The sequence below is a fragment of the Hymenobacter sp. 15J16-1T3B genome, assembly GCF_020711235.1.
In the GTDB taxonomy this organism is placed as follows: domain Bacteria; phylum Bacteroidota; class Bacteroidia; order Cytophagales; family Hymenobacteraceae; genus Solirubrum.
Genome location: NZ_JAJFAV010000002.1, coordinates 57,672 through 115,342, shown reverse-complemented (window position 1 = coordinate 115,342; position 57,671 = coordinate 57,672). Strand labels below are relative to the sequence as shown.

The following is a 57,671-nucleotide window of genomic DNA, read 5'->3' as shown; positions in this document are numbered from 1 at the left end:
GGCGCTGATGCGGATTTCGATGCTCTGCAGGAAGTCGAAGTTCTGCGACGACGGGTCGGTGATGGTCAACGTGAGCTTGTCGAGCTTGACGTCCTTCACCAGGTCGGCGCGGGTGTCGTTGTTGGCGAAGCTCTGCGAGGAGTTGGTCGTCACCGTCACGGGCGCGAGCTGGGTGAACACGCCGAGGGGGAAGTTGGAGGCTATGCGAATGTTCTGCGCATCCTCCACGTAGAAGGTCAGCAGCTTGTCGACTTTCTTGCAGGCGGCCGCGCCGATGAGCAGCAGGGCCGTAAACAGAAACAGGACTTTTTTCATGATCTGGAAGTGAGTGTGGCGCAACATACGCACGCAGCGGGCGGCGCGGTCGAGCCCCAAAGGCCTCGCGGCGCAGATTCGTTCCGGAATCCTACCCGGCGTGGCTTAAATACCGCCGCCCCGCATATTGTACTTGCACTATAAACTCAGCGCCCCGGCGGGGTTTCCTCCAGCCGCCGGCCCTGGCGGTCCACGTAGTACCACTCGGCGCAGGCCCACCACGAATGCTCCCCGTCGGTTTCCGCTTGGCAGCCTCGGCCCACCCGCGCCCGGCCGTGCTCAAACGGAAACGCCGCCCCGAAGCGCGGCGCAATAACTACCCGCCCCAGCGTATCGGCGTAGCCCAGCCGGCCCGAGTCGCCGACGATGCGAAACAAGCCCTCCACCGGGTAATCCGGGCCGTTGTCGAAGGCGTGCACCCGGAATAGCACCCGCTCCTGCCGGTCGATGCCCACGAAGCCGAGGCCGGGCTTGAGCACAATGGCCACATGGGCAAAGCGCCGGGTAAAGCACAGCGGGTAGTGCCCGAAGGGAATCACCGTGTCGCCCGCGGCCGATACGTAGGCGCAGGCGTCGTCGGCGGGGCGCTGCACCAGGTGCCAGGGCCCATCGGCAACAGCAACGGGCCGCCGGCAGGCGCTTACGCCCGCCAGCAGCCCGCCGCTCAACAACAGAAAACTGGAAATGCGCGGCATCGAACGACAGCTCACCATTTCACCGGTTTACTTCTTAGTCCATCATGTCGGCCGGCTTGGGCCCGGCGTGCGGGTAGTCGGGGTTCCAGCTCATGGGGTAGCCGGTGTCCTCGTACTGCAGGGCGGTTTCGGTGAGGTAGAGCGGACGGAAGGTGTCCACCATCACGGCCAGCTCGTGGGTTTCCTTTTTGCCGATGCTGGCCTCCACGGTGCCGGGGTGCGGGCCGTGGGGCAGGCCCGAGGGGTGCAAGGTGAACGAAGCCAGATCCACCCCGCGGCGCGACATGAAATTGCCGGCCACGTAGTACAGCACCTCGTCGGAGTCGACGTTAGAGTGGTTGTAGGGCGCCGGAATGGCCTGCGGGTGGTAGTCGAACAGGCGCGGCACGAAGGAACAGATGACGAAGTTGTGGGCCTCGAACTGCTGGTGCACGGGTGGCGGCTGGTGAATGCGCCCGGTAATGGGCTCGAAGTCGTGGATGCTGATGGCGTAGGGGAAGAAGAAGCCGTCCCAGCCCACCACGTCGAAGGGCGTGTGGGCGTAAATCAGCTCGTGCAGGGCGCCCTCGCGCTTCACCAGCACGCGGTATTCGCCCCGGTCGTCGTCCTCGTTCACCAGCTCGTGGGGCGGGCGAATGTCCCGCTCGCAGTAAGGCGAGTGTTCCAGCAGCTGCCCGAAGTGGTTGCGGTAGCGCCGGCAGGTTTCCACCGGGCTAAACGACTCGATGATGAGCAGGCGCACCGGCCCATCCTCGAAATGCAGCTGGTGGATGATGGTGCGCGGCACGACGATGTAGTCGCCGGGCTCGAAGGCAACTTTGCCCAGCTGGCTCCACAGCTCGCCGCGGCCTTCGTGCACGAAGATGACCTCGTCGGCCAGGGCGTTTTTGTAGTAGTAGTCCATGCGCCCCGGCTGGGGGTTGCAGATGCTCAGCGTCACGTCGGCGTTGCCCATCATGGTCTGGCGGGCGGCCAGGTAGTCGGGGCCGGTGACGGTTTGGGGCAGGGTGCGCAGGTGGGTGGGCTGCAGCGGGCGGTCCTTCAGCAGCTTGGGTGCGTAGGGCTGGGGCGTGCCCACGCGCTTGATCTGCGTCGGCGGGTTCTTGTGGTAGAGCAGCGACGAGACGCCGTGGAAGCCCAGCGTGCCGACCAACTGCTCGGCGTAGAGCGAGCCGTCGGGCTGGCGAAACTGGGTGTGGCGCTTGCGCGGAATCTGACCGAGGCGGTGGTAATACGGCATAATCAGACGGGAAACGGGGTGGGAATGCGGCCCGCGGGCCGGGGCGGTGAAGGTACGAAAAAGCCGTGCCGGCCGGCCACGCCCACCCGCGGGGCGGCGGCGCGGGCTTCACATCATCGTGCGATGGTGCCAGCGTCGGCAAGCCGCTTACTTGCAGGGAGTTTCCGTCCGTTCTCTTCTCTTGCCCGCCCATGACGCTGCGCCTGACTTCCCGTTACCTGTTCGTGTTCCTGCTGGCGGTGCTGGTATTCACCGAGCTGCACGAACTCTCCCACCTCTCGGTGCTCGGCCTGGTCTGCGGCTCGTTCGGTCCCCGCGACTTCAACCAGTGGCAGGCCGGCCCTAGCTGCGCCCACCCCGCGCTCAGCTACCTCTACAGCGCCGCCGGCCCCTTGTTTTCGTACCTGATGATGTGGCTGGGCGCCGCCGCGCTGGCGTCGCCGGACCCCAAGCGCCGCGCCGTGGGCTTCTCGCTGCTCTTTGCCAACCTGCCCTTCGCCCGCCTCTTCACCGCGCTGATGGGCGGCGGCGACGAGCTGACCATCGTGCGCACCCTCTGGGCCGACAGCCCGCATTTCGTCCTCTACAAAGTTCTGATGATCCTGCTGGTGGCCGCGCTGTCGGGCTTGCCGCTGTGGCGAGCCTACCGCCGCATCCGCAACCCGCGCCGCTGGCTGTGGCTGCTGGGCTTCGCCCTCGGGCCGATGCTGTTCGAATTCGGGTACCTGTTCCGTGCCCTCAATGGCCTGCTTCACGCCGGAGTGCTGCCGCAGCCCTGGGCCCTGGGCACCCCGGCTTTTATCTGGCTGCACACCGCGCTGTGCGCCGCGTTGTTGCTGCTTTTCCGCCGCAACCTGCTGCTCGTTGATGCCGAAGCTGCCCCGGCTACGCCTCGCATTGCCCAGGCCGCTGCCACGCCAAGCGTTGTCGGGTGATGCCGGTAGCGCGTGGTAGCGCAAACTGCCGGCCGTCCAATGGCGCAAAGCGCTGCTTCGCGCATCGTCGCTGACGTTCGAACGTCGGTTGTTCACCTGTTTCGTTCACCGACACGGGCCGCAGCGCTTCGCGCTACTGCCCGCTCGTCTCGCCGCTCAGGGCCAGTTTGGCGTTGGCGTCCTGCAAGGACTGCAGCGCCTGCATCAGCTCGTGGTCCTGGTCGCGCAGCACGGCGAAGTACGCGTCCTTGCCGTAGGCGCTGCGGGCCACCAGGGCTTTGAGCTGGTTGCGCAGGGCCGGCGTGCAGCGGCGCAGGGCCACGGCATCCTGCCGGATTTTCTCCTGCGAGGCGCGGGCGGCCAGGGCCTGCAGCTGCACGTCGCTAATGTCGAAGGCCTTGTGGAATTGCTCGAAGGTGAGCTGGGCCAGTTCCTCGCGGTGGTCTTGGTAGAGCTGCAGGCCAAACTCGCGCACTAGGTTGGCGCCCTGCAATCGGGCGTAGTAGCGGTTCTGGGCCGAACTGTCGCGCGGCACGAACACGTCGGGCATGATGCCGCCGCCGCCGTACACGGTGCGGCCGTGGGAAGTGCGGAAGCGCAGGTTGGCGGCGAAATGCACGCTGTCGGCGTGGAAGGCCTCGCCGCGGCTGTAACGCTCCTGCAGATCCTTGTCGTAGGCGGCCACGCCGTCGCGGTAGGGCTTCTGAATGCAGCGGCCCGAGGGCGTGTAGTAGCGGGCAATGGTCAGGCGCAGCTCCGAGCCGTCGGACAGCGTAATGGGCTGCTGCACCAGGCCCTTGCCGAAGGAGCGGCGGCCCACCACTAGGGCGCGGTCCTGGTCCTGCAAGGCCCCGGCCAGCACCTCGGAGGCCGAGGCCGAGCCTTCGTCGACGATAACCACCAGCGGACCGTCTTCGAACTCGCCGGCTACCCGCGAAAACGTCTGGGTGTCGTACTGGTCGCCCTTGCCGTCGGTGTACACGATTTTGCGCGTGCCGCCGATGAATTCGTCGGCAATCTTGGTGGCGCGGTCGAGGTAGCCGCCGGGGTTGCCGCGCAAATCGAGCACGAGCCGCGTCATGCCCTCGCGCTTCAGGCGGCCCAAGCCCTCCTTAAATTCCTCGTAGGTGCCGGCGGCAAAGCGGCTGATTTTGATGTAGCCCGTCGCGCCGTCGGGCAGCAGCGCGGCCACGTCCACCGAGGTGTTCGGAATGCGGTTGCGCGTCATGGCGAAGGTCAGCGGGCGCGTCTGCCCGCGGCGCAGCAGCAGCACGCGCACGGTGCTGCCGCGGGGCCCGCGCAGCCGGGCAAACACCTGGTCGGTGCTCAGGTGCTGGCCCGATACGCTCTGCCCGTCGATGGCCAGCACCCGGTCGCCGGGCTGCAGGCCGGCCTGCTCGGCGGGCCCGCCGCTCAGCGGCGACACCACCGTGACGGTGTCGCGAAACAGGTTGAATTCCACGCCCACCCCGTCGTAGTCGCTCTGCAAGAACGCGGCGGCCTGCTGCTGTTCCTTGGCCGGGATGTAGACGGAGTGCGGGTCGAGACGCTCCAGCATGCGCTTGATGGCGTAGTCCGACAGCTCCTCGGCGTTGACCGTGTCGACGTACTCGCGGTCCACGTAGCTCAGGATTTCCTTGAACTTGAGGTAGCCGCGGGCCGTGGCGTCGGGGTTCTGGTCGGAGGGCCGGAAGGGGTTCGAGCCCAGCAACACCCCGCTCAGCAGCGCCGCGCCCAGCAGCAGCGGCTGCCGCCAGCGCTGCCAGCGGCTGCGCAGCGCACGCGCGGCGGCCGGTTCCGGCTGCGAGGCGTCGGGACGGGAAGCAGGGGTCATCGGCGGCGCGGGCGAGGAGAAGTGGGCAATAAGGGCGACTGAGACTCAGAATACTAGTCAAATTTACTTCAACTATTCCGAGGTGCTTGGGCTCAGCCTAGGCCGCCGGCCATTTTCAGATAAAAAGCCAATTACATATAAAACAATAACAGTTTTTAGACCATTGTCCTTGTACCCGAGAAGCCAAGTCGGAAGTCCTATACTTATTCAACCCCACCCAGCTTATCAGGCGGCGCAGACTCATGTGCCGCGCCGTTCAGCACGTATGAGCACAGGGTTAGCCCCCTGTTCCCTAGTCACAAGCCCCTCCCGCGCCGGCGCCGCGGCTGGTCATGCGCCAAGCGTGGGCCCGTCAGTAAGCCCGCTTTATTCAACGAGCAGCCGTGCCGTGCGCAGGCTCTGGCCGGGCGAGGAAACCTGCAGCAGATAGATTCCGGCAGCCAGGCCGCTCAGGTTTAGGCGGGTGCCACGGCCAGTACGTACCAGCCGCCCCTGTACGTCGCGCAGGAACAGCTCGGCGGCCGGGCCCACGCCGGGCACCTGCACCTGGTCGTGAGCAGGGTTGGGGGCTAAGTGCAGGAAGGATGCCACGGGCGGACGCGTCGCCGTTACGTTCAACGGGTATACGAGCAGAGGTACGTAGGTGGTGTAGTTCGGCCCGGTCAGGGACGCGTTCCAGGTATTGCTGCCCCAGGCCCACAGGGTACCGTCCTGGCGCACGGCCACGCTGTGCTCTAGCCCAGCTTGGGCGACCAACCAGTTGCTGCCCATCCCGATCTGACCCGGCGTGGAGCGGGCCGCGGTGGTGCCGTCGCCCAGTTGCCCGTTGTTGTTGTTACCCCAAGTCCAGAGCGTACCGTCCTGGCGTACGGCCACGGAGTAAGGCGTGCCGTGTCCGCCGGCGCTGACGGACTGCCAATTGATAGACGTGCCAATCTGCACGGGCGCGGTGCGCTGGGTAGTGGTACCGTCGCCCAGTTCTCCCTGGCTGTTGCGGCCCCAGGCCCAGAGCGTGCCATCGACGCGGATGGCCAGGGTGTGGTAGTAGTTCACGTCCGCGCTCAGCCAGTTGGTGGCCGTACCTACTTGCCCGGGCTGTAGGCGCTGGGTGGTCGTGCCGTCGCCCAGCTGGCCGTTGCTGTTGACGCCCCAGGCCCAGAGCGTGCCGTCCTGGCGCACGGCCACCGAGTACTGGTAGCCCGCCCGAGCCAAGCGCCAGTTGGTAGCCGTCCCGATCTGCACCGGCGTACGGCGCTGGGTGGTCGTACCGTCCCCGAGCTGGCCATTGGTGTTGCTGCCCCAGGCCCAGAGCGTGCCGTCCTGGCGCACGGCCAGCACGTGCCCGAAGCCCGCGCTGACGCTCTGCCAGTTGGTAGCCGAGCCGATCTGCCCGGGCGTGGAACGCGACGTAGTGCCGCCGTCGCCCAGTTCACTCTGACTGTTGCGGCCCCAGCCCCAGAGGGTACCGTCCTGACGCACCCCAAAGGAGTTTTCCGCGCCGGCGCTGGTGCTCACCCAGCCAGTAGCCGTGCCAATGGGTACCGGGGCATTACGCTGGGTGGTAGTGCCGTCGCCGAGCTGACCGCTGCTATTGAACCCCCAAGCCCACAAGGTGCCGTCCTGGCGGCGCAGCAAGGTGTAGGCGTCACCGGCGTCCAGGCTGGCCCAGGTGGTATTGCCGCCAATCTGCACGGGTCGGGTGCGGTTGCCTATTTCCACAGCAGCGCTGCCCACCTGTCCCCAGGAGTTCTGCCCCCAGGCCCAAATGGAACCGTCGCCGCGGGCGCCCACGCATTGGCGCAGGCCGTTGGTTACGTCCAGCCAGTCGGTGGCCTGGCCCACCTGCCGCAGCGTGTCGCGCCAGCTGACGGTGCTGCTGCTGTTGCCCAGCTGCCCGTCGCTGTTGTTGCCACAGGACCACAGCGTGCCGTCCTGGCGCAACACCAGGGTAGCATTTTGCGTGGTCGAGGAGCCCGCCACGGCCCGCAGCCAAGTGGTGCCCGCGTCGAGCTGCTGAGGGGTATTGCGCACAATGCCGAACGTACCCAGCCCCAGGCGGCCCAGGCCGCTACTGCCCCAGCCCCACAGGGTACCGTTCTGGCGCACGGCCACGGTGTAGAGGTAGCCGGTACTCACGTTGCGCCAGTTGGTATCGGTGCCCACCTGGGTGGGGATGGACGCCTGGGCGGCGGTGGTACCGAGGCCCAGTTGTGCGTTGCTGTTGCTGCCCCAGGTCCAGAGCGTGCCGTTGGTTTTCAGGGCCGCCGAGTGGGTATAGGCCGCCGATACGCTCTGCCAGTCGGTATCCGTGCCAATCTGCACCGGCGTGGGGCGGGCCGCCGCCGTGCTCCCGTCCCCGAGCTTGCCGAACGTATTGCTGCCCCAGGCCCAGAGCGTGCCGTCCTGGCGCACGGCCAGCACGTGCCCGAAGCCCGCGCTGACGCTCTGCCAGTTGGTAGCCGAGCCGATCTGCACCGGTGCTAGGCGCGTGGCGCCGTAGGCTGAGCCGTCGCCCAGCTGCCCGTAGCCGTTGCGGCCCCAGGCCCACAGCGTGCCATCGGTGCGCACGGCTACCGTAAAGTCCTGCCCGCAGGTTACGCCGCGCCAATGGTCGGTGCCCACCTGCACAGGCAAGGGCTGCTGCGTCACCGAACCGATGCCGAGCTGCCCGTATTCATTGTTGCCCCAGGTCCAGAGCGTGCCGTCGGGGTAAATGGCCGCGGAATGCTCGGCGCCGCCCGCCACGCGCTGCCCGGCGGCGGGCCGCGCGCCGAGCAAGCTGGCTATGAGCAGGCAGACTAGCAGGCCAGCCCGGCCGCAGGCGTTGAGCAGATGCCCCAGCGCGGGCCAATAAATACGGGCAAAAGCGGAAACGTACGTCAAATGCTTAAGAATAAGGGGGAGAAATACTCGGACCGGATAGCTCCCCGAGTTGAAGGCGGGGCTAAAAATAGAAAAGCGGCCCGGCCCTCCCTAAAATCTGTTATCCCCTTTCAGAGCAGTCGAGGCTTTTTCAGCTGGGCTCCTTCTGCAGCAGGAATAATTGTCCATCCAAAAGACGTCCTGTGTAGCGGGCCTCTAGTGCGTTCGGCCCATGTGCCGAAACCGCTTGTTGATTCAGTAGTCTATAGCAGGCTCTAGCAGCTCCCGTCGGCTCCCGGGGTCCGGCGCGGCCAGTACTGCTACCCCGGCTTCTCCCCGCACACGCTGTACGCCGGCTCCGGCGTCGGGCAACGTTGCCGCCGGCTCACCGTCATGCCGCCCGGCCGCCGTATCTTTGCGGGCCGCGGCGCCGCATTGGCGCCGCTGATTGTTTGCTCGTTGCCCCGCCCCCTATGCCCCGCCTCCTTGCCATCGACTACGGGAACAAGCGCGTGGGCCTGGCCGTAACGGACCCGCTGCAGCTCATTGCCACTCCGCTCGACACGATTCACAGCAAGGACTTGTTTGACTTCGTGAAGAAGTACCACCAGCAGGAAGGCGGTCTGGCGGGCATCGTCATCGGCATGCCGCGCACGCTCATGAACGAGGCCACCGACTCGACCTCGGCCGTGGTGGGCGTGGTGCGCAAGCTGCGCCGCGAGTTGCCCGAGGTGCCCGTGCACGAAGTGGACGAGCGGTTTACGACCCGCATGGCGCACCAAACCATGCGCGACGGCGGCCTGGGCCAGAAAGCCCGCCGCGACAAAGCCCTGGTGGACCGCATCAGCGCCACCATCATCCTGCAATCTTTTCTCGACTCCCGTCCGTTATGATTTACCCCATTGTGGCCTACGGCGACCCGGTGCTCAAAGCCCGCGCCAAGGACATTCCCGCCGACTTTTCGGCTGATGAGCTGCAGAAGCTCATTGCCGATATGTACGACACCATGTACTACGCCCACGGCGTGGGTCTGGCCGCCCCCCAAATCGGCAAGAGCGTCCGCCTGTTCGTCATCGACTCGGCCCCCATGACCGAGGACGACGAGGACGATGATGCCCCGGCCGAAGCCGGCGTGAAGCGCGCCTTCATCAACCCCGTCATCCTCAAGGAATCGGGCGAGGAGTGGCCCTTCGAGGAAGGCTGCCTGAGCATTCCCGGCATCCGCGAGCGGGTGTTTCGCCAGCCCGACATCATCATCCGCTACGAGGACGAAAACCGGCAGGTGCGCGAGGAAGGCTTCTCGGGCATGACGGCTCGCGTGATTCAGCACGAGTACGACCACTTGGAGGGCGTGCTGTTCACGGACAAGATTTCGGCCTTCAAAAAGCAGATCATCAAAAGTAAGCTGGCCCGCATTGCCAAGGGCGACGCCAAGGCCGACTACCGCATGCGCTTTGCCGGGCAGCGCGGCCGCTAAACGGCTCGTTGACACCTGATTTATTTGCGAAACGCCCGGCCGAGCCGGGCGTTTTTGCTTTCTTTGGGTAGGCCAAACCGTCCAGCCCACTCCTTATGCTCCGCCGTCCCGTCTTTGCTGGTTTCCTGGCCCTCGTGCTCTGGCTGGCCCCGCCCCGGCCCGACTCCCGCGCCTGGGGCTTTTTCGGGCACCGCAGCATCAACCGGCTGGCCGTGTTCACCTTGCCGCCCGAGATGATAGGCTTCTACAAAAGCCGCATCGAGTACCTCACGGTGCAGGCCACCCGGCCCGATTCGCGCCGCAACGTGGTGGCCGGCGAGGCCCCGCGCCACTTCATCGACCTGGACGTGTACGGCGACTCGGCCGCCTACAAGCTGCCGCGCAACTACGCCGACGCGGTGGCCCGCTTCGGCGAGGACTCCCTGCAGCGCCACGGCATCGTGCCCTGGCACGTGGTGCGCATGAAAAACCAGCTCACCGAGGCCTTCCGCTCGCGCGACGCAGAGCGCATCATCAGCCTTTCGGCCGACCTGGGCCACTACGTAGCCGATGCCTGCGTGCCGCTGCACACCACCCACAACTACAACGGGCAATTCACCGGGCAGCGCGGCATTCACGGGCTGTGGGAGTCGCGCCTGCCCGAGCTGCTGGCCCAGAATTACGACTTCTTTACCGGCCCGGCGCCCTACCTGACCAAGCCCACCGACGTCATCTGGGCCACCGTGGCGCGCAGCAGCGCCGCCGTCGATTCGGTGCTGCGCTTCGAGCGGGAGCTGACGCAGAAAATGCCCGAGGACCACAAATACAGCTTCGAGGAGCGCGGCCGCGGCACGGTGCGGGTGTACTCGCAGGAGTTTAGCCGTGAGTACCACCAGCGGCTCAACGGGCAGGTAGAACGGCAGATGCGCCTGGCCACGCGGCTGGTGGGCGCGTTCTGGTTTACCTGCTGGGTGGATGCGGGCCAGCCCGACCTGAGCAACCTGCCCAAGCTCAACGAGGCGCAGATGCGCGAACTGGCCCTGCAAGACAAGCAGGAGCAAGCCGCCCCGGCCGTGGAAACCCGCGGGCACGTGGATTAGGGCGGCCGACGTGTTATTCTTGCCACCCCGAAGCTTTCATACCGCGTTTACCATGTTATCCGCTTTCTATTCGCGGTGTGGGCTGTGCGCGGCGGCCGGCCTGTTGATGGCCGCGCCCACAGCCCGCGCCCAACTAGCTCATGCCCGACCCGGCTACGTAGTGCTGGCCAGCGCCCCGGCCGACACGCTGCGGGGCGAGGTCGACCTGCGCCGGGCCGGCCGCGCCCAGCCGCAGGTGCTGTTTCGGACCGGCCCAGCGGTGGCGTTTCGCCCGTACGGATTGCCCGAGCTGCTGGCCGCCGGTAGCCCCGGCGGGCCGCACTTCCGCCGCTGCGAGGTGCCCCGCGCCGACGCGCACTTGACGGCGCTGCTGGAGGTGCTGGTGGCGGGCCCGGCCAGCCTGTACCGCGACCCGACCGGGCAGCTGCCCGCTCCCTATTACCTCGACAAGCCCGGCCGCAGCCCCATGCCGCTCAGGCGCGAGCAGTTTGCCCAGGTGCTGCAAACGGCCTTTGCCGATTGCCCAACGGTGAACACCACGGTGGCCTACGCCGGCCGCTATGCCTATTCGGCGGCCGACCTGCGCCGCTACGTGCTCAACTACAACCGCTGCGCATACCCGCAAGCGGCCGTGCAGGCCCCGAGTCCAAAGGCCGAACGGGAGCCGGTGCGCTGGGCGGTGCAGGCAGGCTTGGCCCAAGGGCAGTTCTTTTACCCTTACCTCGCCCGGCGCAAGGCCGCCGCCGGCCCGCTCGCCCCGACGCTCGGCGCCTCGGTCGAAGTGCCCTTCAACGCCCACCTCGGCCTGGTGGCCGGCCTGACCCTGGGCAGCCTCCGCGCCGACAACACCGCCAGCCAGCCGGTGCCCACCACCGACTACGTGCAGACCATGCGCTACCGCACCACGGGCGGCCTGCTCCGCCTGCCCGTGAACGTGCGCTACACCTTGCGCCCAGCCGACGCGGGCTGGCGGCCCTACCTGCAGGCAGGCGGGCACGTGAGCCACATTGTGCGCGGCCGCATGCACTGGAACAACCAGTACAGCGGCTCGGCGGCGGCTCCCCCGCCCCAGGAATTCGACCTGTACTACGGGGGCATCGGCCGCGGCGTGCAGGCCGAAGCGGGGCTGCTGCTGCGCGTCGGCACGCACCACCTCGGCGCCGGCCTGCGCTACGAACAGACGCACGGCTTCCCCAATACCGGCCGCTCGTTTCTCATCGACGTGAACCACCTGGGCTTGGCGCTGACGTACGCGTACTAAGCTCGTCCGTTGAGGCAGGGGCCGGTTTGGCAACCTGCACCTACGTCCGCGTCGTAGCATCTTTGCGCCGGGCCGCTTTGACCGGGCTTGTCTTGTTGCCGCCTCTTATGAAAGCCACCCTCACCATTGCCCTGCTCTGCGTTTCCAACCTCTTCATGACCTTCGCCTGGTACGGGCACCTGTACTTCAAAAAGCTGCCCTGGTTTGCCAAGACCGGGCTGGTGGGCGTGGTGCTGCTGAGCTGGGGCCTGGCCCTGTTCGAATACGCGTTCCAGGTGCCGGCCAACCGGCTGGGCTTCGACGAAAACGGCGGCCCGTTCACCCTGTTCCAGCTCAAAGTCATCCAGGAGGTCATCACGCTGACGGTATTCACGCTGTGCGCGGTGTTCGTGTTCAAGTCCGACACGCTGCGCTGGAACCACCTCGTGGGCTTCGGGCTGCTGGTGGCGGCGGTGTACGTGATTTTCCGGAAGTGGTAGGCGGTGGGTAACGCTGAGGTTACGCTGATTCGCTACCTTCCGGCACAACCATTCACTTCTTACTTTCTTCCAACTGTCTATGGAGCAATCCTACTCCCCGGCTGGCATGCCTCCGGGCAATCCGCGCCCCAAAAATTGGCTGGTCGAGTCCATCCTCGTAACGCTATTCTGCTGCCTGCCGCTGGGCATCGTGGCCATCGTCAACGCGGCCGGCGTGAACTCGCGCTACGATGCGGGCGACTACAACGGGGCGCTACACGCTTCGGCGGAGGCCGGCAAGTGGGTTAAATACGGGCTCTACGCCGCCATTGCCCAGATTGCGCTGGGCGTCATTCTCTTCATGATGGGCGTGGGCGGGGCCCTGCTAAGCGGCGCCGCTTCCAATTGAGCCTACGGCTGCTCGGGGCCCTGGCCGCGGGTGCAGCGGGCCTAGCGGTTCTAGTCGTTTACTACCGCCTCGACCCCAGCCACTACTTCTACCCGCGCTGCTTGCTGCACTGGGCCACCGGCCTGCATTGCCCCGGCTGCGGTACCCAGCGCGCCTTGCACGCGCTGCTGCACGGCCGCTGGGCCGAGGCCGCTGGCCACAACCTCTTGGCGGCCCTTTACGCGCCGGTGCTGGCTTTCGGAGCGACAGAGCGGTTGCGGGCCGAGCTGTCGGGGCAGCCGCGGCGCAACTCGGTGCTCTACCGGCCGTGGTTTGGCTGGCTGACGGTGACGCTGGTGCTGGCCTTTGCCGTGCTGCGCAACCTGCCCGGCCCGCTGGGTCAGTGGCTGGCGCCCTGACCTAACCAACGCACACGAAAAAGCCCCCGCTACGGAAGCAGCGGGGGCTTTTCTATGGGCAGTACGCGGGCCTACTCGGCCACGGTCAGCTTCAACAGCTCGGTGCGGCCGTCGTGGCTTAGGTGCAGGGTGTAGAGGCCGGCGGCCAATTTGGGCAGGGCCAGTTCCAGCTGCGCCGAGCCAGCGGGCACCGGTTGCGCGTGCTGAAGCACCGGACGGCCCAGCGCGTCGTAGAGCAGCACGGTAGCCTCCTGCGGCCGCTGCGTTTCGAAGCGCACGGTGAGCTGCCGCGCCAGCGGGTTCGGATAGGCGGTGGTAGTACTGGCGGGGCGCACGTCGGCGGCCTTCAGGATGTTGGCGAAGGTGCGCAACGAGCCCCAGGTTTCGGTGCCCGAGCCGGTGGGCAGGTTTACCTTGCGGTAGCCAATCAGGTTGGTCGTTTCGGAGTAGTAAATTCCAGAAGTGGCACTGGATACCAACCCCAGGCCCACGGCGTAGCTGGAGGAGAAACCGTTGTCGATGATCAGGCTCAGCACGGTGCTATCCGCCCCGACGGTGGGCGGGCAGAGTTGCAGCGTGACGGAGGTCTGCACCTTGCGGCCCAGGTAATTGGCCGTGCGCACGGCCGGCAGCGTCAGCGGGCGCACGATGGCCGCCTGGGGGTTGCCGGCGAGGTTGCCGGTGAGCAGGCTCAGCTGCCGCTCGTTGCGCACGGAAATGCCGGTGGTGATGACGATGGGCGCGCTGACAAACGTGCCGGGCGTGTTCTGGCAAAAGCCCGCCGGGGCCGAAGGCGAGCCGTAGCGCCGCGTCAGCATGCTTTGCCGGATGGTGTAGGTTACGGAGTCGCCGGCGGGGCTGAGCGTGCGCGTGATGACGCTGTCGCGGGTCCAGCTTTCCGCGCAGGTGGCCCCGCTGTAGCTTTCCTGCTTGTAGTAGCGCAAAAACACGTCGCCGGGCTGGTAGTCGGCCATGATGAAGCTGCTCACCGCGGGCTGCCCGGTCCAGCGGCCGCCGGCGTTCAGGGCCGTCAGCGTGAGGCGGCGCGGGCGGCGGCCGTTCAGGTAGCTGCCCAGCGCCGGTCCCTCAATGAAGCCAAACCGCTTGCTCAGGCGCAAGGTCTGCCCGTCGGAGAAGGTAATGGTCGTGACCGAGTCGGGGGTGCCGAGCACCGTGGCCACGCCCCGGGCGGTGGTGCTGGCCGTCAGGCCGGTGGTGGCCGTCCACGACTGATTCAGCGGGGCCTGGGTTTTGAGCAGCAGGGTGCGGCCGTTGGCGGCGCGCAGCAGGTATTCGTGGCGGCTGAAGCCGATGGTGACGGTGGCGCCGAACAGCCCATCGGGCCCGATGACCCGCACGGCCCCGGGGCAGGCAGCGGGCCGGGTGCGCACGCGCTCATCCTTGGCGCTAAAACGCCCCAATGAGTCGGGCGAGACGGGCGAGCTGGCGTAGTTCATCCGCACGGTGTGGGTGGTGTCGCCGGCGGTGCCGCTTTCGCTGAACTGGTAAAGAACCCCGGGGCGCAGCAGCGGCCGGTAGATGCTTTGCGCGCGGGCCCCGAAACTCAGGCAGGCCAAGGCTAGGTAAGCGTACAGGTGTTTCATACAGATGCGAAAAATGAGTACGTGGAATACGGCCGCAGATTACGGCAAACCAATCTGGTAAGCAAGCTACTGGGCCCGTACAACCCGGCTTCGGGCCCTGCGTACCAAGCGCGTTGCACGCCTGCTTCCCTCACCTTCTATGACCCGATTTTTCCGCCCCGCGTTGGGCTTGCTGTACCTTATTTTCGCCTTGCTGACCAGCCCGGCCCGCGCCCAGAAAGTGGGCCTGGTGCTCAGCGGCGGTGGTGCCAAAGGCCTGGCCCACGTGGGCGTGCTGAAAGTCCTCGAAAAGAACCGCATTCCCATCGATTACATCGTGGGCACAAGCATGGGCGCCATCGTGGGCGGGCTGTACGCGGCCGGCTACTCGCCCACCGAAATCGAGGAAATTGTCATCAGTCCGCAGTTCCAGGACTGGGTATCGGGCCGCCCGCAGGAGGGTAAGGTGTTCAACTACTACGACGCCAACCCCTCGCCCGCCGCGCTGCACCTGCGCTTGGCCCTCGACTCCACGCTGAAGGCCCGCGTGACGCCCAAGCTCGTGGACGACGTGGCCCTGAACTACGTGCTGGCCACCATGCTGGCCCCGGCCGGCGCCATTTCGGGCTACAACTTCGACAAGCTGCTGGTGCCCTACCGCGCCGTGGCCTCCGAGGTGTTTACGCGCGAGCGGGTAGTGCAGCGCAGCGGCTCCCTGTCCGACGCCGTGCGCAACTCCATGGCCTACCCGCTGGCTTTCCGCCCCATTCGCCAGCCCGACGGCCGCTACCTCTTCGACGGGGCTGTGGTCGATAACTTTCCCACCGGCGTGATGCGCGACGAGTTTCACCCCGACGTCATCATCGGCGTGAACGTGGGCGACGTGGCCTTTGGCAAGTACCCCACCGGCAAGGACGACCAGCTGCTCACCGGCACGCTCATCTTCCTCGGCTCGAACGCGGCCGATACGCTGTCGGTGGGCCGCAACGGGGTGTTCATCCAGCCCAACCTGGAGGGCATGACGGCCGGCGACTTCGCCAAGGTCAAGAAGTTTATTGCCCTGGGCGAGCAGGCCGCCACCGACAAGCTGCCCGTGGCGCTGCGCCGCATTCAGCGCCGCGAAGACACGCTGGCCCTGCAGCAGCGCCGCCGCGCTTTCACCGAGCGGGCGCCCAAGCCCGAGTTCAAGGAAATCCGGGTGCAGGGCATTCCGCAGATGCAGCAGAAGTTTGTCACGCGCTTTTTCCGGCGCTCGGGCTCGTCGTACTCGCCTTCCGACATTGAGGAGGGCTACTACCGTCTCGTCAACAACGACTTCTTCAACAACGTGTACCCGCGGGTGCGCTACGACGCGAAGCAGGAGGGCTACGTGCTCAGCGTGGATGCGCGCCAGAACTCCAACTTCACCACCGACCTCGGGGTGCTGCTGACCACGCGCTCGATGAGCAACTTCTACCTCGGCGCGGCCTACCGCTACCTCAACCGCTACCTCTACACCATTCAGGCCGACGCCACCATCGGCCGCTTCTACAACGGGGCCGAGGGCTCGTTCCGGGTGAGCATTCCGGGGCGCATTCCGCTCTACATCGAGCCCACCATCACCTTCAACAACTTCAACTTCCAGGACACCGGCGGGCTGATCGGCAACGGCAAAGCGGCCCAGAACACGGCCCTGCAGCAGCGCGACCTGAAAACCTACGTGCAGGTGGGCTTCAGCCCGAAATACCGCAGCCGCTACGTGCTCAGCTTCGGGGCTTTCACCAATCGTGACCGGTTTGCCAACGCCGACCAGATCCGCACCGACGCAGCACTGGACCAAAACCGCTTTCAGGGCGCTACCGCCGCCCTGCAGTTTCAGCGCAACTCCCTGAACCGCCGCCAGTACGCCACCAAAGGCCGCCGCGCCGAGTTTGGCTTCCGCGCCGTGACGGGCCAGGAAAAATACGAGCCCGGCTCGACGGCCGAGGGCCTATCCGGCCGCGAGAAAAACCACCAGTGGCTGAAGGCCTCGCTGTTTACGGAGCAGTACTTCAGCCTAAACAAATCGGACACGGTGGGGGCGCGCACCCACTCCTGGGGCTACATGACGGAGCTGGTGGCAAGCACCCAGGGCACTTTTGCCACGTACCGCTCCACGCTCACCACCTCGCCGGCCTTTTTGCCCCTGCCCGATTCGCGCACCATCTTCCTCGACAACTACCGCGGCACGGCCTACGCCGCCGCCGGCCTGCGTTACGTGCGGGCCCTGATCGGCTCCTTGGAGTGGCGCACCGAGGCCTACGCCCACGCGTTCGTGCGGCCCTGGGACCGGCGCCCCGACAACCCGCTGCTGGCCCAGCGCACCAACTTCCTGAGCCGGCCCTACCTCACGGTGATGACCGGCTTTCAGTACCAGACGCCGGTGGGTCCGGCCGCCCTGCAGTTTATCCATTACGACGAGCGCAACAACCAATTCGGCGTGTTTGCCCACATCGGCTACGTGCTCTTCCGCGACCGGTCGCTGGATTAGGTCACCCGTACGCCACGCCATGCCCGCGGCCGCGAAGCTGCTCTTCGGAGTGGTTTCGCGGCCGCGCTGTCGTTTAGGCGCCCGCGGCAGCCCCAACGACGCTTTCTTGGAATGCCCAAGGCCTTTGCATCGGTAGCGTCGGGCTTATGGCTTCCCAAATTGGACCAGGTAAAACTACCTGGATAGCCCCTTTACTGACCGCGTAATTCTACGTGCAAGGGGCTCAGTCTAGCAAGCAATATTTGTCTTTAAGCAACAGCAAACATAAACAAACGCAAAACCCTATGAAAAAAGAAAGAAATAAGGGGGCTTTGCTTAGGGTAATTTCTCAAATTGGTGCCCCATCGGGTACCCTGTGGTAGCGCCCTGCCAGGCCACGCTGCGGTACCCGGAATTACCCCGCGCCCTACTCACACCGCCTATTGCACTCCAGCGTCGACCGGCTCCAGCCAGTCGGTCTGGCTTCGTGTTGCTTTCACTTTCCGCTTACCCGCTCTTTCTTTTTTCCTCAACCCCTTTCTCTCAACAAACGCTCAATGGATCCTTTCCTCGGCGAAATTCGCCTGATGCCCTACACCTTCGCGCCGCTTTATTGGGCGCCGTGCCAGGGCCAGCTGATGGCCATTCAGTCCAACACTGCCCTGTTTGCCCTGCTCGGGACGCAGTACGGCGGTAACGGCCAAACCACTTTTGCTCTCCCCGACCTTCGCGGCCGCGGTATTGTGGGCTTTGGGCAGGGACCGGGCCTGTCGCAGTACGTGCAGGGCGAGGTCATCGGCACGGAGAACGTGACGCTGCTGCCAACTGAACTGGCACCGCACTCCCACAGCCTGACGGCCTCCATTCCCGCCAACTCCCAGCGAGGCACGGTGACCAGCCCGCAGGGCAGCGTGTACGCGCTAACGGCCGCGGAACAGTACGGCACTTCGCCCAACAACGGCAACATGGCCCCCCTGCTTAGCGGCACGACCGGTCCGGCGGGCGGCGGGCTGCCGCACCCGAACATGATGCCCTACCTGGCCCTGCAGTACTGCATTGCCCTGCAAGGCGTCTTCCCGCAGCGCCAGTAACGCCGCCCCTCCCTCCTAACTTCCTAAGCATCTACGCATGTCAACTCCTTACATCGGCGAAATCCGCGCCGTCGGCTTCACCTTCGCCCCCGTGGGCTGGGCCTTCTGCAACGGCCAGAGCCTGTCCATTTCCGGCAACGAAGCCTTGTTTCAGCTAATTGGCACGACCTACGGCGGGGACGGGCAGTCCACCTTCAACGTGCCGGATTTGCGCGGCCGCCTGGGCGTGGGTAGCCAAAACGGCGCCGCGGGCCCCGGCCTCAGTTCGTACCTGCTGGGGCAGAAAGTAGGCACGGAAAGCGTGAGCCTGAACACCACCAACCTGCCGCCGCACCAGCACACTTACTCCTCGAAAATGGCGGCGGCCTCGGGCGGCACGGCCACCGACAATCCCCAAAACGCCTTCCCAGGTCCCAGCGCCGGGGCGCCCTACCTCGCTTCGGGTGGCGCGAGCCAAAACCTGAATGCCGCCGCCCTGAGCGGCCTGGCGCAACCAGTCGGCGGCGGCCAGCCGCACTCCAACATCCAGCCGGTGTTGGCGATGAATTACATCATCTGCCTGGAAGGCATCTTCCCGCCGCAGCAGTAAGCCGCGCGGCTCTTTCCTCACTCCTCTTCCCGACACTGTCCCATGGACGAACCATACATCGGCGAGATTCGCCCCATTTCTTCTAATTACGCCCCCCGCGGCTGGGCTTTCTGCAACGGGCAACTGCTGGCCATCAACCAGAACCAAGCCCTGTTTTCGCTGCTGGGCACCACCTTCGGCGGCAACGGCGTCAATACGTTTGGCCTGCCCGATTTGCGCAGCCGGGTGCCGGTAGGCACCGGCCAGCTGCCGGGCGGCTCCACCTACACCCAGGGCCAGGTAGCCGGCACGGAGTCGGTGGCGCTGCAGGTGAACCAGATTCCGGGCCACGTGCACACGTTCACCGGCACGCTGCAGACTTCGGCTGACCTGGAAGATCCTTTGCCGGTGGGCAACTTCCCGGCTAAAGGCGCGGCTGCGCAGTACAGCTCCGGACCCGCCGACGCTTCCATGCTGCCGGGTCCGGTGGCGGGCAACACGGGCCTCACCGGCAACGGCCAAGGGCACGAAAACCGCCAGCCGGTGCTCGGCATCAACTACGTCATTGCCCTCACGGGCGTCTACCCCTCCCGCTCCTAACTACTGCCCCGACGGCCACCCGTCGTTGCCGGCCTGCGGGCCGCGGGCGGCGGGTGGCTCCGCGGTTTTCCCTCCCCGACACATTCCGTCATCATCCCCGCCTATGCGCGTAGCCGTTATCATCAGCAGCCTGCTGGGCTGGCCCTTGCTGCAAGACTTGCTGGCGCAGGGCGTCGTGGCCGGCGTGGCCCTGCCCGCCAGCGGCCGCGAAGAAGCCGAGCAAATCGGCCAGTGGCTGACGCAGGCCGGCCACCCGCCCCGGCGCCTGACGCGCGCCGGCCTTGCCGACGAGCTGACGAGCTGGCTGGCGGCCCTGCAGCCGACCGCCGTGCTGGTGCTCACGTTTCCGTGGCGCATTCCGGCGGCGGTGCTAGGCCTGCCGCCCCAAGGGTTTGTAAACTTTCATTTTGCCGCGCTGCCCGGCTACCGCGGGCCGGAGCCCACATTCTGGCAACTGCGTAACGGCGAAGCCGCCGGCGCCGTGACGGCCCACCGCATGGCCGCTGACTTCGACACCGGCCCCGTGCTGGTGGCCACGCCCGTACCCATCGGGCCCCACGACACGCACGGCCTGCACCGCGCCCAACTGGCCCTGGCGGCCGTGGGCACGGGCCGTGAACTGCTGGAGGCGCTGCGCACGGGCGCCCCCGGCCAGGCGCAGGACGAGGCAGCGGCCCGCTACTGGCCCCGCCCCGCCCTGCCCGATTTGTGCATTGACTGGCAGGAGCCGGCCGAGGCAGTAGCCCGGCTGGTGCGCGCCGCCAACCCCTGGAACCGGGGTGCCCTGGCGGCCCTGCGCGGGCAACCCCTGCGCGTACTGAGCGCCACCCCCCGCCCCGAAACCACCGCGGCCGCCCCCGGCACCGTGGTGCTGGCCCTGCCGGGCCAAGCGCTGCTGGTTGCCTGCGGCGCGGGCCAGGTGCTGCAGCTTGACATGGTAGCCCTCGACGAGGGCTTTTTCACGGGCGGCCAGCTGGCCAACCTGGGCGTGCAGCCCGGGGAGGTGCTGAGCGCATTGGCGGCTACGCCAGCCGCCGCGCCCCAGCTGCGCTAGCCCAATTCTTTTGAGGAATGTGCCCCGGCCCGCGCCGCGGACGCACTTGCGAAACACTTTTCCGACCGTTTCCGATGACATCCAGACTACTACTCTTATGGTTGTTCCTGCTTAGTGCCGTGGGAGCCAGGGCGCAGACCACGCTTAAAACCCTGGACTTCGACGCCAACAACGACTACACGGCCACTACGATACCGGCTTCGGGCGTCACGCGCATGTTCGACCGCACCAACGCCAACCCGGCGGCGACGTTCAACGGCGGCGTCGCTATTAACGGCATTAGCGGGTTTTATTGGGCCTCAGAGCAGGTGAAACGCGCTGGCCAGGGCGACCCAGCGCTGGCGGTTACGGTGAATTCCTTCCCCGTCGGCACGAGCTATTCCAACATTCAAATCACGGTGTCGTTTGCCGACGCCCGGGCCACCTCTACCACGGTATACTCCTGGGAGGAGGACGACTTTATCAAAGTGGAATACCGCTTCAACGGAACCGGTGGCTGGACCACGGCCGGGCAGTTTACGAGCGACCGGGCAGCCGGCTTTAATGGTCTTAATTATCCCGGGCAGCTGCGACGCGACCTGGACCTGGACGGGCAAGCGGATGACGACATTTCGGCTTCCAACCCGGCGTTGGACAATACCATGCGCCCCTTCACCTTTGACGTGGCCGGCTCGGGCACCACGATGGAGGTGCGGGTGCTGTATGACCAGACCAACGCCACCGAGGAGCTGGCCATGGACAACATCATCGTGCGGGGCACCGCCGGCGGCAACCAAAGCCCGGTGCTGGCGAACATCGAGGGCACGAGCCTAACCTACGCGGAGGGCGCGCCCGCCGTGAACATCACCGGCACGCTAACCGTTGCGGACGCCGACCACGCCAACATCAGCAGCGCGCAGGTGCGCATTGCCGCCGCCGGCTTCAACAGCAGCGAAGACCGGTTGCTGTTTACCGACCAAAACGGCATTGCGGGTACCTACAACCCGCTCACGGGCATCCTGTCGCTGACGGGCTCCGCTTCCAAAGCCAACTACCAGACCGCGTTGCGGTCGGTGCAGTACCAGAATATCGATGCGGCCAACGCGTCGACGGCTACGCGGACGGTGTCGTTTACGGTGACAGACCCGGCGGGCGCCAGCAGCGCGCCCGTCACGCGCGACATCAGCATTACCGCCGCGCTGGACCCGATTGCCGCGCTGCCCTTCATCGAAACGTTTGAAACCGACGGCGAAGGCACCCGCTACGCCAGCAACACCTTCGTGGTCAACGGCGGCACGCAGTTTTTGCGCACCACCGATAACCCCCGCAGCACCGCCGGCAACACGCCGACTACGTTCAGCGGCATCACCGGCTCGGCTTATTGGTTTGGCGAAAACGCGGGCCTGGTGGATAACCCGTCGGCCGTCGACAACGGCACGCTGACGACCCGGCAGATCAACGCCGCTGGGTTTACCGGCGTCAACTTTTCCATTCGCCTGGCAGCCAGCACGGCCGGCACCACCTGGCAAACAACCGATTACTTCAAGATTTACTACCGCACGGGCGGCGCGGGCGCTTGGACGCCCTTCGCCTCGTGGCGGGGCACGGGCACCGGCATAGGCGGCGCCGGCGTAATGCGCCAGGACTCGAACCCGGCCGCCGCACCTGGTTCGACCGCGCCTACCGGCACGCAGCTGACCACGGCCCTGAACACGTTCAGCTTTCCGCTGCCGGCCCTGAACGGGCAGGTCATCGAGTTTCAACTCGTACTGGTCAACACCTCCAGCACGAACGACTTCGCCTTCGACCAAATCGAAGTAACGGCCTCGCCGGCGGTAAGCACCGCCGCGCCCACTACGATAACGGGCACCAGCGCCGTGCTGGGCGGCAACGTCACCTCGGACGGGGGCGCCTCCATTTCAGGCCGGGGCGTGGTGTACAGCAGCAGCAATACCACCCCCACAATCGGGGGCGCAGGCGTGACGACGGATCCCAACGGCACGGGAACCGGGACGTTCTCGGAACCCGTTTCGGGCCTGGCGCCCGGCACCACGTACTACGTGGCGGCCTACGCCACCAACGCGGCGGGCACCAGCTACGGCACGGTGCGGAGCTTCACCACCCAAACCTCGGTGGTGTCCATCGTGCGGGCCAGCGCCAACCCCACCAACGCCGGCACGGTGAACTACACGGTGACGTTTGCCAACGCTGTTTCGGGGCTGACCACCAGCAACTTTAGCGTATCGACCACGGGCCTGAGCGGCGCCAGCTTGGCCAGCGTTGCGGGCTCGGGCGCGACTTACACGGTGACGGTGAATACGGGCAGCGGCAGCGGGACGCTGCAACTCAACTTGGCCAACAGCAACGGCCTTTCGCCCGGCGTGAGCAACGCGCCCTTCGGCGGCGAGACGTACACCATCGACAAGACCGGCCCGACGGTAATTATCACCAGCACGGCCGGCGCTTCGGGCAGCTCGACCACGACCTCGCCCGTTCCCTTCACGGTCACGTTCTCGGAATCGGTGACGGGCTTCGTGGCCAGCGACGTGACGGTGGGCAACGGCAGCATCACCGCCGGCAGCTTTAGCGGCAGCGGCGCCACGTACACCTTCACGGTAACGCCCACCACGCCCGGTACGGCCACGACGGTCAACGTGCCGGCGGCGGTGGCCCAGGACGCGGTCGGCAACACCAACACTGCCGCCACGCAATTCACCATCACTTACTCCCTGCCCAGCACCACGGTAACCTCGGTAACGCGCCTGACGCCTTCGCCGACGGCCACGACCAGCGTGAGCTACCGCGTGGTTTTCGCCAACAGCGTGACGGGCGTGACTACCAGCAACTTCTCGGTGACGAGCACGACGGCCGCCAGCGTGGCCAGCGTGGCGGGCTCGGGCACGACCTGGACGGTAACGGTGAATACCGGCTCCGGCAACGGCACCCTGACGCTGAACGTGCAAAACAGCACCGGCATTTCGCCGACCGTTACCAACGTGCCCTACACCAGCGGCGAGCAGTACACCATCACCAAGAGCTTCGCGGCGGCCCCGCAGCTTTCCCTACGGGGCGCGGGCTCGGCCAGCGGCTCCGTCAGCGACGTTACGGCTTTCGTGGACCTGGTGCAGGTGGTGCAGAACGGCACGAGCACGGCCGTGGCCAACGCCCTGCAGAACGGCAGCTTTGAAAGCAACAACGTGCCGGCGGGCAGCTTCCTGTACGCGGGTTCCGTTGTCGCCGCCCCTTGGACTTTCGGGGCGCAGGCCGGCGTGTCGCGCACCAACAGCGGTTTTGGCTCAACGGCGCCGAGCGGCGGGGGCGACGCGGTAGGCCTGTTGCAAGCCTTCAACGGCAGCAACAGCAGCATTGCGCAGAACCTGGCCGTGCCCACGGGCACCTACCAAGTGACCTTCGCGGCCGTTCAGCGCGGCAACAACGGCGCGAGCGACCAAGTGGTGAACGTGTTTCTCGTGGAAGGTGGCACCAGCGTGTTCTTGGGCAGCATTCAACCGACTTCCACCAGCGCCTATCAAAGCTTTACCTCGGCCGCGTTTAGCGTGACAGCTCCGGCCCTGACGGCCACGATCAGCTCGACGGCCAGCAACCCGACCAGCACCTCGCCCATTCCCGTGACCGTCACGTTTTCGGCCAGCGTCACGGGCTTCGTCGCAGGGGACGTGACGGTGACCAACGGCACGCTTTCCGGCTTCGCCGGCTCGGGCACGACCTACACCTTCTCCGTGACGCCCACGGCCAGCGGGACCGTTACGGTGAACGTGCCGGCGGGCGTGGCCGTCGATGCCAACAACACCGGCAACACCGCCGCCACGCAGTTCAGCATCACCTACACGCAGCCCGTCACGGCGGCGCCGGTGGTGACGGCGCCGGCCAACGGTAGCACCATCAACACCAGTACGCCCGCCTACTCGGGCACGGCTCCGGCCAACAGCACCGTGACGGTGTACGCCGACCTCACCAGCATCGGCACGACCACGGCAACGGGCGCGGGCACCTGGAGCTTGGCGCAGCCCTCGGCCCTGTCGCAGGGCAGCCACACGGTGTACGCCACGGCCCAGCTGAGCGGGCAGACGGTCAGCCCTAACAGCAACGTCAACACCTTCGTCGTCGACACCACGCCGCCGGCTGCTCCGGTCGTGACGGCCCCGGCCAACGGCTCTACGGTGGCCACCACCGTGCCCACTTACAACGGCACGGCCGAGCCCAACGCCACGGTGACGGTCATCGTCGACGGCGCGGCCGTGGGCACGACCGCGGCAACGGGCGCGGGCACCTGGAGCTTGGCGCAGCCCACGGCCCTATCCCAGGGCAGCCACACGGTACGGGCCGTGGCTGCTGATGCAGCCGGCAACACCAGCGTGAACAGCAACACCAACACCTTCATCGTGGACACCGTGGCGCCGGCCGCCCCGGTCGTGACGGCCCCGGCCAACGGCAGCACCATCGGCACCAATATCCCGACTTACATCGGCACGACCGAGCCTAACGCCACGGTGACGGTCATCGTCGACGGCGCGGCCATCGGTACAGCCACCGCCAACGGCTCGGGCACCTGGAGCCGGGCGCAGCCCTCGGCCCTGACCACGGGCAGCCACACGGTGCGGGCCGTGGCTGCTGATGCGGCGGGCAACACCAGCCCCAGCAGCGCCACCAACACCTTTACGGTGGCCAACCCGGCTACCTACACCAGCAGCACAGCCGATCAGCCCAACACCAACCGCCTGCTGCCCGGCAGCACCGACCAAGCCATCCTGCGCGTGGCCGTCACCATCGGCGGCGGTCCTGATTTGCCGCTGAGCGCCCAGTCGTTCTCGTTTACCACCAACGGCAGCACCGCGCCGGCCGACATTGCCGCCGCCCGCCTGTACTACACGGGTACCAGCGGCACGTTTGCCCTCACCACCCCGTTTGGCAGCGCCGTGACCAGCCCGAACGGGGCCTTCACCGTGACCGGCACCCAACAACTCGTGGCCGGCGTGAACTACTTCTGGCTGGTATACGACGTGTCTTCGAACGCCCAGGCCGGCCACCTGCTCGATGCGACGGTGCCCAGCCTGACCGTGGGCGGCACGGTTTACAACCCGACGGTAACTGCCCCCGCCGGCAGCCGTCGCATCGTGGGCACCAGTCGGGTGCCGGGGCAGGCCCTGCGCCTGACGGGCGGCAGCACCGCCGGCTACCTCGATTTCAGCGCGGATGCCACGAACCCGGCTGCGGTCCTCAACGGCTCGTACACCCAGGAAGTGTGGATTAAGCCCGACATCGGCACCGGCAGCAGCACCTACTACGTGCTTGGCAACGGCACCGGCACCACGGCCGCGCCCTACATTGCCGTCACCGGCAACGGGCGCGTGGAAGCCGGCTACGGCAAGGGCAGCACGGCGGGCGGCAGCCCGTTCCGTTTCGCTCAAACCGGCCCGAACACGATACCGGCCGACGAGTGGAGCCAAGTGGTGGCCACGTTCAACGGCAGCACGCTCACGCTGTACCTCAACGGCAACCAAGTCGCCTCGACCGCGGCTACCGAGGTGCCGCCGGCCACCCCGGTCAACTACGTCGGGGGCGTAGCAACCAGCGGCACGAGCTTCTTCCCCGGCGACATTGATGAGGTCAGCCAGTGGAACCGAGCCCTGAGCGTTACGGAAATCCGCCAGCTGCGCCGTCTGATTCGCAGTGGGGTAGAAACCGGCTTGGTGTCGTATCTGCAGTTCAATGACAGCGGCGCCACCATCACCGATATCAGCGGCTCGGTGGGCGTGCTCGGCGGCAGCGCCGTGCAGGCTCCCAGCACCGTGCCCGTGGGCTACGGCACGAGCAACCTACAAACCGTGGCAGCCAACGGCGCCGTCACGTTCACCGGCACGAATACCCGCATCAATTTTGCCGGCGTATCGGGCAGTTCGGATGTGGTCGTGTCGCGCCTCGACGGACGGCCTTCGGGCGCTGCGCCTGTGCTGACGGGCGCGCAGAAAACCTACGTGCCCGCCTACTGGATTATCGACGAGTACGGCAGCCTGACGTTCAATAACACGACCACCGTCACCTACACGCTGAGCCCGACTGACATCAGCCTGATTGACCAGGCGACGCCCAGCAACCTGAAGCTGTTTCTGCGCGGCGGCAACAGCGACCAGGGCTTTGGCACCACGCTTTCGGCCTCCTCGGCCGTGGCCGCGGCCGGCACGGTTACCTACGCGCTGACGGGCGGCGTGGCCAACTTCGGCCAGACGGTCATTGGCACCTTCGGCACCTCGCCACTGCCCGTGACGCTGGTCCGCTTCACGGCGGAGCGCACGGGCGAAGACGGCCTGCTGCGCTGGACCACGGCTCAGGAAAAGGACAACGCCTACTTCGAGGTGGAAAGCTCGGCTGATGGCCGCACGTTCCGCCCGGTAGGCCGCGTGGAGGGTCACGGCACCAGCACCGCCCCGCACGACTACCGCCTCACCGACCGGGCCCTGGCCCGCTACGGCGCCCCGGTGGTGTACTACCGCCTGCGCCAAGTGGACACCGACGGCAGCGCCCACTTGTCCGACGTGGTGGCGCTGCAGCTGGCCGAAACCGCCGCGACGGCGGAAATATTCCCGAACCCCACCGCCGACCAGTTGACGGTGCGCCTGCGCGGCCTCGACGCCGGCCAGGCCCAGGCCCAGTTGTTTGACGCGCAGGGCCGCTTGGTGTATCAGTTCCCCTCGGCGGCCCGCAGCGGCTCCGACCTGCGCACCGCGGTAGGGCACCTGCCCAGCGGCGTGTACACGCTGCGCCTGACGCTGCCGGGCCGCGTGCTGCACCGCTCGGTGGTCATCAGCCACTAAGCCCGGCCCGCACACGAAAGCGCCCCGGTTACCTAGCGTAACCGGGGCGCTTGTGTTGGTGGGAAGCACCACCCGCCCGACCGGGCCGACAGATAACGTCTCATTCACTCACGAATGCCCATCGTCGCGCCGGGCCAAGGTGACACTTCCGAATAGACGCAGGGCTGGGCGTCGGCGGGCAGTTCCCGCCGACTGTAGCCGCCCGGTGCCGTACGGTGCACCCGGCAGCTTCCCGCATCCCTAGTAGCGCACCAGCGGCAGCGACACCACCTGGCCGGCACCGCGCACCTGCACCACGTAAGCCCCGGGGCGCAGCGCGCCCAGCGGCAGCGCCTGCAAGCCCGCGCCAGCAGCCAGCTGCTCTTGCACCAAGCGGCCCGTCAGGTCGAGGATGCGGACGGCGTAGCGGCCTGGGGCGAGGCTGCTCAAATCCAGCGTGGCCTGCTCGGCGGCCGGGTTGGGGTAGAGCGTCACGGCGTTGGGCGCGTTCTTGCCGTCGAACTGCACGGCGCGCACGTCGGAGTAGCTGGTCGTGCCGTCGGTATCCACTTGGCGCAGACGGTAGTAAAGCGTACCGACCCCGTTGCGGGCAGCGCCCGCGTCGGTGTAGCGGTATTCGCTCACGGTGGTGGCGTTGCCGCGGCCGGGCAGGGTGGCCACGCGCTCAAAGTCGCGGCCGGTGCGGGAGCGTTCCACCTCAAACCGGTCGTTGTTTTTTTCCTGGGCCGTGTGCCAGGTCAACAGCGCGTCGGCGGCTTGGGCGCGGGCCGTGAAGTCGGCCAGCACCACCGGCAGCGGCGCGGCGCCGATGGCCGTGGTCACGGTGGCCGAGTTGTTGGTCGTCACCGGGTCGGGCACGGCCGAGGACGCGGCGGTGGCCAGCCCGTCGACCGGTCCCGTGGTGGGCGCCCGGAACGTGACCGTGTTGTTGACGGGCGTCGAAGAAGCGCTCAGGGAGGCAATCTGCCCGAACGTCACCCAGCCGCTGGCCGGGTCGTAGGTGCCGCCCGTCGCGGTAACGTTGGCGGCCGTCAGGCCAGCGGGCAGCTGCAGCTTGGGCACCACGCTGGTGGCCGTCAGGCCGCCGGCGTTGGCCGTGCGCATGGCGTAGGTAATCAGGCTGCCCGCCGTAGCCGAGGTCGGCCCGCTCACCGTGGTGGCCACGTCGGCCCCCTGCACCGTCACGCTGATGTTGGCTGGGCTGGAGGTGTAGTCGCCGTGCAGCACCGACTGCACCGTGTAGGGCGCCGTGACGGTGCCGGCGAAGGTGCCGCTGGGCGTGAACGTAACCACGCCCTGGGCGTTGACGGCGAAGGTGCCCTGGCCGGCCACCGTCAGCGAGGTTTGCACGCCGGCAGTGTTGGGGTCCAGGTCCACGGTGGCCGGGTCGATGTCGCTGCCGGGGGCCACGTCGTTCGAGAGGATGGGCACGGTCACGGCGGCGTTGTAGGCCGTAGTGGCCGCGTCGTCGGCCGCGAAGGGCACCTGCACCAGGTTCAGGTTGCGGATTTCGTGCACGTTGGTGCTGCCGCCGGTGGAGCCGGCAAAGCCCAGGCGTAGGTTCGAGGGCGGGGTGGCCACCTGGAAGTTGTTGATGGCCGTGTACACGGCCGTGCCGTGCTGAATGCGCACCGTGATGCGGTAGGTGGTGGTGCCGCCCGCGGTGGTGGGCACCACATCGATGTAGGCGCGGCGGTAATCAGTGGAGCCGGCCTGGGCGCGGGCCGTGGGCACGTCCAGCGTGAAGCCCAGCGCGTTCAGGCCGGTGCCCGTCAGGTAGGGGTAATCGGTGCTGGCCGAGCCGTTGCCGGCCCCGCGAATGGCCACCGCGTTGGGCACCTTGCCTTCGCTGTCGCCCGCGGCCGCACCGCCCGAGCGGCCCTCGGTGCCGGCCGAGTAGTTACCGAATTCGTCGATGCCAATGCCGATGTAGCCCTTGGTCACGCCCGCCGAAATGGGGTCGATGGTTTTCTGGGCGTAGCCCAAGGAGCCCCCCGAAGCCCCGATGCGGAAACCGCTGCTGGGTTGGTTGGCGTCGACGAGAAACACGCTGAAGCCGTCGGCGCCGTCGGCGGTGGTGCGGCCGTAGCTAAAAAACTCAAACGAGATGGTAAAGCCCGCCCCGGCCGGAAAGCCGATGTTGTCGATGGCGTAGCCGGCTTGGTTGGTCAGCGCGTCGGTGAGGCGCAGGTAGCCCTGGCCCACGGCGTCGTTGCCGGTGCCGCCAATGCCGGTCAGGCGCGCCGCCCCGCCGAAGGTGAAGTTGCTGACGGAGCTGCCTTTAAACGTCTCGTTGCGGGGAAAGGCCGAGGTGGTCTGGGCCGTGGCCGCCGCGCTGCTGAGCAAGCCCAATAAAGTAAGGATATGGGCACGCTTTAGCCCGGCGGCCAAGGCCGCGAGAGTACAAGTTGTTTTCATAGCAAGTCAGAAAAGAAGTGGCGCGGGAGGGCAAATCAAATTTGCACCGAAATGTAGACAGGCGCCTATCCGAAGCGCAATAGCTCGTCCTACACCTTTCTTGCGTAAGTCATATTACAGGCGCATTTTCCCGCACTATTCGTTAATTTTATTGCTAAAGTTATACACCTATCCCTATCCTTGCAGCATCCAAAACACGCAAGATGCTTGTGCTTGATTTTTGCACTCTCCCTTTACGCCTCTCCCCGCCTACAAAAACCGTTAACTCTTAATAATTACAAAATGTGGATTACTCAGCACTGCCTGCTAGCAAGCCCCCTACAGCGCCGGGTAACTTCGAGCTAAAAGCCCCGACTGGTGCAGCCGGGGCTCGGGAATGCAGCTGCTACCAGGCCTGCATCAGTTGGTTTCAATCAATGCCACAGCGCGGTCCAGCACTTCGTCGCGCCCTTCGCGGATGCCCTCGATGGTGGGCTTGACTTCCACGTCGGGCACAATGCCGATGCGCTGGGTTTCGCGGCCGTCGGGGTAGTACACGCCGATGCCGCTGATGCGGGTGGACAGGCCGCCGGGCAGGTCGAAGGGCGACACGTTGCCGTCGGCGCCGGCGGTGGTGCTGCCGAGCACGGTGGCGCGCGGGGCAGTGCGCAGGGCCATGGCGTAGTACTCGGCCATGCTCTGCGTCTGCTCGTTGACGAGGATAACCACCTTGCCCGGGTAAGCCGTCTTGCGGCCCGCGGGCATGCTCAGCGGTTCCGTCCACTCGAAAGTGCCGGGCCGACCGGGTGCCCCAGCGCTGAATTTCACGAAGGGTTGGGCTTGCGGCAGCAGGTAGGGCACCAGCGAAAACAGGCTGAACTCCGAGGGGTAGTTGCGCGCGTCAATGACCAAGCCGCGGGTGCTGCGGGCCTCCAGCATCACGCCTTCGATTTGCCCTTTGGCCAGGTTGTTCAAGGACACGTAGCCCACGCCCGGCCGCAGCGTGCGGTAGGGCTCCCAGGGGTTGGGCACTTCGGGTTTCAGGTTCAGCTCGCTGGCGGGGTAGCGCGGCACCGCCAGCGTCAGGGGCTGCCCGGCGCGCCGCACCTGCAGCTGCACCGTGGCCGCGTGCCCGCGCAACAGGTTGGGGGCCAAGTTGCGCAGCTGGGCCGCGTCGTTGGAGGCCGGCGCCAGCGGGCGGCGCTGGGCCAGCAGCGTGGCCACCGGCACCCCGTCGACGGCCTCGATAACGTCGCCGCGCTGCAGACCGGAAGTGGGGCCGTGCTCGGGGCTGAGGTAGCCCGTCACCACGGCCTGCTCCTCGGCAAAACTCACGCGTACCGGGGCGTAGAGCTTGCCGTGGTAGTCGGCCAGTACCGGGTCATTGCCGAGCAGCGAGGCGTGGGTGTCGTGGATGCGGCCGATGAGCTCCAGCACAGCCAGGCGGTAGGCCAGCGGATCGGCGGCGGCGGCCAGCTTGGGCACAAACTCGGGCAGCACGCGCTGCCAGTCCTCGCCGATGGCGTAGCGGTAAGGAAAGTAGTACTCGATGATGTTCCAGTAGCGAAACAGCGCCAGCAGGCGGTAGCCCGCGTCGGGCGTGCCGAGGTACCCATAGGCGTCTTCGTGCTCGAAGACGGGGTTGCCCACGTTGGCCGCGAAACGGACGTAATAGTGCGGGCCGGTGTAGCGCACGGCGCGCAGGGCGTGCAGCTGCCGGCGCAGGGCCGGGCTGAGCTGCTTGGCGTCGTCGAGCCAAGCCAGGTCGGCGGGCAGGCGCACCTGGGCGGCGGGCTCGGCGCAGGGCGCGGCGCAGGCGGGCACCGGCCCCAGCGAGGTCAGCCAGGCGCTGAGCACGCGGCTGCGCGCGGCCGCGGAGCGGGCCTTGAGCACCCGGGGCAGCAGGCGAAACAGGGCCGCGTCGAGGTTGTGCTGCCCGGCGGCCACCGCGGGGTGGTGGTACTTGGCGAAGCCCCACACCCGGCCCAGCACCGCCAGGTTTTCGATCTGGCGCGGGCTGAGCGGGGGCAGCGTGGTCAGCCCGGAGCCCTGCACAAAGGCCGTGTCGTGGTCAGCAGGGAAGCTCCGGGGCTGGAGCATTTCCTGCGTCAGTTCCCGGCCGTCGATGCTCAGCCGCAAGTCATCGAACCAGACGGTGCCGGGGCCGCTGAGGATGCCGCCGAGCTGCAGCTCCCGGGCTTCCGGCGCCAGCGGCAGGGTGATGCTGAACTGCTGCCAGTCGCGGGTGCCGCGCAGCTGCTGCTGGTGCATGTTGTCGAAGGCCAGCAGCTGGCCGTCGGGGCCGTTGACGCGCAACCAGAGGCCGGCCGCGTCGCGCACCTCGGCCAGGCGCAGGTAGCCGGTCAGCGTGACCTGCTTGCCGCCGACGTGGACGGGCACGCGGTAGGCGCGGGCGCCGAACTCGCGGGCCTCGGGACCGGCCGAGAGGCGCTGGGCGTAGCGGCCGGCGTGGCGCACCACCGAGTCGAGGGCGGCGGAGTAGGCCAAGCCGCCCACCGGCGTCCAGCCCAGGGCTTCGCCGTTGCGCCGGTCGCGTTGCTCCATGCTCAGGGCGGCCGCCAGCTGGGCGCGGGCCGCGGCCGCCGGGCCGAGCAAGGCCAGCAGCAGGAAGGTAGATTTAAGCATCGGCGGAATGGAATAAGAACGAATGGAGTTAGGAAACGGCGAAGCTAGCCGTTTCGTCTGCCACTGCCCGGCGGCGCAACATTGCCGCCGAATTTGCATCCTTGCACCCGTTTCCCATTCTCCCCTGCTCATGCAACACGCGCTGCGCGCCGGCCTGCTGGCCACTTTGCTTTCCACCGGCCTCGCGGCCCAGGCCGCCCCGAAGGAGCTGACGTACACGGTCACCATCGACCCGGCCAAGTCCACCGACGAGTTTCAGGTGGCCCTGCAGCTGCCCAAGCTCAAGAAAGACCAGGCCATCTACCAGTTTGCCTCCACCGCGCCCGGCACCTACCAGGTGATGGACATGGGCCGCTACGTGCGCAATTTCCAGGCCTTCGACGCCAAGGGCAAGCCGCTGGAGAGCAAGCAAATCGGCACCAACCAGTGGCAGCTGGCCCAGCCCGACAAAACCCGCGAAATCCGCTATACCATTGCCGAAACCTGGGATACGCCGGTGAAGGAGCACAACATCTACCGCATGTGCGGTTCTTCGCTCGAAGCCGACCACGCCCTGCTCAACGGGCAGACCATTCTGGGCTACCCGCAGGGCATGCAGAATCAGCCGCTGCGCCTGAAAATCAACTATCCCAGCGGCTGGCAGGCCGGCTCGGCCCTCACCCCCGACGCCCAGGGCTACTACCACGCCAAGGACTACGACCAGGCCGTGGACTCGCCCATTTTGCTCGGCCGCCTCACGCAGGCCACCACCAAGCTCGGCGACGCGGAAGTGGCCCTGTACTGCTACTCCAAAACCGACCAGATCAAGGCCGAGCCGCTGCTGGGGGCCATGCAGAAGATGCTGGGCGCCGCCCAGAGCTTTCTGGTGCAGCTGCCGGTGAAGCGCTACGCCTTCCTCTACCACTTCGAGGACCAGAGCCAGGGCGCTTGGGAGCATTCCTACAGCTCGGAGTACACGCTGAAGGAGCAGCCGCTCACGCCCGAATACGCCCAGAGCATCACCGACATGGCCGCGCACGAGTTTTTCCACATCGTGACGCCGCTGAACATTCACTCCGAAATCATCGAGCACTTCAACTTCGTGCAGCCCACCGGCTCGCAGCACCTGTGGCTGTACGAGGGCACCACCGAGTGGGCCGCCCACATGATGCAGCTGCGCGGCGGGCTGATTTCGCTGGATGACTACCTGAAGACGCTGCAGGAAAAAGTAGCCTACGACCACCTGCGCGCCGATACCACCTACTCGCTGAAAAAGCTGGGCCTGAACTCCTTCTCCGACGAGGGCCAGCAGCAGTACGGCAACATTTACCAGCGCGGGGCCATGACGGCCGCCCTGCTCGATTTGCGCCTGCTGGAGCTGTCGGGCGGCAAGCGCGGGCTGCGCGAGGTGCTGCTGGAGCTGGCCAACCAGTACGGCCCGAGCAAGCCGGTGAGTGAGCAGAACTTCTTCGACGATTTCACCAAGCAGACCTACCCCGAAATCCGCGACTTTTTCCGCCGCTACGTGGAAAACGCCGAGCCCCTGCCCCTGCAGGAGTACTACGCAAAGGTGGGCATCAGCTACTCGCCCGTGTACCGCACCGGCCGCAAGTTCGGCTCCCTCGGCATCAACGGCTACGCCCCGAAGAACGGCGGGCTGGCGTTTGCCCAGGTTAGCCCCACGCTGCAGGCCTGCGGGGTGGCCGTCGGCGACCAGTTCGTGGCTTACAACGGCGCGCCCATCACCCTCGAAACCTTCCGCCAGACCATCATGGCCATGCAAAGTGGCCAGCCCGGCCAGGAAGTGGAGCTGACCATCGGCCACGAGGGCAAGGAAAAGAAAGTGCGCTGCCGCACGGTGGAGCGCGACGAGACCAAGCGCTTCTACTTCGCCGTCGACCCGCAGGCCACGCCCCAGCAGCTGGCCCTGCGCCAAGCCTGGCTGAAGAACCTGTAAGCGGCCGTCCGGCCCGACACGCTATCCAACGCCCCGGTTGCCGCCCGCAGCCGGGGCGTTGTGTTTGCGGGGCGGGCTGAGTAGCGGGCACCCGGGCGGGCGTATAGCTGCCCCAGCCATTATAAGATTTGGCTAATATTCAGGGTTTTCAGAATTTCACCGGCGCTCCACGCTCACCCAACACACCCCGCAATGCCCAACCGCTACCCCTCTGCCCTTTTCGCCGCCTTACTGCTCTCCACCGCGGCTGCGGCCCAAAACGTGGGCATCGGCACCACCGCCCCGGCGGGCGCAGCGGCCCTGGAAGTGCGTGCCACCGACAAGGGCTTTCTGCCTCCGCGGGTTGCCGCGGCCAGCGCCATTGCCAACCCCGTACAAGGCCTGCTCGTGTTTCAAACCAACGCCCCGGCCGGCTACTATTACTACACCGGCTCGGCCTGGACGCAGCTCAGCACTGTGGGCGGCGACTGGGCCACTACCGGCAACACGGGCACCGCGGCGGGCACCAACTTCGTGGGCACCACCGACGCCCAGCCGCTGGTGCTGAAAACCAACGGCAGTGCCGCTGCCAACGAGCGGCTGCGCCTGCTCACCGACGGGCGCATCACGGTGAACCGCGCCTCGGCCCAAACCGGCGACCTGTTTGCCGTGTACGGCTCGGGCACCGCCGGCGCCCTCAACAGCACCGCCAACGTCCACGACTTTCCCATCAACGGCTACAGCAGCGGCTCCTTCGCCGGCTTCTACGGCGAAAATACTGGCACCGGCCAAGGCGTGGTGGGCACCAACACCAGCACCGGCACCGGCGTGTACGGCGTCAACAGCAACGTCAACGGCTACGGGGTGTTCGGCTACAACCAGGTGGCCGGCATCGGCGTGGGCGGGCTGTCGACGGGCGGCATCGGCATCAACGGGGCCACCAACGGCGCCCTGGTAACCGGCGTCCGCGGCTTCAACCAACACAACACCGGCACCGGCATGCTGGCGCTGGGCAATAACATCGTGGCGGGCACGGTGCTGGCCCAGGGCTCGGGGCTGGCGGCCAACGGCACCAGCGTGGGCGCTTTCGGCCTGGGCACCAACGCCAACAACGGCATCGGCCTGGTGGGCACCGGCAACAACATCGTCACGTTCACCAACCCCGGCCTCGGGGCCGGGGTGGTAGGCCAGGGCCAAACCTTCGGCACCGTCGGCTACGCCTCGGCCAGCCCACTCGTCAACGACCGGTGGGGCGGCTACTTCGATTACCAGGTCAGCCCCAACGGCTACGCCTACGTGGGCGGCCGCTCCGGCGGCACCGATTACGCCATTCTCTCAGGCGGCGCCAAGAGCACCATGGTGCCCGACGCGCAGGGCCAGAACCGGGTGATGTACTGCCCGGAGGCGCCGGAGGTCCTGTTTCAGGACTTCGGCCACGCCCAGTTGCAGAACGGCCGCGCCCACGTCACGCTCGACCCGGTGCTGGCCCGCAACGTGGCCGTGTCGGAACAGCACCCGCTGCGGGTGTTCCTGCAGCTCGAAGGGGACTGCCGGGGCGTGTACGTGACCAACAAGTCGGTGGAGGGCTTCGACGTGGTGGAGCTGGCCGGCGGCCGCTCCAACGTGGCCTTCAGCTGGCAGCTGGTGGCCAACCGCGCCGATGCCACGGACGACCGGGGTCAGGTCAGCAGCCGCTTCGCCGATGTGCGCTTTCCGCTGGGCCCGCAGCGGCCGGCCACCACGCGCCAGGAACTCGGGCGGGCCCTGCCGCCGCCCCCGGCCCCGGCGCCGCCCCTCAAGCGGCCGAAGTAACGCCAGCCGCTCAGGGCCGGAGCTGGTACTGCCGCATCAGGGCCAGCAGCACGCCGTTGGTCCAGCCGAAGCCGTCCTGGGTGGGGTACTCGCCGCCGCCCGCCAGCAGCGTGGTGTCTTCCACGTTGTACTTCTCCAGCAGCTTGCCCGTCTGCCCGAACACGCGCACGTTCAGCGCCACCCACCGCTCGGCCACGGTGCGCGCCAGCGGCTGCTGCCCGTACCGCTCCAGCCCCTCGATGGCCACGTACTGCAGCGGGGCCCAACCGTTGGGCGCGTCCCACTGCTGCCCGCTGCGGGTGAGCGTCGTCACTAGCCCGCCGGGTTTCAGGAAGTCGCGCTGCAGGCCAGCGGCTACGAGCTGCGCCTGCGCCTTGGTGGCCAGCCCGAAATACAAGGGAAAGGCCGCGGCCAGGGTGCGCACCCTGGCCGGCTGCCGGGCCGCGAGGTCGTAGTCGACAAACCACTGCTGCCGGGCGTCCCAGCAGTAGCGCAGCAGGGCTTGTTTGCGCGCCGCGGCCCGCTGCTCGAAGGCGTGGGCCTGGGCGGCGTTGCCCTGCTGCCGGTACCCGCGGGCCAGCGTCTGCTCCAGCCCGTAGAGCAGGCAGTTCAGGTCGACGGGCAGCAGCTCGGTGGTGCGGATGCTGGCCAACGTGCCCGCCGCCCCGAACCAGCGGGTGCTGAAATCCCAGCCCGAGGCAGCGGCGGCGCGCACGTGCCGGTAAAACACCGGCGGCGCCTGCGGGCTTTGCTTGGCGGTGGCCACGTCCTCGGCGTAAGATTCCTCGCGGGCGTAGTCGCCGGCGTCCCAGTAGCGGTTGAGCACCTCGCCGCCGGGCAGGCGCACGGCACAGCGGCGGGCCTCGCCGGGCCGGAGCGAGTCGGCGCCGGCCATCCAGTACTGGTACTCGCGCAGCAGCCGGGGCTGGTAGCGGCGGCGCACCGAGTCGCCCTGGGCCTGGGTCAGCAGCTCCACCATCTGACTGAAAAACGGCGGCTGCGAGCGGGTGAGGTAGTAGGTGCGGTTGCCGTTCGGGATGAAGCCCTGCCGGTCGATGAGGCTGGCGAAGTTGTCGACCATGCCGCGAATCAGGTCCACGCGGCCGCTTTCGCGCAGGCCCAGCATGGTGAAGTACGAATCCCAGTAGTACACCTCCCGAAAGCGGCCGCCGGGCACCACGTAGGGCCGCGGCAGCGGCAGCAGCGAGCTGTAGCGGCCCACCGAATCCTGGGGCTGGCGCGTAAGCACCGTCCAGAGCGTGTCAAGGTGGTGGCGCAGGCCGGCGGCGGGGTGGCTGCGGTAGCCGGCCGTGGCCGCCGCCGGCAGCTCGAAGTTGGCCTCCACGAAGCGCTTCAGGTCGAAGCCCGGCTGTTGGCGCTGCTGCAGGTACAGCCGCTCCAGCTCGGCCGGGTTGCGGCGGGCCCGGGCGTCCACGAAGGTTTTGCCATCGGCAAACACGCGCCCGAGCTGCACGGCCTCAAACAGCGCCGGGTAAAGCTGGCGCGGGGAAGTCTGCGCGCAGGCGGCGCGGGCGGTCAGTAGCAGCAACAGGCAGAGAAGCGGAAATCGGGACATAGGCGAGGAAAGCAGGGAAGAAGACCAGCCCGTTCGGGCAATAGCGCGCTGCGGTGCGGGGTACTAAGCAACGCCGTGCAGCAGCGAATAACACCACATCAGCCTCAATACGCGAAGCAGCGCGGCGCGCTACTGGCCCACCGGCGCGGCCGTGGGCCAGCGCGAGGCCACGCCGCCGGTTGTCAGCCGGGGCCAGCCGTCGGCGGTGTACTCCAGCCGGTCAATCAGCATCACCCGGCGCGAGTAGCCCTGGTCGGCGTCGATGGCGTTGAAGGTGGGCTGGGCCGGGTCGATGGCGTGATAGGCCAGCCAGTCCTGCCCGGCCGCGTCGGTGACGACGCAGTTGTGGCCGGGGGCGCGCCAGTCCAGCGAAGCCTCGAGGATGGCGCCCGGCCCGCCGGTGGCGTCGGCCAGCGTCTCGAAGGGGCCGGTGGCGGCCCGGGCCCGGGCCACCAGCACGCCGTAGTGCGCGTCGGGGCCGCAGCAGTTGTTGCCGGAGTAAAACAGGTAGTACCAGCCGTGGCGCCAAATCACCCAGCTGCCCTCGATGAGCCGGTGGTAGTGGTGCGGGTCATCGGGGCGGGCGGGCAGCACTTCGATGGGCCGGGAGTCGGGCAAAAAGCTCACGCGGTCCTCGGCCAGCTCCTGCACCCGCAGCGGCCCGAAGCCCGAGCCCCAGTACAGCCAGCGGCGCCCGGTGGCCGGGTCGTCGAAGGCCATGGGGTCGATGTCGGCGAAGCCCTTCAGCCCGGTTTGCAGCAGGGGCCGGCCGATGTCCACGAACGGCCCGGCGGGCGCGTCGGCGGTGGCCACGGCCAGGCACAGGCCCGGGCCGTGGTCGGGCTCGGCGGAGTAGTAGAGGTAATAGCGCCCCCGGTGCTCGGTCACGTGCGGGGCCCAGATTTCCTGCGTGGTGCGCGCCCAACCGGGTTTTTCCGGCAACCCTTCGCCGAGGTAGTCCCAGTGCACCAGGTCCCGGGAGCGGGCCACCTGCAGGTTCACAATGCGCCCGCCGAAGAGCTTGGTCTGCGTGCCGTAGGCGTAGTACCAGCCGTCGGCGGCGCGAATGATGGTCGGGTCCGGAAAGTCGGCGTCGAGAACGGGGTTGCGGTAGCGGCCGGGAGCGAGGGGCATGGCAAAGCGGCGTGGGTACTGACGTAGCTCTACGTGCTTGGCCGGGCCGGCGGCCGAGTTAGGGCCGTCAGGCCTGCCGCCGCAGCCACAGGTAGGCCGAGGCCACGTCGTCGAACGAGGACACGACCGGGCGCGCAATCTGGGCCAGGGCCTGCTCGGTGTGCACGCGGGTGGCGAAGTCGCGTGGAAATACCCAGGCCACGTACTCCAGGCCAGCTTTGGTCATTTCCTCCAGCCACCACACGCCCCAGAGCGAGAGTTGCATGGTCTGGCGCGTCACCCCGGAGTTGTCGTTGAGAATCTTGCGGCAGGGCTGGGTGCGCAGCGCTTCCAGCATCAGCAGGCAGGCCGATTGCGACGAGTCCTGGTCATGCGCGCCGCGCCAGTCGCAGTACAGCCACGCGTTATCGGCATCGTAGCTGATGACCAAGCCGGGAGTATCGACCAGAAAAGAAGACTGCATGGGAAGGGCGCCCGGCCAAGCCGGCTACGAAAGGTAATGCCCGGCGGCCGACTTCCCCGCACCGGCTTGCATTTAGCTGGCGCGCTATGACTATTCGCAGCGGCCTGCTGGCATTTTTCCCCGGAATTAATCATTCCCGGCGCCCGGCCGTATCATTGCCCACTCACGTCTTATTCCCCCGAGTTGCGTATGGAAGGCCTGGCCAAAATCGAAGACCTCGGCAAACCGCGCGTGGTCATCGTCGGCGGCGGTTTTGGCGGCCTGGAGCTGGCCAAGGCCCTGCGCCACGCCCCGGTGCAGGTGGTGCTCATCGACAAGCAGAACTACCACACCTTTCAGCCCCTGCTCTACCAGGTAGCCACCGCCGGCCTGGAGGCCGACACGGTGGTGTCGCCCTTCCGCAAAATCCTCGACGAGCAGGAAAACTTCTACTTCCGCCTAGCCGAAGTGCAGCGCATCGACGCCGCGCGGCAGGTGGTCGAAACCTCCATCGGGCTGGTGCGCTACGACTACCTGGTGCTGGCCACCGGCGCCACCACCAACTACTTCGGCGACGAGCAGATGGAGCGCAACGCCATTGCCATGAAGAGCGTGGAGGACGCCATCGAGCTGCGCAACACGGTGCTGTCGAACTTCGAAAAGGCCCTGCAGCTCGGCGACGAAGAGCAACTCAACTCCCTGCTCGACTTCGTCATCGTGGGCGGCGGGCCCACCGGCGTGGAGCTGGCCGGTGCCCTGAGCGAGCTGCGCAAGCACGTGTTTCCGCGCGACTACCGCGAGCTGGACTTCAAGCAGATGGACATTCACTTGGTGCAGAGCGGGGATTTGCTGCTGAAGGGCATGTCGGCCGAGGCTTCGGCGGCGGCCCTGAAGTATTTGCAGGATTTCGGCGTGCAGGTGCACCTGAACAAGCGCGTGAAAAGCTACGACGGCTACACCGTGACGCTGAACACCGGCGAAACGCTCATCACCCGCACGCTCATTTGGGCCGCGGGCGTGGCCGGCGCCCCCGTCGAGGGCCTGCCCGCCGAGTGCCTGCGCAAGGGCGGCCGCTACGCCGTCGACGCGTTCAACCGCATCAAAGGCCAGCCCGCCATTTTCGCCATCGGCGACATTGCTGCCATGGAATCGGCGGAGTACCCCGAGGGGCACCCCATGGTGGCCCAGCCCGCCCTGCAGCAGGGCCGCCTGCTGGCCCAGAACCTGGAGCGCCTGCTGGCCGGCCAGCCCCTGCAGCCCTTCCAGTACGAGGACAAAGGCTCCTTGGCCACCATCGGCCGCAACCACGCCGTGGCCGACATCCGGCTGCTGGGCAAAGACATCAAGACGCAGGGCTTCTTCGCCTGGCTGATCTGGATGTTTGTGCACCTGATGTCGCTCATCAGCTTCCGCAACCGCTTGTTCGTGTTCCTAAACTGGAGTTGGAGCTACTTCAGCTTCGACAAGGGCCGGCGCTACATCATCGGCCGCACGCGCGAGCCGGTGCCCGTCGAGGCCACCACCGAAAAAGCCATTGTGTAGTCTGCACCGCCCCAGCCCGCTCCGGCTGGGGCGGTTGCGTGTTGGGCCGTTCGGCCTCTTTGGATTTGCGGCGGAGGCTCCCTTACCCAAAGCCTTCGGCAAGACCGACTGTACCCGGCCCACTCATCTGCGAAACAATAGCCAAAGACTTGAGCTGTTGAGCAGTATGAGCTGTTTTGCTTGGTTGGCCAAGCAATTCCTGCACAGGTCCGAGCAATGAGGCCGCCCTAGATAGACGGGAGCTTACTCGGCTAACACATTTCATTTAATTTACTTTATCCAATTTTTATTTGCATATAAGAATTAATAAAACAATTTTTATCCAACAATAAATATAAAACATCATAGCCATGCGCTCCACCCACGCAATCCTGACTTTCGCACTGCTCCTGAGCCCGGTAGCATTTGCCGCCGCCCAAACCGCTTCAGCAACCGTTTCTACCACTGGTTCGGCATCCGCAGGATCAACCAGCCAGCCTACTCAGATTATCCACGGCCAAGTCATCGACGAGGACGGCCAGCCGCTGCCGGGAGCCACCATTATGATCAAAGGCACCCGAAACGTGTGCAGCACCAACGCCGACGGGGTGTTTACGCTGTCGGGCTTCCGCCCCGCCGAACAGGTACGGGTGAGCATGCTCGGCTACGCCGAGGCCGACCTAGCCGTGCGCACCGGAGCCGCCAATGCCGTCACACTGCAGTTACTGCCCGGCACCCGCATCAAGCACGGCGGCCGCCACAACGGCAAAATGCTGGCCGCCGGCCGCGCCGATTAATTTAGGCCAACCCAGGCTATTGGGCTACGGCGCTACCGACTTGCTCCAGCAGGCGCCGCTGCGCCAGCCATTGCATAGCCGGCTGCTCCTCGATGAACCGCTCCACCTGGTAGGGCAGGTCGTTGAAGTACTCCAGCTTCGGGACTTCCGCAGCGGCCTCCAGCTCCTGCAAGTGACTGGGCGTGAACAAGTACGCTAGATACGCCTTCCCGCCCAGCCGGGACGCCAGCTGCGGGAAAAACGCATCCATCATCCAGCGCGAGTCGCCTTTGTGCGAGTGCGTGCGCCGCCGTCCGTCGATTAGCCACCACCGGCACTGCCAGGCGCTGGCGGCGTCGAGCAGGGCGGCGTAGCCGGTTTGCAGTTGCTCGGGCGTCACGGGCTGCATCCAGCGCCCGACGAGCACTCCCAACTCAACCCGGTAAACAATCTGCAGGAAGTCCGGGGAAGGCAACAACAGCATAGCGGAGGCGAAATAGGCAAGCCAACCCTAGATACTGGGTTTGGCCCCGGGCGGTTGCGGCGCTCGGCCGCGGCCCGCCCGCCGACCTTTGCTTTCTGGGGCTGCCCGGTGGTGAAGCCAGTTACCGAACCGCAGTCAGAACATTCCGTCGAGCTACTCCGACCTTCACTAAGCCCGCAAGTACGCGGCCCCTTTTACCGCGCGGCAAGCCCGAAAGTGCGTTTAATCAACGTGTTGGCCCGGCGTAGCCCCGATTTATCTCTGGGTTTTGCGGACCGGCATGCCTTGCACAATGCACCTAAATAGATTCCTGAATTATATTGAATTTATAGCATATATAATTCATATTGTCGCCTCCGTTCCCGGCGCCTCAAGCGCTACCGCCCTGATTGCTGCGCACCTATTGTTTCACGCTGTTCCTCCCTGCATGATCAAACTGCTACCCTGATGCCCTCCCTCGCAAGCGTCACTGCCGCCCCGGTTCTGGTAGTAGCGCCCCCAACCCTGTACCGCCAAGGCTTGCTCAGCACCTTGCAGGAAGCCTGGCCTTTGCTGGAACTCATCCTCAATCCCGATGCCGACCAGCTGCCGGCCCTCGTGCACCGGCAGCCGTTTGCTCTGGTCGTACTCGACAGTTCCGCCGCCGGACACGCCCTACCTCAGCTTATTGCCCGCATGCGCACCTTTCGGCCCCAGCAGCCGGTGCTAGCGCTTACGGCCCAGCGCCTTTCGGCCCGCAGCCAGCAGGAGCTGCGCCACCACGCCACCACGCTGCTGCCGCGGCACTCGTCGCCGCAACAGCTGGTGCAGGCCATGCAGCCGTGGCTTAGCCGAACCAGCGGTGGGCACCTGCCCGCGCCCAGCGCCGGGGTGCGGCACGCGGGGCCGCCCACGCCGTTTAGTCGCCGGGAGCTGGACGTGCTGCGGCTGGTAGTCGGGGACTGTAACAACCGGGAAATTGCGGAGCAGCTCTGCCTCAGTGTGCGCACCGTGGAGAGTCACCGGCGCGCGCTGCTGCAGAAAACCGGCGCCCGCAGCCTGATTGGACTGGTGGTGCAAGCCGTACGTGAAGGCTGGGTGGTGTCCTGAAGCAGCTTGGCGGCGTTTCGCGGGACGTTTCGCGCCGACACGGCAGCCCGGCCGCGCTGTTGCGTCGGCGCGGTCATGATGCACTGCTTGCGTGGTTAACCATGAGCGTTGGGATAATTCTGAAGGGACTTGTAAGTAATGTTCAAAAAATCAGACCAAACCGCAGCTTAGTCCACCAAAAAAATAATGCAATTAAAGTTTAGTTCAGAAGGTTATTGACGCCCTGCTTCCCCAGCAGAAACATGCTTTTAAGCTCAGCCGTAACACGCAATCCAATTATTCGTTAACTTCACCAATGCTTACGGCAATGCCGAGTCCTATTTAGGCCAGAGTTGATGCTTGAGCACCGGCCGGGTATGGCCGCGCGGGTAAGTCCGCTTTTCCCTTGTTGCCTCAGCTATGAAACACCTGGCTACTCTTCTAATCGGCTTGCTCCCCCTGGCCGCCGTTGCCCAAACCCAACCCGCAGCTGCCCGTCCCGACAGCACCCAAAACGCAGCCGCTCAACCTGCTACCCTCGGCTGCAACATGCTTACCGGCCGCATCACCGACGCCTTTGCTTACCCGCTAACCGGTGCCACGGTGATGCTGCGCAGCCGCGACAGGTCCTTCGCCACCGACGCGTTCAGCACCAATGCCGAAGGCCGCTACCTCGTCACGTCCAAAAAGCCCATTCCGCGCGACGTAGTCCTGTTCATCACGGCCGCCGGCTATACCACCCTGGAGCAGCCTCTGACCAACTGCCAGCCCCTGGAAGTGACGTTGGAACCGCTGCCCGGCACCAAATTCAAGTCGGACGGGCGCATCAAGAAAACCAGTAACACGGGCAAGATTCGGTAGCGGCGGCAGTATTCCGCTGCGCGTCCGCCAGTACAATCTGGCTGCTCGGGGCATAGTTAGCCCTGAACAATTGCTTTCCTGCTCGGTCACCTCAACCGCGCACCGCGGCCGAACCGAGGCGTCGACCGGCGCATCAACAAGCACACCCGCGCCTGTCCAACCTACTGGGCAGGCGCGGGTGTGTTTGTTTAGATTGGATAGCCCTGTTGCTGCTCACCTTAAGCCAACTGGTCTGCCAGAACGGGCTGAAGGGTGGCGCTTAGCGGCCCAATGGGCGAAAGAAAAAGCTGTTGAGCTTGCCGGCTGCACCTACTTATTGGCTCAATCGGTCTAGCCCCGCTGCCGCTGTAGGTTGGCGGGGTCGGGCTGCCACAAAGGATTGGCGGGTAGGTGCAGCCGCTGCCCCTCAAACTGGCGCAGGCCGTGGGCCGCGCCAGCCAGTTCGCGGAAGCCCTCGGCCACCCGCACCCGGTAGTCTTCGTCGATGTAAAACAGGTGCCGGTCGAAGGCGCGGTGCAACGTTGGCGTCAGGGCCAAGCCATTGGACAGGCTGTCGTCCTGGCTTACGGCCCAGGGCACGATGTGGCAGGCGTCGAGCAACGGATTGGGAGCCGCGCTGCGGGTGCTGCTCAGCTTCAGGCCCGTGACGGCGCAGGTGTGGTCGTAGGCATCCAGCACCACGCGTTTGAACACGCCGCTGCGAATCGCCACCTGCAACTCATCGGCGGGCTGCGCGCGGAGGCGGTACACGGCCGCGGGCTCGGCCAGCATGTGCTGCTGCAGCGCCCGCACCTCGGCGGCGCCGGCCCGGGCCTGGTAGTGGCCGCGCGTCTGCGGGAAGTAGCGGTGCAGCAGGGCTTGGCGCAGCTGCTCCCGGGCCACCGGGGCCTGCAGCAGCGCCCACAGTTCCTCATCCAAGTAGGCGTATTCCACGGTGTCGCGCAGGCTGCGGAAGCTCTTGACCGAGCGCGAGGCCGTCAGCAGCACTTCCAGCCCCGGTAGGGTGCGCAGGTGCCAGAACCCGTCGCCCGAGAGGTGGTAGAAGGGCAGCGAAAAGTCGTTGGCCCGAAACAGCGCCGAGGTGCTCAGGTCGCGGCAGAGGCTGCGGAAGGCGGCCAGCAGCTCCGGGGTGATGTAGATGCGGTTGTCCTGGATGCTGCCGTCTTCGATGCCGTCGAGCACGGCTAGCAGCAGGGCGGGCTTGTACGGGGCCTCGCCATGCTGCCGGCTACGCGCCACGCGCAGGTGGGTGAAGCGGTGGAGGTAGACGTCGGGTATGATTTTGGGCACGGCAGCTCTGAAGCAGATAAGTCTTGCTAAAGTATAATCTGAAACAGAAACGCCCCGGCTGGTCGCAGCCGGGGCGTTTCTGTTTCAAAAAGCAATGAAGCTTAGTTCAAGCTCCGGTAGCGCACCCGCTTGGGCTCCACGTCGCCGAGGCGCTTCTTCTTGGCTTCCTCGTAGTCCGAGAAGTTGCCCTCGAACCACACCACCTGCGAGTCGCCCTCGAAGGCGAGGATGTGGGTGGCCAGGCGGTCGAGGAACCACCGGTCGTGGCTGATGATGACGGCGCACCCGGCGAAGTTTTCCAGCGCGTCCTCCAGGGCGCGAATGGCGTTAACGTCCAGGTCGTTGGTCGGTTCGTCGAGCAGTAGCAGGTTGGCGCCCTGCTTGAGGGTGGTGGCCAGGTGCACGCGGTTCCGCTCCCCGCCCGAGAGCGAGCCGACTTTCTTTTCCTGGTCGCCGCCGCGGAAGTTGAAGTTGCTCACGTAGGCGCGCGAGTTCACCTGCCGGCCGGCCAGCAGCATGGTTTCGGTGCCGCCCGAGATGGTCTCGAACACCGACTTGTTGGGGTCCAGCGTGTCGTGCTGCTGGTCCACGTAGGCCGTCTGCACGGTGGGGCCCACCACGAAGGTGCCCGCGTCGGGCTTCATCTGGTCGGTGATGAGGCGGAACAGGGTGGTTTTGCCGGCGCCGTTCGGGCCAATGATGCCCACGATGCCGCCCTGGGGCAGGTTAAACGACAGGTTTTCGAACAGCAGCTTGTCGCCGAAAGCCTTGCTTAAGCCCTCGGCCTCGATAACCTGGGCGCCCAGGCGCGGGCCGTCGGGGATGAACAGCTCCAGCTTCTGCTCCTTCTCGCGGGCGTCCTCGTTCACCATCTTGTCGTAGCCGGCGAGGCGGGCCTTGCTCTTGGCCTGACGGGCTTTCGGGGCCATGCGCACCCACTCCAGCTCGCGCTGCAGCGTCTTCTGGCGCTTGCTCTCGGTTTTCTCTTCCTGGGCGAGGCGGTTGGACTTCTGCTCCAGCCACGAGGAGTAGTTGCCCTTCCACGGAATACCCTCGCCCCGGTCCAGCTCCAGAATCCAGCCGGCCACGTTGTCGAGGAAGTACCGGTCGTGGGTTACGGCAATGACGGTGCCTTTGTACTGCTGCAGGTGTTGCTCCAGCCACAGCACCGATTCGGCATCCAGGTGGTTGGTCGGTTCGTCGAGCAGCAGCACGTCGGGCTCTTGCAGCAGCAAGCGGCACAGCGCCACGCGACGCTTCTCACCGCCGGAGAGGTTGCCGATGATGGCGTCTTCGGGCGGGGTGCGCAGCGCGTCCATGGCGCGCTCCAGCTTGTTGTCGAGGTTCCAGGCGTCGAGCTGGTCGAGGCGCTCCTGCACTTGGCCCTGGCGCTCCAGCAGCTTGTCGAAGTCGGGGTCTTCGCCGCCGAAAGCTTCGTTGATTTCCTCGAATTCCTTGAGCAGGGCCACCGTTTCGGCCACGCCTTCTTCGATAACCTCGCGCACGGTCTTGGCCGGGTCGAGCTGGGGCTCCTGCTCCAGGTAGCCCACCGAGTAGCCCGGCGACCAAACGACTTCGCCCTGGAACTGCTTGTCGACGCCGGCAATAACCTTCAGCAGGGAAGACTTACCGGAGCCGTTCAGACCCAGCACGCCGATTTTGGCGCCGTAGAAGAACGAGAGGTAGATGTTTTTGAGAACCTGTTTCTGGGGCGGGTAAACCTTGCTTACCCCCGCCATGGAGAAAATAATGGTGGGCTGGTCGCTCATGCAGAGAAGCTGGTAAAAAGAGTCGAGAGGATGATTAGCACGTCATTCCGAGCGAAGTCGAGGAATCTTGCCAGATAGTATGCTCGCCTTGGGACGCGGATGCCGGGGTAAGGCGCCCATGCCGGCCGCACGGGGTTTCGGCGGCGCTCGGCAGGACGTTCTTGGCCCCAGCTCAGCCGAAGCGGGAGAGATGCTTCGACAAGCTCAGCATGACGTGCGGGTGAGACGGGCGGACGGGTTCTTACGCCTTCTCACCCGTTCTCACAAAGCTACACCACCCGCGCTACAGAAAACAGCCTGATAAGTTTACTTGCATCATATATAGGTTCTAATGCAACTTCCGGCAGCGGATGCCGCCTCGCTTGGCTGCGCGTTCGTTTTATTGCCTAACCAAGCTCCTCCATCTCCGTACCGTCAAGTCGTTACGAAACCCGTAAACTTGTACGTTGTTCGTTTTCCGCCACCCACCACCCCGCACCTATTCAATAGGTTAGTATCCGTATGGAACAGCAAACCCAGCTGCTCACCCAAGCCCGTCAGTTTGGCTACATCGAAGGCGACCAGGTTTGGTTGCGGCCCTTCATGGAATTCCCCGCTCGCCAGGTCGGGCAGGTAAAAGACACCGAGGACGCCGCCCTCATTTACTTCGCCCAACGCTTCGAAAGCTTCCGCGGCAAGGTCGACGACCTGCTGGCCCGCATCGACGAATCCGAAAACAAGGGTTCTTTTCTGATGAAGGCCCTGCACCTGAAGGAGCAAATCGGCGCCTACGACGGCCTCGGCGACTTCACGGCCCTGCACGAGCGCCTCACCGAGGCCGAAGAGCAGATCCGGACGCTGGTGGCCCGCAACCGCGAGAAAAACCTGGCCACCAAAGCCAAAATCATCGAGGAAGCCGAAGCCCTGCACACCAGCGTGGACTGGCAGGCCGGCGCCGAGGTGCTCAAGGATCTGCGCCAGGCCTGGATCAAGACCGGGCCCGTGGCCAAGGAACTGACCGACGAGATGGAAAATCGTTTCCAGGCCGCCGTCGAAGACTTTTACACCCGCAAGAAAGCGTTCCAGGCCGACAAAAAGGCCATGACCAACCGGGCGTTTGAGAAGTACAAGTCGCTCATTCACAAATCCGAAGCTCTGCAGAACTCCGAGGACTGGGAGGGCGTAACGGCCCAGCTCAAGGACTTGCAGCAGCAGTGGAAGGAAGTAGGCGGCTCCTTGCCGCGCAAAACCGCCAATGACCTCTGGACGCGCTTCCGCGCCGCCCACAACCGCTTCTTCGACCGCCTGAAGGAGCACATCAGCTCTAAGCGCAGCGAGGCCAAGGACCACTACATGGACGACAACCTCACCCGCAAGCGCGACTTGGTGAAGGAAGCCGAAGCCCTGGTGGAGCGCCCCATGCACGAGGCCGTGGCCCGCGCCAAGGAGCTGCAAACGGCCTGGAAAAAGGTCGGCCCGGTGCGCGGCCCCGAGTCGGACCGGGTGTGGGAGCAGTTCCTCTCCGCCTGCGACCGGGTGTTCGAGCTCAGCTCCCTGGAGCACTACATCCGCAAGCGCCAGCCCCAGGAAGGCCCCAAGCCCCCGGCCGACGAGCAGTACCAGCAGCGAGTGGCCGCCCTCAAGGACTTCATCAAGTACGACCGACAGGAGCAGGCCGTGCTCGAGGAAAACCTGGGCAAGCTCACCGACACGCCCGGCAACGAGGCGTTCCGCAGCATGCTGCAGAGCAAAATCCGGGCGTTTGAGCGGAAAATCCGCACCAAAAACGACCTCATCGAATTCCTGCGCCTGCGCTACCAGCAGTAGCCAACATTTCGGCCGCGTTTGCGTTGTCAGCCCAACGCCCGGCCGCTTTCTGACGCCTTGTCCTACGGCCGCCGGTCGGCCGGGTTTTTGCGGGCCCCGCGCCTGATACCTTTCTCAACTTCCCCCCTTTTTACGCACACCCTGACTATGTACTGGACCCTGGAACTTGCCTCGTACCTGGAAGACGCTCCCTGGCCGGCCACCAAAGACGAGCTGATTGACTACTCGATCCGCTCGGGCGCCCCGATGGAAGTCGTGGAAAATCTGCAAGCCCTCGAAGACGACGGCCAGCCCTACGAAAGCATCGAGGAAGTGTGGCCGGACTACCCGACCAAGGAGGACTTCATGTTTAACGAGGACGAATACTAAGGCAGTTATCGGTTTTTAGTTGTCCGTTGCCAGGGCCTTGATCGGCCTGAAGCGGCCCTTCAAATGAGCCTGACCGCCAACGCACAACTGACAACTGACAACATACCCGCGCTGCGCGCGGAACATCTGGTTGCGGGGTACGAACGACGCGTTCTGCTCCGCAACCTTTTTTTGTCCGTTCCCCAAGGCGCCTTCGTGGCCATCGTAGGTCACAACGGGGCCGGGAAAACCACCCTGTTTCGGGTATTAACGGGCCAGCTGCCCTACCAGGGGCAGGTTGCCGTTCAGGGCCGCGACCTGCGCACCGTGCGCCGCCCGGCCGTGGAAGGCCTGCTGGCCCACCTGCCTCAGCGCAACGTGGTCAGCTTCCCCATCGACGTGCGGGAGTTGGTGGTGATGGGCCGTTTCCGCCAGCACCGCGGCCTACTGGCCAGCTACACCGCCGCCGACTACGCCCAGGCCGACGCCGCCCTGCAGGAAGTTGGAGCCGCCCACCTCGCCCACCGCGACTTCACCCTGCTCTCCGGCGGCGAGCAGCAGCTCGTGTGGCTGGCCCAGTTGCGCCTGCAGGATGCCGCGCTCTGGCTGCTCGATGAGCCCACCCAGCAGCTCGACGTGTATTACCGCCGCCGGGTGTTCCGCCTGCTGCGCCGCTGGGGTCAGGAGCTCGGCAAAACCATCCTCTGCATCACCCATGACCTGGAGCAGCTGCCCGACTTGCCCGGCTACCTGCTGAATATGTCGGCCCCCGAGCCGCAGCTGCAGCCCCTGAGCCGCACCACCGTGGATGCCGCCCGCGCGTGGTTGGAAAATGAAGCCAGTCTTGAGCGGGTGGAATAGTACTGAATGAGTGGAAAAGCCCGTCATACGTCATCTGGCGTACGCGCAGCGCAGGACTTTCCTCACGTCCTGCACCGCCGCTTAGGCTAGACTCAAACTTTGACGCTTGAACGATAGCCAGAGAAAAGAAGCGCCGCCACCAATGCCCAAGTACAAAGGCGTTGGTGGCGGCGCTTCTTAGTTGGTGCGGGATAGGAGAAAGGTCCTTCGGCTTCGCCTCAGGACGACGGCCTTTTCTACCAGCCACTCATTCCTCCCTCTTGCCAGGCTGGCCGCGCAACACCTGCACAATGGAGCGCAGAAAAGGCCAGGGTGTAACGGAATTCATCACTTGCAGATTTTGTGGCCAAGTCGTGCGCTCGTCCAAAAAATCCAGAATGCGCTCGACGGGGTTGCGCTGAAACAGCTCGGCGAAAATGTCGCGCGTCCGTTCGCCCCGGCGCTGCATGATGTCGAGCAGCAAGGTATCGAAGAGGTGAAACTGCCACCGGTCGCCGGTTAAGTCGTGGGGCAGCGTGCCGGTAGTGGCCAGCGCCTCGGTGAGCCGAGCCGCCTGCTGCTGCATGCGCAGAAAGGCGTAGCCCGTGCTGGCTTTGACGCGCCCGCCCCGGGTGCCCAGGTTGACGATATGCGCCCCGTCGCGGGCCTCGAACGAGTGGTCGGTCATCGGAATGGCGCCGGTTTCCGTTTCCGCCACGCGGTAGGGCCGCCCTGCCAGCAACTGGTGCAGGTAAGCGCGCAGGGCTTCTTCGTACTCCGCCGGCTGCAGCAATTGACTTGAAAACAACGTGTATTCCACCAGCGCCCGGCGCGGGCCAAAAGGCAGCACGTACACGAAGCGGCACTCCCGCTGCTGGGGCACGGTGAAGTCCATAAACACCGGCGTGGCCGCATCGAAAGCGTCGAAATCCGTCTCTACCTCCCAGCCCACAAAGTGCTGCCAGAGGTAACGCCGGTCGGGCCGGGGTGTCAGGTGGGGCGGGCGGCTATCAAAGGCGTAACGCGCCCGGAACTCGCCGGCTGAAGTGTGAGCTACCACGCCAGCGGGCGTGTTGACGAGGTGCTCCACGCGGGCCTCCACGCGCGTAAACTGGGCCGGGCGCGCCGCCAGCGCGGCCTGCACAAAGCGGTAGAAGTCGAGCCCGCGCAGGGTGCAGTAGCGGTGCCGCCGCAGCGGCAGCACTACAGAAAACTGCGGGCTGCGAAAGGCGAGTTGCCGCCACTCGGCCGCCAGCACGGCGTCGTAGGGCGTGGGCTGGTCGGTCCAGAACGACCAGGTGCGGTCGTTCTGCTCTTTGGCGGCGGGCTCCAGCAGCAGCACGCGCTTGCCCCGTAGGCGCGGCTCTTGGCTCAGGTGGTAGGCCAGGCTCAGACCGGCCGCCCCGCCCCCGGCCAGTAAGTAATCGTATTCGGGCTCCAAGTGGTGGAAACGTAACGTGACGGGCCCGCGGTACCTCGGCCCCGGCCCAAGCTACGGATTCCGGGCCGCCTGGGCTACGCGCGCGCCAGCCAGGGCGGCAGAAAGGCGCCGGTCATGTCGCGGATGGCGTCGCACACGTCCGGGTCCAGTTCGGAGCTGAAGTGCTGCCGGCCCGGCAGGATGTTGACGCGGGCCTGCAGGCGCTCCAGCCACAGCTTTTCGTTTTGCTGATAACCCGTGGTATACGGGTCGTCGTCCGAAAGCATGACCACCAGTTTGTCGTCGGGAATGGTGCGGCGGGCCCGCTCGTAATCCACCGGCGCGTTCATCCAGTTCAGGATGTCCTGCCAGGGATTGTCGATGAGAAACCAACCGGCCACGCAGAGCACGCCACCCACCCGCACCGCCGGGTCTTGCTTGTTGATTTCAGCAAGGTGGTGCAGAATGGCCAGGCAGCCCACGCTGTGGCCTACGAGGTAGGTTTCTTCGCGGCGCAGTCGTTCGACCGGCAGCATTTCCGCCAGGTAGTCCACCGCGTTGCTAACGGTGGGAATCTGCCAAGCGGGCATGTCCAGGGGCTGCACTTCGTAGCGGCAGTGGTCTTCGGTGGAAGCAGCTTCAAGCTGCTGTTTCAACCACGGGTACCAGTCGCTGCAACTGTTGCCGCCCCAACGCGGAATAATATAAACGTGCTTAACAGGAACCATATGGGAGTCGTTCGTGGACCGGACGCGTCAATTAAGTCTAGACTCAGCCCAAGTATTATACCCTAAGTATAAATACTAGAACATTATTTATCCTTATATTCCCAAAATGGTCCTATATTCCCAATACAGGAAAGGCTTGACGTACGTCAAGCCTTTCCTGTATTCTTGGCTGGTGCGACCTGTCAACTTCGCACTCTGGGCGCTAACTCGCTGCGTAAACCGGGCTCAACAGCTGATGTTTTCTGTTACTAGCGCGCGGTTTCGGTGTGGTCGAAGGCCCCGGCTAGGTCCCGCACGGCATCGCGTACATCCAAGTCCAGCGTGGCGCTGAAATGCTGCCGGCCCGGCAGAATGCTCACCTGGGCCTGCAGGCGCTCCAGCCACAACTTTTCGTTTTGCTGGTAAGCCGAGGTGTACGGGTCGTCGTCGGAAAGGAGCACCATTAACTTGTCCTCCGGAATGGCTTGCCGGGCCAGTTCGTAATCAATGGGCGCGTTCATCCAATGCAGGATGTCCTGCCAGGGGCTGTCGACCATAAACCAGCCGGCCACGCAGAGCACCCCGCCCACCCGCACGGCCGGGTCCTGCTTGTTAATCTCGGCGAGGTAATGCAGAATGGCCAGGCAGCCCACGCTGTGGCCCACCAAGTAGATATCCTGCTCGCGCAGCTTAACGGGCGGCAGCAGCTGGGCCAAGTGGTCTACGGCTTGGCTGATGACGGGGACATCCCAGGCGGGCATGTCCAGCGGGTGTACTTCGTAGCGGCAATGGTCCTCCGCCGATGCTTGTTCGAGCTGCTGCTTTAGCCAGGGGTACCAGTCGCTGCCGGAGTTACCGCCCCAGCGCGGGACGATGTAAACGTGTTTGGTGGAATTCATACTAGTGAACCGAGAAGGGGAAAAGGCCGAAATTCTTTCCGGCACAATAACAGGACTACATATAACGCAAATAATAGCACATAACCAAACTTGGTTTGACTTTGCCCAACAAAAAAGCCCCCGGCTGGGCCGGGGGCTTTGCGTGGTAGCGCCAGCCGAAGCTTAGAAGTTCGGGGAGAGCAGGTACTTCTGGTAGAAATCGTCGATGATTTTCACGGCCGAAGCCGCGTCGTCCACGATTTGCACCAGCTGCATGTCTTCGGGCGAGATGTTGTGCTCCTCGTGCAGCATCACGTCCTCGATCCACTGGAACAGGCCGTTCCAGTAAGCGGAGCCCACCAGCACGATGGGGAAACGGCCGATTTTGCGGGTCTGAATCAGGGTAATGGCTTCGAACAGTTCGTCGAGGGTGCCGAAGCCGCCGGGCATGCCGATGAAGCCCTGGGCGTACTTCACGAACATCACCTTGCGCACGAAGAAGTAATCGAAGTTGATAACCTTGTCCGGGTCGATGTAGATGTTGTGCGTCTGTTCGAAGGGCAGCTCGATGTTGAGGCCCACCGACTTACCGCCCTCGGAGCGGGCACCTTTGTTACCGGCTTCCATGATGCCGGGGCCGCCGCCGGTGATGACACCATAGCCGTGGCGCACCAGCTTGGCCGCAATTTCCTCGGCCAGTTGGTAATACGGGTTGTCGGGCTTGGTGCGGGCCGAGCCGAACACCGACACACAGGGGCCGATTTTGGACATCTTTTCGAAGCCCTCCACGAACTCGGCCATCACCTTGAAGATCTGCCAGGAGTCGGCAATCTTAATCTCGTTCCAGTCCTTGTCGACGAAGGCCTTGCGGATGCGCTGCTCGTCGTCGAGTTGGGTGGTCCGCTCGCCGTGCTCTTTCTCCCGCAGGTCGCTGATGGTCGTGGCCTTGTTGTCGTTGACGTCGGGCTGCACGATGGTTTGGCCGCTACCGACGTTGTGGGCTTCTTCCTGAAGCTTGGTTTTGCTGCTTTTTTTCAGTTTGGTCATAGCCACGCTGAGGTAATGTGCCGGGCCGCCTGGGTCTTCAAGGGCTGATGCAACCGCACAGGTTCGGGCGCGGCGGACCGGGAAGTGAAAAAATGGGAATGAATTAGGGGGCAAAAGAAAGGCCGTTCGACGCCTACGCGGCGGAACGACCAAAAGTATGGGCGGCCAAGTTAACAATTTGTTAACATCCGCCTCACTAGTATGGCTAATTTGTTATCGGATGAATACCGCTCCGACGCCACCATGAGCGAGCCTGAAGCATCGGCCCGCTGCTTCAAATCCGGGCGAAGCTGCCGCTAAATGCTATTTCGCCCGGATTGCGTCCACCGGGTCCATCATGGCGGCCACCACGGCCGGCACGATGCCCGAGATGATGCCGATGAGCACCGAGAGGCCCAGGCCCAGGATGATGCGGTTCAGCGTCATGAAGATGCGGAAGGAATCCTGGGGCACCAGCGTGACCAGCCACACCAGAAACAGCCCGGCGGCCCCGCCGATCAGGCAGAGAAACACGGCTTCGAAGAGAAACTGCGAGAGAATAAAGTAGTTCTTGGCCCCGAGCGACTTTTGAATGCCGATGAGGCTGGTGCGCTCCTTCACCGACACGAACATGATGTTGGCAATGCCGAAGCCGCCCACCAAGGTGGCCAGCCCGCCGATGAGCGCCCCGGCCACGCCGATGACGCCGAACAGCTTGGTAATGGCGTCGGCCAGCATTTCGGGGCGGTTCAGGGCAAAGTCGTCTTCCTCGCGGGGCTTCAGGCCGCGGATGTTGCGCATGGCGCCCTGCACTTCGGCTTCGAGGTTGAGCAGGCCCGGGTCGTTGTCGGTGCCCTTGATGCCGATGGTGCCTTGCGCGCCGCCCATGCCGCCGGTGCTCAGGGCGTAAATTTTCGTGAAGGCGCCCAGCGGCACGAGGCAGTTGGTATCGTTGCTGGGCGTGTCGATGAGCTTCTTGCCCTCGCGCTCCATCACCCCCACAATCACGAAGCGGCGCCCGTGGGTCTGGAATTCGCGGCCCACCGCCGAGCCCACGGGGTAGAGGTTGTGGGCAATGTCGTAGCCCACCACGGCCACGTTGCGGGCCGCTTCCACTTCCTGCGGCGTGAAGTAGCGCCCTTCCTGAATCGGTACGTCCGACACCTTGCGGTAGTCGAAGGTGACGCCCTGCAGGGCAATGCTTTCGACGCTGTTGGAGCCGGCCTTGAGGGTGTTGCCGCCGCGGGCGGCAAACAAGGCAATGCCGCGGTTGTTCTCGGGCGTGAGCACGCGCTGCAGCTGCCGGAAGTCGCGCATGGTGGGGCTGGGCCGGTTGAAGTACTTCCACCAGGGGTAGTCGCCGCCGAAGGCCCAGGGCCACTTGGCCACGTAAATGACTTTGTCGCCCACAAAGCTCATGCTCTGCCGGATGCTCGCCTCCAGGGAGTCGACCACGGTGAACACCGCGATGATGGCGAAGATGCCGATGGTGACGCCCAGCAGCGACAGAATGGTGCGCAGCAAATCGGCCTGCAGGGCCTGCCAGGCAAACCGGAAGCTTTCAAACGTCAGGCGAAGGGTTTTCATAGCAGGTCAAGAGCGGAGTGGTAAAGTTGGGGATTTGTGACTACCAATATGACGTTGTGTAGAGCAACAACTCACCCTTCACAAATTCACAATTTCACCTTTTCGGGCGGAAGGTAACTATATATCCGGGCGGGTTACGTACTTTTGCAATCCGAAAAAAATGCGTATTCTCCCCGCATTGTTGCCTGTACTCAACGCTGGCCATGAAGCTTTCTGAATTTAAGTTTGACCTGCCCGAATCCCTGGTAGCCCAGCACCCCGCCAAGCAGCGCGACGAGTCGCGCCTGATGGTGGTGCACCGCGACTCGGGGCGCATCGAGCACCGCACCTTCAAAGATATCATCGAATACTTCGACGACGGCGACGTATTCGTGGTAAACGACACGAAGGTATTTCCCGCCCGCCTCTACGGCAACAAAGAAAAAACCGGCGCCAAGATTGAAGTGTTCCTGCTGCGCGAGCTGAACAAGGAACTGCACCTGTGGGACGTGCTCGTGGACCCGGCGCGCAAAATCCGCGTCGGCAACAAGCTGTACTTCGACGACGACGGCATCATGGTGGCCGAAGTCATTGACAACACCACCTCGCGCGGCCGCACCATCAAGTTCCTGTTCGACGGCCCGGAGGAGGACTTCTACAAAGCCCTGCACGATTTGGGCGAAACGCCGCTGCCCAAGGAGGTCATCACCCGCGACCCGGAAACGGCCGACAAGGAGCGTTACCAGACCATCTACGCCAAGCACACGGGCGCCGTGGCCGCGCCCTCGGCTGGCCTGCACTTCACCCGCGAAGTTATCAAGCGCCTCGAAATCAAAGGCGTGGAAATGGTGCCGGTGACCATGCACGTGGGCCTGGGCACGTTCCGCCCCGTCGACGTGGAAGACCTGACCAAGCACAAGATGGACTCGGAAAACTTCATCGTGCCGGCCGAATCGGCCACCGTTGTGAACCGCGCCCTCGACCAAAAAAAACGCGTGTGCGCCGTGGGCACCACCTCCATGCGCGCCATGGAATCGTCGGTGTCGGCCAACTCGCGCCTGAAGCCCACGGAAGGCTGGACCGATAAGTTCATCTTCCCGCCCTACGAGTTCAAGATTGCCAACTGCTTGCTCACGAACTTCCACATGCCGGAAAGCACGCTGATGATGCTGGCCTCGGCCTTCGCCGGCTACGACCTGCTCATCGAGGCGTACCAGACGGCCATCAAGGAGAAGTATAAGTTCTTCAGCTACGGCGACGCCATGCTGATTCTGTAACTGGGCACCAAGGCGACAGGTGACGCTCAACCCGTCAGCAGTCGTCCTGGAACCGCAAAGCCCGGCCGTGTTTCCACGGCCGGGCTTTTTTGTGTGGGTACGGGCGTTTATTCAACTGGATTGCGCCCGGCCGACGAGTCGGGGGCGCGCAGGGTTTGGTTGACGACCAGCTCGTCGACCTGCAGCCGCCGGATGGTCAGCTGCCCGACTTCCAGCTTTTGCAGCCGGGCCTGGGCCACGCGCAGCCGGCGAATGGCCACCACGCCCACGGCCAAAGCCCCGACGGCCAGGGCCCCAATGGCCGCCGCGCCGACGGCTAAGGCCCCGCGGGCGCTGGCCCCGGTGGCCTGCGCGCCGGTAACCGAAGCGCCCGTAGCCTGGGCCCCGATAGCCTGAGCCCCGATGGCCTGGTGACTGATACGGGTGGCGCCGGCAGCCTCTTGGCCAGCAGACGCGGTGCTTGATGATGGGACGGCGTGGTCAGCAGCTGGTTTCATGGCAACGAGCGTAGGGAGAAAGTCCTAACCGGGTTAAGACGCAGCGCCGGGCGAGGAAGTTGCGGGCGGTCCGGTGGCCGGCGGCCACTTACTTTTACGCCCGATTCGTTTGCCATTCCAGTTTCCTCTGCCGTGCCCTCTGCTCCTGCTCCCAGCATTTCCTCTCCCGATACCCGCTTGGCCATCATCGTGGCCGGGGGCAGCGGCACGCGCATGGGCGCCGACCGGCCCAAGCAGTTTCTGGCGCTGCGCGGGGAACCGGTGCTGGTGCACACGCTGCGCCGCTTCGCCGAGCCGGCCTTGGGAGTCGAGCGCATCGTGTTGGTGCTGCCCGCCGAGCAGCTGGCCGTGTGGCGGGAGCTGCACGCGCGCTACGCGCCGGAACTGGCCCACGAGGTGGCCACGGGCGGGGCCTCGCGCTGGGCCTCGGTGCGGCAGGGCCTGGCGCAGCTGAAG

General features: G+C 65.5%; 45 protein-coding genes (2 of these 45 cut by a window edge). 25 read left to right on the top strand and 20 right to left on the bottom strand.

The window, feature by feature from the left end; all coding sequences use genetic code 11:
• The 3 genes from LJ737_RS03715 to LJ737_RS03705 form a co-directional block, all read right to left on the bottom strand.
• Window positions 1-315, bottom strand: partial view of a hypothetical protein gene (locus LJ737_RS03715; RefSeq protein ID WP_227763070.1) — the 5' portion only. 213 nt of this gene lie to the left of the window's left edge; 315 of the gene's 528 nt are visible here — the first part of the coding sequence; the start codon lies at window positions 313-315; its stop codon lies beyond the left edge, outside the window.
• 146 nt (window positions 316-461) lie between these two features.
• Complete coding sequence (locus LJ737_RS03710) at window positions 462-1,010, bottom strand: WG repeat-containing protein (RefSeq protein WP_227763069.1); 549 nt, start codon at window positions 1,008-1,010, stop codon at window positions 462-464.
• A 34-nt stretch (window positions 1,011-1,044) separates the two neighbouring features.
• Window positions 1,045-2,250, bottom strand: a complete 1,206-nt coding sequence (locus LJ737_RS03705) for a homogentisate 1,2-dioxygenase (protein WP_227763068.1) — start codon at window positions 2,248-2,250, stop codon at window positions 1,045-1,047.
• Window positions 2,251-2,441: 191 nt separating this feature from the next.
• Here LJ737_RS03705 and LJ737_RS03700 point away from each other — a divergent pair, with 191 nt between their 5' ends.
• Entirely contained in the window at window positions 2,442-3,185 is a 744-nt protein-coding gene (locus LJ737_RS03700; RefSeq protein WP_227763067.1) for a hypothetical protein, read from the top strand.
• A gap of 133 nt (window positions 3,186-3,318) precedes the next feature.
• Here LJ737_RS03700 and LJ737_RS03695 read toward each other — a convergent pair whose 3' ends face one another.
• Both LJ737_RS03695 and LJ737_RS03690 read right to left on the bottom strand, forming a co-directional pair.
• On the bottom strand, window positions 3,319-5,019 hold the full coding sequence (locus LJ737_RS03695) for a S41 family peptidase (protein ID WP_227763065.1): 1,701 nt from the start codon (window positions 5,017-5,019) through the stop codon (window positions 3,319-3,321).
• Between the two features lie 366 nt (window positions 5,020-5,385).
• Window positions 5,386-7,902: an RCC1 domain-containing protein gene (locus tag LJ737_RS03690; RefSeq protein WP_227763064.1), complete on the bottom strand. Its 2,517-nt coding sequence runs from the start codon at window positions 7,900-7,902 to the stop codon at window positions 5,386-5,388.
• A gap of 452 nt (window positions 7,903-8,354) precedes the next feature.
• On the opposite strand from LJ737_RS03690, the gene ruvX reads away from it, so the two are divergent.
• The 7 genes from ruvX (at window position 8,355) to LJ737_RS03655 (ending at window position 12,963) form a co-directional block, all read left to right on the top strand.
• On the top strand, window positions 8,355-8,774 hold the full coding sequence (ruvX, locus tag LJ737_RS03685; RefSeq protein WP_227763063.1) for a Holliday junction resolvase RuvX: 420 nt from the start codon (window positions 8,355-8,357) through the stop codon (window positions 8,772-8,774).
• Window positions 8,771-9,358, top strand: a complete 588-nt coding sequence (gene def / locus LJ737_RS03680; protein WP_227763062.1) for a peptide deformylase — start codon at window positions 8,771-8,773, stop codon at window positions 9,356-9,358. Before ruvX ends, def begins: the two co-directional genes overlap by 4 nt.
• 95 nt (window positions 9,359-9,453) lie before the next feature.
• A complete protein-coding gene (locus LJ737_RS03675) occupies window positions 9,454-10,437 on the top strand; it encodes a zinc dependent phospholipase C family protein (RefSeq protein WP_227763061.1) in 984 nt (327 codons plus the stop codon).
• Between the two features lie 52 nt (window positions 10,438-10,489).
• Entirely contained in the window at window positions 10,490-11,698 is a 1,209-nt protein-coding gene (locus LJ737_RS03670) for an outer membrane beta-barrel protein (RefSeq protein ID WP_227763060.1), read from the top strand.
• 107 nt (window positions 11,699-11,805) lie between these two features.
• The gene (locus LJ737_RS03665) at window positions 11,806-12,177 is read left to right on the top strand and encodes a DMT family protein (RefSeq protein WP_227763059.1); all 372 of its coding nucleotides are present in this window, start codon (window positions 11,806-11,808) and stop codon (window positions 12,175-12,177) included.
• 79 nt (window positions 12,178-12,256) lie between these two features.
• Window positions 12,257-12,565 carry a CD225/dispanin family protein gene (locus tag LJ737_RS03660; protein ID WP_227763057.1) on the top strand — a complete coding sequence of 103 codons (309 nt, stop codon included), beginning with the start codon at window positions 12,257-12,259 and terminating at the stop codon, window positions 12,563-12,565.
• Complete coding sequence (locus LJ737_RS03655; RefSeq protein WP_227763055.1) at window positions 12,562-12,963, top strand: DUF2752 domain-containing protein; 402 nt, start codon at window positions 12,562-12,564, stop codon at window positions 12,961-12,963. The genes LJ737_RS03660 and LJ737_RS03655 overlap by 4 nt, the downstream gene beginning before the upstream one ends.
• Before the next feature lie 71 nt (window positions 12,964-13,034).
• On the opposite strand, the gene LJ737_RS03650 is transcribed toward LJ737_RS03655, so the two are convergent.
• On the bottom strand, window positions 13,035-14,567 hold the full coding sequence (locus LJ737_RS03650) for a T9SS type A sorting domain-containing protein (protein WP_227763053.1): 1,533 nt from the start codon (window positions 14,565-14,567) through the stop codon (window positions 13,035-13,037).
• Window positions 14,568-14,706: 139 nt separating this feature from the next.
• Here LJ737_RS03650 and LJ737_RS03645 point away from each other — a divergent pair, with 139 nt between their 5' ends.
• The 6 genes from LJ737_RS03645 to LJ737_RS03620 all read left to right on the top strand — a co-directional run bounded on the left by LJ737_RS03645 (window position 14,707) and on the right by LJ737_RS03620 (window position 27,159).
• The gene (locus tag LJ737_RS03645; RefSeq protein ID WP_227763051.1) at window positions 14,707-17,055 is read left to right on the top strand and encodes a patatin-like phospholipase family protein; all 2,349 of its coding nucleotides are present in this window, start codon (window positions 14,707-14,709) and stop codon (window positions 17,053-17,055) included.
• Between the two features lie 536 nt (window positions 17,056-17,591).
• The gene (locus tag LJ737_RS03640; protein WP_227763049.1) at window positions 17,592-18,125 is read left to right on the top strand and encodes a phage tail protein; all 534 of its coding nucleotides are present in this window, start codon (window positions 17,592-17,594) and stop codon (window positions 18,123-18,125) included.
• 37 nt (window positions 18,126-18,162) lie between these two features.
• Window positions 18,163-18,714 (top strand): phage tail protein, encoded by a 552-nt coding sequence (locus LJ737_RS03635; protein WP_227763047.1) that lies wholly within the window; start codon window positions 18,163-18,165, stop codon window positions 18,712-18,714.
• Window positions 18,715-18,756: 42 nt separating this feature from the next.
• Window positions 18,757-19,293 (top strand): phage tail protein, encoded by a 537-nt coding sequence (locus LJ737_RS03630; protein ID WP_227763045.1) that lies wholly within the window; start codon window positions 18,757-18,759, stop codon window positions 19,291-19,293.
• 103 nt (window positions 19,294-19,396) lie between these two features.
• Window positions 19,397-20,347 (top strand): methionyl-tRNA formyltransferase, encoded by a 951-nt coding sequence (locus tag LJ737_RS03625; RefSeq protein ID WP_227763043.1) that lies wholly within the window; start codon window positions 19,397-19,399, stop codon window positions 20,345-20,347.
• A gap of 74 nt (window positions 20,348-20,421) precedes the next feature.
• Window positions 20,422-27,159 (top strand): LamG-like jellyroll fold domain-containing protein, encoded by a 6,738-nt coding sequence (locus LJ737_RS03620; protein WP_227763039.1) that lies wholly within the window; start codon window positions 20,422-20,424, stop codon window positions 27,157-27,159.
• Window positions 27,160-27,399: 240 nt separating this feature from the next.
• Here LJ737_RS03620 and LJ737_RS03615 read toward each other — a convergent pair whose 3' ends face one another.
• Together LJ737_RS03615 and LJ737_RS03610 are read right to left on the bottom strand one after the other, a co-directional pair.
• Window positions 27,400-29,577: a T9SS type A sorting domain-containing protein gene (locus tag LJ737_RS03615; RefSeq protein WP_227763037.1), complete on the bottom strand. Its 2,178-nt coding sequence runs from the start codon at window positions 29,575-29,577 to the stop codon at window positions 27,400-27,402.
• Between the two features lie 399 nt (window positions 29,578-29,976).
• On the bottom strand, window positions 29,977-32,202 hold the full coding sequence (locus LJ737_RS03610; RefSeq protein WP_227763035.1) for a S41 family peptidase: 2,226 nt from the start codon (window positions 32,200-32,202) through the stop codon (window positions 29,977-29,979).
• Between the two features lie 130 nt (window positions 32,203-32,332).
• On the opposite strand from LJ737_RS03610, the gene LJ737_RS03605 reads away from it, so the two are divergent.
• Both LJ737_RS03605 and LJ737_RS03600 read left to right on the top strand, forming a co-directional pair.
• Window positions 32,333-34,138: a M61 family metallopeptidase gene (locus tag LJ737_RS03605; RefSeq protein ID WP_227763034.1), complete on the top strand. Its 1,806-nt coding sequence runs from the start codon at window positions 32,333-32,335 to the stop codon at window positions 34,136-34,138.
• A gap of 192 nt (window positions 34,139-34,330) precedes the next feature.
• The gene (locus LJ737_RS03600; RefSeq protein WP_227763033.1) at window positions 34,331-35,929 is read left to right on the top strand and encodes a phage tail-like protein; all 1,599 of its coding nucleotides are present in this window, start codon (window positions 34,331-34,333) and stop codon (window positions 35,927-35,929) included.
• A 10-nt stretch (window positions 35,930-35,939) separates the two neighbouring features.
• Here LJ737_RS03600 and treF read toward each other — a convergent pair whose 3' ends face one another.
• The 3 genes from treF to LJ737_RS03585 all read right to left on the bottom strand — a co-directional run bounded on the left by treF (window position 35,940) and on the right by LJ737_RS03585 (window position 39,102).
• Entirely contained in the window at window positions 35,940-37,505 is a 1,566-nt protein-coding gene (gene treF, locus LJ737_RS03595) for an alpha,alpha-trehalase TreF (RefSeq protein ID WP_227763032.1), read from the bottom strand.
• A gap of 129 nt (window positions 37,506-37,634) precedes the next feature.
• Window positions 37,635-38,639: a glycoside hydrolase family 43 protein gene (locus tag LJ737_RS03590; RefSeq protein WP_227763031.1), complete on the bottom strand. Its 1,005-nt coding sequence runs from the start codon at window positions 38,637-38,639 to the stop codon at window positions 37,635-37,637.
• Window positions 38,640-38,706: 67 nt separating this feature from the next.
• On the bottom strand, window positions 38,707-39,102 hold the full coding sequence (locus tag LJ737_RS03585) for a hypothetical protein (protein ID WP_227763030.1): 396 nt from the start codon (window positions 39,100-39,102) through the stop codon (window positions 38,707-38,709).
• Between the two features lie 189 nt (window positions 39,103-39,291).
• Here LJ737_RS03585 and LJ737_RS03580 point away from each other — a divergent pair, with 189 nt between their 5' ends.
• Window positions 39,292-40,623 carry an NAD(P)/FAD-dependent oxidoreductase gene (locus LJ737_RS03580; protein WP_227763029.1) on the top strand — a complete coding sequence of 444 codons (1,332 nt, stop codon included), beginning with the start codon at window positions 39,292-39,294 and terminating at the stop codon, window positions 40,621-40,623.
• Between the two features lie 350 nt (window positions 40,624-40,973).
• Window positions 40,974-41,399 (top strand): carboxypeptidase-like regulatory domain-containing protein, encoded by a 426-nt coding sequence (locus tag LJ737_RS03575; protein WP_227763028.1) that lies wholly within the window; start codon window positions 40,974-40,976, stop codon window positions 41,397-41,399.
• A gap of 16 nt (window positions 41,400-41,415) precedes the next feature.
• On the opposite strand, the gene LJ737_RS03570 is transcribed toward LJ737_RS03575, so the two are convergent.
• On the bottom strand, window positions 41,416-41,862 hold the full coding sequence (locus LJ737_RS03570; protein ID WP_227763026.1) for a hypothetical protein: 447 nt from the start codon (window positions 41,860-41,862) through the stop codon (window positions 41,416-41,418).
• Window positions 41,863-42,309: 447 nt separating this feature from the next.
• Between LJ737_RS03570 and LJ737_RS03565 the strand changes: the two genes are divergently transcribed.
• Window positions 42,310-42,951, top strand: coding sequence for a helix-turn-helix transcriptional regulator (locus LJ737_RS03565; RefSeq protein WP_227763024.1), 642 nt, complete (start codon window positions 42,310-42,312; stop codon window positions 42,949-42,951).
• A 399-nt stretch (window positions 42,952-43,350) separates the two neighbouring features.
• Entirely contained in the window at window positions 43,351-43,791 is a 441-nt protein-coding gene (locus LJ737_RS03560; protein ID WP_227763022.1) for a carboxypeptidase-like regulatory domain-containing protein, read from the top strand.
• Window positions 43,792-44,121: 330 nt separating this feature from the next.
• Here the strand turns inward: LJ737_RS03560 and LJ737_RS27070 are convergent, their stop codons facing one another.
• Both LJ737_RS27070 and ettA read right to left on the bottom strand, forming a co-directional pair.
• Window positions 44,122-45,081, bottom strand: coding sequence for an HNH endonuclease (locus LJ737_RS27070; protein WP_227763020.1), 960 nt, complete (start codon window positions 45,079-45,081; stop codon window positions 44,122-44,124).
• Between the two features lie 101 nt (window positions 45,082-45,182).
• On the bottom strand, window positions 45,183-46,850 hold the full coding sequence (ettA, locus tag LJ737_RS03550) for an energy-dependent translational throttle protein EttA (RefSeq protein ID WP_227763018.1): 1,668 nt from the start codon (window positions 46,848-46,850) through the stop codon (window positions 45,183-45,185).
• Between the two features lie 501 nt (window positions 46,851-47,351).
• Here ettA and LJ737_RS03545 point away from each other — a divergent pair.
• The 3 genes from LJ737_RS03545 to LJ737_RS03535 all read left to right on the top strand — a co-directional run bounded on the left by LJ737_RS03545 (window position 47,352) and on the right by LJ737_RS03535 (window position 49,865).
• Window positions 47,352-48,656: a DUF349 domain-containing protein gene (locus LJ737_RS03545; RefSeq protein ID WP_227763016.1), complete on the top strand. Its 1,305-nt coding sequence runs from the start codon at window positions 47,352-47,354 to the stop codon at window positions 48,654-48,656.
• Between the two features lie 147 nt (window positions 48,657-48,803).
• Window positions 48,804-49,025 (top strand): DUF2795 domain-containing protein, encoded by a 222-nt coding sequence (locus LJ737_RS03540; RefSeq protein ID WP_022821757.1) that lies wholly within the window; start codon window positions 48,804-48,806, stop codon window positions 49,023-49,025.
• Window positions 49,026-49,088: 63 nt separating this feature from the next.
• Window positions 49,089-49,865 (top strand): ABC transporter ATP-binding protein, encoded by a 777-nt coding sequence (locus LJ737_RS03535; RefSeq protein WP_227763015.1) that lies wholly within the window; start codon window positions 49,089-49,091, stop codon window positions 49,863-49,865.
• 247 nt (window positions 49,866-50,112) lie between these two features.
• On the opposite strand, the gene LJ737_RS03530 is transcribed toward LJ737_RS03535, so the two are convergent.
• The 5 genes from LJ737_RS03530 to LJ737_RS03510 all read right to left on the bottom strand — a co-directional run bounded on the left by LJ737_RS03530 (window position 50,113) and on the right by LJ737_RS03510 (window position 55,462).
• Entirely contained in the window at window positions 50,113-51,285 is a 1,173-nt protein-coding gene (locus LJ737_RS03530; RefSeq protein ID WP_227763014.1) for a lycopene cyclase family protein, read from the bottom strand.
• A 74-nt stretch (window positions 51,286-51,359) separates the two neighbouring features.
• Window positions 51,360-51,992 (bottom strand): RBBP9/YdeN family alpha/beta hydrolase, encoded by a 633-nt coding sequence (locus LJ737_RS03525; RefSeq protein WP_227763013.1) that lies wholly within the window; start codon window positions 51,990-51,992, stop codon window positions 51,360-51,362.
• 248 nt (window positions 51,993-52,240) lie between these two features.
• Window positions 52,241-52,870, bottom strand: coding sequence for an RBBP9/YdeN family alpha/beta hydrolase (locus LJ737_RS03520; protein WP_227763012.1), 630 nt, complete (start codon window positions 52,868-52,870; stop codon window positions 52,241-52,243).
• 162 nt (window positions 52,871-53,032) lie between these two features.
• Entirely contained in the window at window positions 53,033-53,896 is an 864-nt protein-coding gene (locus LJ737_RS03515) for an LOG family protein (protein ID WP_227763011.1), read from the bottom strand.
• Between the two features lie 303 nt (window positions 53,897-54,199).
• Window positions 54,200-55,462, bottom strand: coding sequence for an ABC transporter permease (locus tag LJ737_RS03510; protein ID WP_227763010.1), 1,263 nt, complete (start codon window positions 55,460-55,462; stop codon window positions 54,200-54,202).
• A 203-nt stretch (window positions 55,463-55,665) separates the two neighbouring features.
• On the opposite strand from LJ737_RS03510, the gene queA reads away from it, so the two are divergent.
• Window positions 55,666-56,718: a tRNA preQ1(34) S-adenosylmethionine ribosyltransferase-isomerase QueA gene (gene queA / locus LJ737_RS03505; RefSeq protein ID WP_227763009.1), complete on the top strand. Its 1,053-nt coding sequence runs from the start codon at window positions 55,666-55,668 to the stop codon at window positions 56,716-56,718.
• 107 nt (window positions 56,719-56,825) lie between these two features.
• Here the strand turns inward: queA and LJ737_RS03500 are convergent, their stop codons facing one another.
• A complete protein-coding gene (locus LJ737_RS03500) occupies window positions 56,826-57,215 on the bottom strand; it encodes a hypothetical protein (RefSeq protein WP_227763007.1) in 390 nt (129 codons plus the stop codon).
• A gap of 132 nt (window positions 57,216-57,347) precedes the next feature.
• On the opposite strand from LJ737_RS03500, the gene LJ737_RS03495 reads away from it, so the two are divergent.
• Window positions 57,348-57,671 carry the 5' portion of a 2-C-methyl-D-erythritol 4-phosphate cytidylyltransferase gene (locus LJ737_RS03495; RefSeq protein ID WP_227763005.1) on the top strand. Its footprint extends 381 nt past the window's final position, so only the first 324 of its 705 coding nucleotides appear in the window; it begins with the start codon at window positions 57,348-57,350; its stop codon lies beyond the right edge, outside the window.

Coding starts and splice junctions, on each gene's coding strand:
- LJ737_RS03615 (WP_227763037.1), bottom strand. CDS start 29,577: ATGAAAACAACTTGTACTCTCGCGGCCTTGGCCGCCGGGCTAAAGCGT.
- LJ737_RS03545 (WP_227763016.1), top strand. CDS start 47,352: ATGGAACAGCAAACCCAGCTGCTCACCCAAGCCCGTCAGTTTGGCTAC.
- ettA (WP_227763018.1), bottom strand. CDS start 46,850: ATGAGCGACCAGCCCACCATTATTTTCTCCATGGCGGGGGTAAGCAAG.
- ruvX (WP_227763063.1), top strand. CDS start 8,355: ATGCCCCGCCTCCTTGCCATCGACTACGGGAACAAGCGCGTGGGCCTG.
- LJ737_RS03570 (WP_227763026.1), bottom strand. CDS start 41,862: ATGCTGTTGTTGCCTTCCCCGGACTTCCTGCAGATTGTTTACCGGGTT.
- LJ737_RS03620 (WP_227763039.1), top strand. CDS start 20,422: ATGACATCCAGACTACTACTCTTATGGTTGTTCCTGCTTAGTGCCGTG.
- LJ737_RS03565 (WP_227763024.1), top strand. CDS start 42,310: ATGCCCTCCCTCGCAAGCGTCACTGCCGCCCCGGTTCTGGTAGTAGCG.
- queA (WP_227763009.1), top strand. CDS start 55,666: ATGAAGCTTTCTGAATTTAAGTTTGACCTGCCCGAATCCCTGGTAGCC.
- LJ737_RS03650 (WP_227763053.1), bottom strand. CDS start 14,567: ATGAAACACCTGTACGCTTACCTAGCCTTGGCCTGCCTGAGTTTCGGG.
- LJ737_RS03575 (WP_227763028.1), top strand. CDS start 40,974: ATGCGCTCCACCCACGCAATCCTGACTTTCGCACTGCTCCTGAGCCCG.
- treF (WP_227763032.1), bottom strand. CDS start 37,505: ATGTCCCGATTTCCGCTTCTCTGCCTGTTGCTGCTACTGACCGCCCGC.
- LJ737_RS03610 (WP_227763035.1), bottom strand. CDS start 32,202: ATGCTTAAATCTACCTTCCTGCTGCTGGCCTTGCTCGGCCCGGCGGCC.
- LJ737_RS03700 (WP_227763067.1), top strand. CDS start 2,442: ATGACGCTGCGCCTGACTTCCCGTTACCTGTTCGTGTTCCTGCTGGCG.
- LJ737_RS03660 (WP_227763057.1), top strand. CDS start 12,257: ATGGAGCAATCCTACTCCCCGGCTGGCATGCCTCCGGGCAATCCGCGC.
- LJ737_RS03625 (WP_227763043.1), top strand. CDS start 19,397: ATGCGCGTAGCCGTTATCATCAGCAGCCTGCTGGGCTGGCCCTTGCTG.
- LJ737_RS03645 (WP_227763051.1), top strand. CDS start 14,707: ATGACCCGATTTTTCCGCCCCGCGTTGGGCTTGCTGTACCTTATTTTC.
- LJ737_RS03665 (WP_227763059.1), top strand. CDS start 11,806: ATGAAAGCCACCCTCACCATTGCCCTGCTCTGCGTTTCCAACCTCTTC.
- LJ737_RS03640 (WP_227763049.1), top strand. CDS start 17,592: ATGGATCCTTTCCTCGGCGAAATTCGCCTGATGCCCTACACCTTCGCG.
- LJ737_RS03580 (WP_227763029.1), top strand. CDS start 39,292: ATGGAAGGCCTGGCCAAAATCGAAGACCTCGGCAAACCGCGCGTGGTC.
- LJ737_RS03605 (WP_227763034.1), top strand. CDS start 32,333: ATGCAACACGCGCTGCGCGCCGGCCTGCTGGCCACTTTGCTTTCCACC.
- LJ737_RS03630 (WP_227763045.1), top strand. CDS start 18,757: ATGGACGAACCATACATCGGCGAGATTCGCCCCATTTCTTCTAATTAC.
- LJ737_RS03590 (WP_227763031.1), bottom strand. CDS start 38,639: ATGCCCCTCGCTCCCGGCCGCTACCGCAACCCCGTTCTCGACGCCGAC.
- LJ737_RS03560 (WP_227763022.1), top strand. CDS start 43,351: ATGAAACACCTGGCTACTCTTCTAATCGGCTTGCTCCCCCTGGCCGCC.
- LJ737_RS03525 (WP_227763013.1), bottom strand. CDS start 51,992: ATGGTTCCTGTTAAGCACGTTTATATTATTCCGCGTTGGGGCGGCAAC.
- LJ737_RS03515 (WP_227763011.1), bottom strand. CDS start 53,896: ATGACCAAACTGAAAAAAAGCAGCAAAACCAAGCTTCAGGAAGAAGCC.
- LJ737_RS03675 (WP_227763061.1), top strand. CDS start 9,454: ATGCTCCGCCGTCCCGTCTTTGCTGGTTTCCTGGCCCTCGTGCTCTGG.
- LJ737_RS03510 (WP_227763010.1), bottom strand. CDS start 55,462: ATGAAAACCCTTCGCCTGACGTTTGAAAGCTTCCGGTTTGCCTGGCAG.
- LJ737_RS03710 (WP_227763069.1), bottom strand. CDS start 1,010: ATGCCGCGCATTTCCAGTTTTCTGTTGTTGAGCGGCGGGCTGCTGGCG.
- LJ737_RS03695 (WP_227763065.1), bottom strand. CDS start 5,019: ATGACCCCTGCTTCCCGTCCCGACGCCTCGCAGCCGGAACCGGCCGCC.
- LJ737_RS03520 (WP_227763012.1), bottom strand. CDS start 52,870: ATGAATTCCACCAAACACGTTTACATCGTCCCGCGCTGGGGCGGTAAC.
- LJ737_RS03535 (WP_227763015.1), top strand. CDS start 49,089: ATGAGCCTGACCGCCAACGCACAACTGACAACTGACAACATACCCGCG.
- LJ737_RS03600 (WP_227763033.1), top strand. CDS start 34,331: ATGCCCAACCGCTACCCCTCTGCCCTTTTCGCCGCCTTACTGCTCTCC.
- LJ737_RS03540 (WP_022821757.1), top strand. CDS start 48,804: ATGTACTGGACCCTGGAACTTGCCTCGTACCTGGAAGACGCTCCCTGG.
- LJ737_RS03670 (WP_227763060.1), top strand. CDS start 10,490: ATGTTATCCGCTTTCTATTCGCGGTGTGGGCTGTGCGCGGCGGCCGGC.
- LJ737_RS03705 (WP_227763068.1), bottom strand. CDS start 2,250: ATGCCGTATTACCACCGCCTCGGTCAGATTCCGCGCAAGCGCCACACC.
- LJ737_RS03500 (WP_227763007.1), bottom strand. CDS start 57,215: ATGAAACCAGCTGCTGACCACGCCGTCCCATCATCAAGCACCGCGTCT.
- LJ737_RS03635 (WP_227763047.1), top strand. CDS start 18,163: ATGTCAACTCCTTACATCGGCGAAATCCGCGCCGTCGGCTTCACCTTC.
- def (WP_227763062.1), top strand. CDS start 8,771: ATGATTTACCCCATTGTGGCCTACGGCGACCCGGTGCTCAAAGCCCGC.
- LJ737_RS03585 (WP_227763030.1), bottom strand. CDS start 39,102: ATGCAGTCTTCTTTTCTGGTCGATACTCCCGGCTTGGTCATCAGCTAC.